We start from the raw sequence: 56,307 nt of genomic DNA on the forward strand, positions 1-56,307 counted from the left end.
GCGTTGCGTACGGCGTCCTCAATGCGGTGCTTGCGTTCCTTCAACTCCACCTCGGTGGCCGCGCCGACCTTGATGACGGCCACCCCGCCGGCGAGTTTGGCCAGTCTTTCCTGGAGTTTCTCCCGGTCGTAGTCGGAGTCGCTGCGGTCGATCTCGGCCCGGATCTGTTGCACCCGACCGGAAATCTGGGCGGTGTCGCCGGCGCCGTCAACGATGGTGGTCTCGTCCTTGGTGATCACGGCTTTGCGAGCACGGCCCAGCAAAGCCAGGTCAGCGGTCTCCAGCTTCAGCCCGACTTCCTCGCTGATCACCTGGCCACCGGTGAGGATCGCGAGATCGGCCAGCATGGCCTTGCGCCGGTCGCCGAAACCGGGGGCTTTCACCGCGACAGAACGGAAAGTGCCCTTCAGCTTGTTCACGATCAGGGTCGGCAGCGCCTCGCCGTCAACGTCCTCGGCCACGATCAACAGCGGCTTGCCGGCCTGCATCACCTTCTCCAGCAGTGGCAGCAGATCCTTGACCGTGGAGATCTTCGCGTCGGTGACCAGCACGTACGGGTCATCGAGCGCGGCCTCCATCCGCTCGGAGTCGGTGACGAAATGCGGGGCCAGATATCCCTTGTCGAAGCGCATTCCCTCGGTGAGTTCCAGCTCCAGCCCGAAAGTGTTGCTCTCCTCGACGGTGACGACGCCCTCCTTGCCGACTTTGTCCAGCGCCTCGGCAATCAGCTCGCCAATGGCCGGGTCGGCGGCCGAAATCGAGGCGGTGGCGGCGATCTGGTCGCGGGTTTCGACCTCCCGAGCCATCGCGAGCAGCTCAGCGGTCACCGCGTCGACGGCTTTTTCGATGCCTCGCTTGAGACCCAGCGGGTTCGCGCCGGCGGCCACGTTGCGCAGGCCTTCACGTACGAGCGCCTGCGCCAAAACTGTCGCCGTGGTGGTGCCGTCGCCAGCCACGTCGTCAGTCTTCTTGGCCACCTCCTTCACCAACTCGGCACCGATTTTCTCGTACGGATCGGAAAGCTCGATCTCGCGCGCGATGCTTACGCCGTCGTTGGTGATGGTCGGCGCGCCCCATTTCTTCTCCAGTACGACGTTGCGCCCACGCGGTCCAAGCGTCACCTTCACCGCGTCCGCGAGGATATTCATGCCGCGTTCGAGGCCGCGCCGGGCCTCCTCGTCGAACGCGATCTTCTTGGCGGTCATCAACTGTCCCCTTCGTTGGTCGGCTTCGCATTGGCACTCGCCGCGGTCGAGTGCCAACACCCACCATACACAAAAATTGCGTGCACGCATCAATGCGTACACGCATTTTCTTGCTAGAGTGGTCGCCATGACCGCTGACAACGAAGCCGGCCTGGTGTTCCAGAAACACGGCAACCTCGTCCTCGTCACCGCCGAGGACAACCCTGACCTGGGATTACGTGACCGCAAGAAGGCGGCGACCCGAGAGGCGCTCGGTGCCGCCGCATTGCGGCTCGCGCTTACCAACGGGCCGGAGAACGTACGGGTGAACGACATCGCCGATGCCGTCGGCGTCTCCCCACGCACGTACAACAACTATTTCCACAGCACGCTGCACGCGATCTGCGTCGCGCTCGCAGCCGACCGCGCGCTGCGGGTCGGCCAGGCGGTGCGGACCCGGCCGGCCGACGAACCCCTGCTCACCGTGGTGACCGAGGCCATCGTCAAGCAATATGCCGGCGACGCCGAGCCGACCAAGGAAACCGTCGCACTGATCACGTCGGCGCCGGCTTTGACCAGTGAGTACGCGAAAACCGTTGGGGCACTGGAATATCCGCTGGCAGCCGCGATTCAAGCCCGGACCGGACCCGGGCCGATGCCGGCGGTGGTGGCCGCCGCGGTGTCCGCGGCGGCCCGGGTGGCCACCGAGAACTGGCTCCAGGATGAGGAAACTCGGCCGTTCGAGGCTGTACTGCGGGAGTCGCTGGCGATCGTCGCACCCATCCTTTTGGCGGCGGACGTTAGGCCGGGGTAAGAGCGGGGTGGCTGGCGATCCGGTCCCCCATCCGTTCCACGAATCGCCCCAGCTCATCGGCGTTGTCGTGGGCTTTTCTTGGCGGGACAACGATAAGCCGGTCGACTCCGAGTTCCGCGTACGCGTCGATGAGCTTGTCATCGAGGGGCACCTGAGTGGGGGGAGTCACCGAGATCTCGATCTCGCCCATCCCCGCCGGCCTTTCGTTGTCCGCCGCGGCTTTGCGGAGTCCGTCCAGGGCTGTCTGGGTGCGCTCCGGACTGAGCTCCCAGCCGTACCAGCCGTCGGCCTGCCGGACCGTACGGTCGAAAACACGCTGAACATGCCCACCGAAATGCAGCGGCGGGCCGCCAGCGCGCAGCGGTCCGGGCTCGGCTCGTACGCCCTCATAACTCACATGTTTGCTGGAGAAACTCCGGTCTCCGGCCCAGATCGCCCGCATCGCGTCGAGATAGTCCGCCGTACGATCCCCGCGGTCCGCCATCGAGGCGCCCAGCGCGTCGAATTCCGGCTGCAAATAGCCGACTCCAGCGCCGAACATGAAGCGGCCACCGCTGATCCGGTCCAGCGACACAATCTGTTTCGCCAGCATCAGCGGATGATGCAGCGGGACGACGGTGAGACCGCTGCCCAGCCGCAGTTTCCGGGTGTGCGCAGCGACATTCGCCAGTGCGATAAACGGATCCAACATCGGGGTGTCCGCTTCGGGCCCACGCCCGACTCCCGGCTCCGGAAGGACGTAATGCTCGCCGGTCCACACACTCTCCCACCCGGCCGCCTCGGCGGCAGTGGCCGCCGCGACCGCCACCGACGGGTCAGTGGCGCAGACGTACCCGTTGATCATGAAAAGCCCTAAATACACCCGTGCTCCTTCAGCTCTGTTTCTTATTCGACGTTAGGCAGGGTCTTCCCATAACACCAGCGACGGATTTGAATGTGAGACATGACGTCTGCGCATGACTTCGCCTGGGCTGACCTTCGGGTCTTCTGCGAGGTGGCCCGGCTCGGCTCCTTCACCGCGGCGGCCGAGCCGCTCGGTTACACCCAGCCGGGGGTCTCCCGGCGGATCGCGGCCCTGGAGCGTACGGTCGGCGGCCCACTTTTCGCCCGACAGGCCCGTGGCGTACGACTGACCCCGGTCGGCGAGGCGCTGCATCGGCACGCCGTGGACATCCTCGGCCGGTTGGAGGCCGCGGCCGCGGAGATGTCCGCGGTCAGCCGCGGCACCGCCGGCCGGCTCCGGATCGGCTCGTTCCACAGTGCCAACGCCGCCCTCGTGCCCGCCACCCTCCGCCGATTCATCAACGACTTTCCTTTGGTGGAAACCAACATCCACGAGGCGGTGAGCCCCGAACTGCTCGATGCGCTGCGCGGCGGGACTCTGGATGTCGCGGTCGTCAGCGACTACCCCAGCGGTGCCCTCGACGCCGACTCCGTCCGGCTCATCCACCTGCTCGACGACCCATTGTTGGTCGCCTTGCCTCGTACGCATCCCTTCGCCAACGCGGCGGCGGTGCACCTTCGCGATCTGGCCGAGGAAACCTGGATCCAAGCCAGCCCACAACCACTGCTGCTCGCGGCCTGCGCCCGCGCCGGTTTCCAGCCATCCAAGTTCATCGACGTACACAGTTGGATCGCCAAGCCTGGTTTTGTCGCCGCCGGCCTCGGCATCAGCCTGCTCCCAGGCCTCGCAGTCGCCGCCATGCGTGCCGACATCGCCATCGTCCCCGTCCTCGACGAAATCGCACCCCGCCAGGTTTTCGCCACCGTACTAGCCCAAGACGCCCCGTCCCCCGCCGCTGCGGCCTTCATCACCTACCTCCAGGAATGGCACTCTCCCGAATGTGTCCGAAATTCTCTCAGCGGACGATAGGACTCTCCCGACCACGTATCTACAAAACCGTCACGCACGACCTATCCATGTCGCATCCGCGAGGAATTGATCTAACCTGGGCGATCACCTTGGGCGGGTTCTTCGGGGACCACCTATCGCGCGACAAGGGCTTCATCATCTTCGAAGGCGCCCAAGCTTCTGAAGCTCAGAGATGAGATGCTGGTAGATGCCTCCGACACTTCGATCAAAATCTTCATCGAGTTCGGGGATCGGAGCACCAGCCGCTACATGTTCCCCCAGCAAATGGATCGCATCCATAAGGTTTCGCGCATCATCAACAGATAGAGCCAGCAAAATCTGCTCTTCCTCAACCACACCGGACCTCACTCGTCTTGAGGTTCCATCACCAAGGGACCTGACATGCCCGGCTCTATAGAGCTGGACTGCCCAATCTTCATGATCCATGAATGCCTCCCAAAAACCTTGCCGGGTCCATTCCTCGGGCCCAAACGTCAAGGATCCACTCTGATTTCGGGTGACGCGCCAAGCCGGTGGAATTCGATCCGAAGAAATCTCGAACAACCTTGAGTCGAAGAGCGATGGAAGCTCAACATCCGAGAACACAATGCGAACTTGTTGGCACCGTCCGCCTGAGCGAAGATCTCAAGGACGAGGTAATCCATCCCGACCTGCAGAGACCCTGACCCCTGAAAGATGCGCTGGTCAGCAACCTCACTTCCCTTGAACGTGACCCTCATCAGTCGCTTACCTCCAGGTCATGACCACTTTGTAGTTGAAATCATACATCACATCCCCCGAGGTCGAATTGTATTGCTAAGGCGGGGTGTTGTAGTGGACTTTCCCCGGACGTGGCCGATGGGCTGGCGATACGGCTGGTCAAGTGTTAGTCGGATGGTTGCTGCGCAAACATGGGCCCGTCGCCGGGGCGACCGTTTGTGGCGGGCGGAGCTGGAAGAGCGACGAATATTCCTCCTCTGTCGCGGCCGCGAAGAGACCGGTGCGGTGGTGTACTTCGCCCGACGAGGCCCTGGATCAGGTCCGATTTTCACAGTGGCACCACGTCGGGACGAATGGGCGTCACTACCGCTTCGTAGGAAACAAGCAGTTGAGTATCGGGCCAGAGCGCTTTGAAATACGAGTTCTCCACAGGGGGTTAAGTGGTCCCTTTCTTATCCACAGAAACGAAAACTGGCAGCCCGACTGTCGGTGGCAGCCGGTAAAATTGGGTCATGAGCAGAAAACGAAGTCGACCAGAATTCACCGACCCCAACAAGCAGCCGTGGCGCACCATGCCACCCAGCTGGGTCCCCCTGCAAATGCTGGAAGAACTCGACCGGTACGGCCGAGCCGACGCTGACACCGCACTGGCCGCGATCGAAACCTTGGATAAGGTGATCTCCTACACCCAGGCGATGCAGATGCGGTTCATGGACCGCTTCACCAACGCCCGCCCCGCCGTAGGCGCACCATTCTCCAAATACGCGGCCGGTGAAATCGCCGCATCACTAACCTGGAGCCTGTCCGCGGCCCAGAAACGACTGAACTTGGCGTACCAACTAGTCCACGAACTCCCCGGCACCATGGCCGGGATGTCCCACGGTCACCTCGACTTGCGCAAGGCATTCACGTTCGCGGACCAGGTCAGCCACCTCTGCCCCGAAGACGCACAGAAAGTCGAAGAAAAGGTCCTACCCGGCGCCGACTCGAAAACGCCTCGATCGATCCGGGACCGGGCCCGCCGGGAGGTCATCAAAATCGACCCGGCAGCCGCCGAAGCCCGCCGCAAGAAACTGGTCTCTGAGAGGCGAGTAGAAAAACAACCCTGCGAAGACGGCATGGCTCTGCTGGGCGCGTTCCTGCCCGCCGAATCAGCCGAAGCGATCTACCGTCGCATCGACACCATCGCCCGCAGCCTCAAAACCAAAGACGAGACTCGGACGATGGACGCTTTGCGAGCGGATGCGTTGACCGATCTGTGCCTGGGTGTGCCGAGCAACGTACGCACCAAAATCGAACTCCGCGTCGACGCCACCACCCTGATGGGCCTGGACGACAACCCTGCCATCCTGAGTGGTTACGGGCCGATGACCGCGCAACGCGCCCGCGAACTGGCTGGAGATGAAACCAGTGAGTGGTACCGAATCCTCACCGACCCCGTCAGCGGAGTGGTGATCGACCACGGCCGCACGCGCTACCGCCCCACCAAGGCGCTACGGGACCTGGTCAACGCACGCGACCAACGATGCTGCGGCCCCGCCTGCAACCGACCCGCGGCGACCTGCGAATTCGACCACACCATCCCCTTCCGCGACCCGGAAGGCAAAACGGCGTACGACAGCACCGGACCAGCCTGCAAATTCCACAACGACATCAAAGAACACGGCTGGACCGTCACCCAACCAACACCAGGACGATTCCTCTGGACCAGCCCCACCGGACGCACCTACGACGTCACACCCAACGACCAATACCCACCACCACCGTTCTAACGGTAGGAAGGGCACCGGTGATCCCGGGTTCACCACGGCCAGCGAGAGTCGCTGGGTCAAGCACGTCTACTACCAAGACGGGGATGTCGTGGTGAGCTTTCCGATGGTGTGACGGAATGGACTTGGTTGGAGCATCCGGCGATCGTCAAGGCCGCGAAGAAGCGGGTTCTGTGATGCACTTCGACAACGATGCGCCAATTCGATCGGACTGTCACAGCGGCACCACCTGCGCCCGACAGGCCAGACCAGACCCCGGTGCTGGACAAGCCAGGTCAAGCAACCTCCCACACCATCAAAATGCTCTTCCGCCATCCACCCTGCGCCACGTCTCAAATGTCCCTTAACTCACTACCGGCTTGGTAGTAGTGCACCTGGAATGGGCCATACGAACTCTGGTAGGTGGACGTAGAATATTTTCCCCACTGCCCCGCACCTCCGCTTTCGGAAAATTTCGCCTGTAGCGCACTATTTCCAAGACTTTCCCCCGGGATGATCTCACGGGAGCCCACCCTCCTCCTGGAACAGGCGTCGCGCTCGTCGTCAAGAAGAGGCGCCGAGCCATGCGCACATCGGCGTGACCGCGACGGTGTGCGCCCACGTCCGACTCCAACGCGACGCCATCGACCTCCGAGGCAACGCCCCCCGCAACCGTCGCCCGACCCGACGACGGCGACGAACCACCCCTTTTCTGCAGCACCCGTCCGCTGACGTTGCCGTCGACTACTGCCGTTAGACCCTCCAGAGCCCCACCGGAAGCGAATCCGATGGGGTCTCTATGGTCGTAATTGGGCGGTTCACCGAGCCTCGGAAGATCCTTTAGTTCAGATCTCCCAAGATACCTTGTAACCCTCCGTTTTCAATAACGGCCTCCAGCGCTCGGACCATCCCGGGAATACCTCCCGTGCGAACGATCACCAAATCCGAGCACTGAAAGTAAGCTCCGCTTCGATTTTCCCCGCTCTCAGCCCAATGCATCATGATTCGCTCAATCTCCAAGAGCGTCATGAGCGTCGCACTCCACCTTCATCCGTCAGGGAGCGTGACTTCGGCGTCAACATTCTCCACGGTGTCCACGCGCTCGTCCGTCCCGAGCATAAATAGGGCCTTGAACTGCGGAGTCTCCACTACATGAAATGGACTACTGGTCATAGAGCTTCATCAATCTCCCGATCACCTTGGGCTCGTTTCCCTTGTCCGCCTTACCCACGATTCGTATTCCACCGACCACGTTCCGGAAGAACAGTCGTCCACCATTGGTACCTCGGTCGTAAGTGACGTCCGTTCCCGCAAGTGCCTTCAATCCGATGCCTGGATTTCATATTTCCATGGAGAGTTGACCGAAGAGGTTGTCCAAGTCGCGCTGCACAGCCTGACTCTTTCCAGCCTGCTGAGCCGCCTTGGTCAGCAGCGGTCGTCACCGATTGCCGAGGACATCGTAATTCCGCAGGTGGAACTGTTATTAACAAAGCACTGGCGTAGTGCCAGCCAGGATATAGTACGTGTGGCTTGCGGTCGTTCGCTACCTGCGTTTTCCCTGGCCAGCGGCTATGTGGCGATCCGTCGGAGTGCGCCGTTGTGCGCTGGTGTGCGTGGTTGTTGCCGTCACTACTGCCGCCTCCAGCGCGACGCTATCGACCTCCTCGACCTCGCCCTCCGCGAGCCCGACCAGCCCGCCACCCGACCCGACGACGGCAACGACCCACCGTTTTGTGCAGCGCCCGTCCGCTGACGTTGCCGTCAACTACTGCCGTCAACCGGCCCCAGAGATCATGATTGACCAAAGATCTCCGGCCCTTAGCGACCCCAGATCAGACAATCCCTCATCAACGACATAGAGCAGTACATGGGATTCAGTTATGCGATAGCAACGATATCCACCCTGCCCTTGGACTTCGTCCAGGCGGCATGAGAAATAACCCTCAACCTTGCCTCGCAGATCATCAAATACAATCCGCTCCGCAATTCCGTCAAGTGATCCCAGCAATGGAGCTGGGATCAGTCCATCAACTCCATCCGCAAGGCGATGGCCTGGATGGCGATGTTCTCGCAAGACCCCACAAATAGGTTGAACTCAAGAAGCCCATAGTCAAGACGCAAGAACTTCTTCCTCCGATCCGCGACGCACTCGCTTCCGAGTGCGTCGCGGATCTGCTCCGGAGACGCTCCAAGGCCAACGCCTGCGACAGTTCCCGTGCCCACAACTGCCGCGAGGTAGTCAATTGCGGTCATTCGATCTTCCCGAGCGCCTTGACGAGGAAGTTCATCTCTGGGCTCGGTTAAGCGAGTTACCCCAGTTGTGATCATTCATATCCGACATGGCAGACCTGGCCTTGTCGATGAGGTCCACTCGAAGCTCCGGATTATTCATGATGGCACTCCTGACCGTCTCAACATCACGCGCACTTGCCATTCCATTGCTCAGGCGAATTCCCTCGAACCCAACACCGCCATCACCGTCGGGAAAGACTCGGATCTCAGAACCCCCGACGTGCATATTCGCCCCCTTCGTAGCCCAGTCAGACGCGGCCGGAGAAATCCGAATGTTGGGCGATGCACAGTCGTGGACGAGGATCAGCGTCGTACCAGCCAGTACATAGTACGTGTGGGTGTCGGCAACCGTGAAGTTGTACGTGACCAGGTGCCGTACGTACCCCGCGACGCCGAGCGGCGGGCCATGCCGTCGGCGTCGAGCCCGGCGCATTTCATACGCAACGTCAGCCGGCGGTCAGCCAGATACCCGACCAGCATGGCGCGCTCGTTGTTCTCGAAACCACCGTCGGCGCGCGGATCGTCCGCCGGCTCGACAAACATGTCCCACCAGCCAAAAGTCCGGGTGAGTTCGGGTCGCTGCTCGCCGTTTTCCGACATACCACCGACTATCGCCCTTTAGCGGACCGTACGCCACCCAGTTTTGCTGCCTAGCCTGCGCGGGCCGGCCGGAGGCGGCCGCGGTGCCAGCCGTAGTTCAGGTCTGACATGTAATACGCGCTGGCCAGAATTGGCTTTGTACCAGCAAAAGGTCCGTGCTGGAAAAACGAGGCGCGGCGTACGTCGACGGCAACCTGGCGAGGTTCCCAGTCGCTGCGGTACGTACGCACCACCACGATCCCGCCGTCACCGCCGGGCGAGAACGTATAGCCGCGAGGACCGGCATAGCGGCGGGCGTCGTCGGGGGTCTCGAAGACCGCGTCCTGGTGCGGTTCGGGTTCAGCGAGGTCCGCGACGATGTCGACGTCAGCGGTGCCGTCGGCCGAATGGGCGACAAACCGGACCTGGCCGTCAGTCTGCTCGGTCCACGCGTGGATCCGCTGGTGGTCGAAGTCGGTGAGCAGATTGCCGGTACGCGTCAGCAATGCGTTGTCCGCATCATTTCGCAGGTGCCGCAAGCCACGCAGGATCCGGCCGCCCGGTGTTTGGTATCGGGCGAAAATTCGGTAACCGGTCATGATTGTGCGCAGGCCCAGAAGGCGCGGCAGGTAGGGAAGCCGCAGTTGACGCAGGCTGACGGCGGCGACCGCGACCAGGGCGAACCGATCCCCCTCCGGCGACCGGTATATTTCCAGGTCCAGCCCGGCCGGCAGGAGCGGGCGCACCTGTTCTGGCGGTAGCCCGAAGGTGACCACCAGTGAATGGTCGAAATGCGCGAGTACGGGCAGCGGATGGCGGCTGAGCGCCCCAAAAAGCGACAACGGTTTACTTTCTCGCTGGCGGGTCTGTCCAATGTGGACGATAGCGCAGCCGGTCTGCCGCTTGTCGCCGGCCGACCACCTTCCCACCCTTTGCGCCCTGGTAAAGGCAAGCCGGACATGGTAGGCCGGTATGTATGACTGAAGAGCAGGTTGGCGCCGCGTGCGCGGTCGCCCACGGCGCACCGACCACCCTCGCCGCCGACCGCATGCTGGTCACGGTTTTCGCGTCACCGGTGGCCGCGCACCTCGTTCGCTACGCGACCGACGCCGGCTACCAGACCGTCCTGGTCGAGCCAGATCCTGATCGCCGCGCCAAAGCCGCCGCCGACGGCCTGGTCGCGGTCGCCGCCGTACCGACCCTGACCTGCGACGCGGACCTGGTCGTCACCGACCACCACCGCGAGGAACTCGGCCAGATGCTCGCTGACGCACTGAAACACCCGGCTCGCTGGATCGGCGTGATGGGCAACCCCCGCCATCCCGGCCCGCACGTCGCGGCTCTTCAGTCCCGCGCCGTACCAGCCACCGACATCGCCCGCGTGCACCGCCCGGTCGGCCTCAACATCGGCTCCCGTACGCCAGCCGAAATCGCGATCTCCACCCTCGCCGGCCTGATCGCCGACCGCAACTCCCGCCCCGGCGGCTTCGATTTCTAGAAACAGCCGGCGAACGGGTCGGGGAACGCGGTCCAGCCGTCCTCACCCAGCGCCAACTCCGCGTCGGTCAACAAGCACTCGGTCAACAGCCCCCGCAAATCCGTACGATCTCCATCCAGGTCAACGAAAACCAGCTCGATCCCGCGATCCCCGAAATAGTCATCCCAGCCCAATGACGCCGCCGTACGCCGGTTCGGCGACACGTCGTCCCAGTCCGAGGGCTCGGCCGACACCAGCCAGAGCCCGGCGGCGCCCATGCTCACCCCACACCCGTGCGACTCGTACGCGACAACCGTGTCCGGCTGGCTGGCGAGCCACAGGTGACCCCGGCCGCGGACCGTACGCTCGATCAGCCGGGGCAGCACGGCGTCGAAGCGGCCGGGGTGGAAGGGTCGCCGGGCCGCGAAAACCATCGTGCCGTCGGCGGCAGCGGGGAGTCCTTCGAGGCCACGAAGGGCCGCGCTGGGCAGGTCCAAATCGCGGTCCGGGCGGTGCAGGATGGCGGCGGCTTCCTGTACGGGCCGCAGTTCGGCCCACGGCGCCAATGCGGTGACCAGGCTCGGCAGCCGTACGTCCGGAGTCTGCGCCGGCGCGACCAGCACGACATCGGAAAACTCCAGCTGACGCAGGATAACGCCGGCCACGGCGCGATCGTCGTCGTCGGCGGTTTTGCGGCCGCGATCGCCGAGGTCGTCGTCGCAAGTGAGGTCGGCCAGGAACGTCTCGCCGTCGATGGCCGCCGCGAAGGTGCCCAACCGGACCCAATCCAGCACCGGCCGGCCGTCCACCACGCAGCCGACGCACGCGGAGGCGATGTGTTCCGGCTCGACCACTTCGGGAAGCACCAGCAATTGGTCCGAGGCCGGCCTGGTACGCGCCAGCCGTACGAGCGTGGGCAGCACGTCCTCACGCAGCGAACAGGAAACGCAGCCGTGTACGAGCTCGATCGACTCGGACTCCAGCACCTCGTCGGCGGTGCAGACGAACCGGTGCAACCGGCCCTCCAGCAGCGCGGACAGGTCGTGCCGGACGACCACCAGATCCCGGTCCGCAGCCAGCAACACCTCGGTCGCCGCGGTCGTCGCCCGTGGGCTGAACCCGGACAGCACCGTCACCCGGGGTCGCCTGCCGGCCGTCACCTCGGCGTCCCGCCGCTCATCAGGACCACTCACCCAAGCCGTCGACATGCAGCACTCCATCCCACCGGTCCCACGCCTTACTTGACATGAAAACCATTTTCATTATGGACTGGAGTGCAGACTACGCCAACAATGCCAGGAAGGAAACGCCGTTGTCCGCGAAATGCCAGGTGACCGGTCGACAACCAGGTTTCGGCAAGACCGTGTCCCATTCGCACCACCGCACCTCACGCCGCTGGAACCCTAACCTGCAGCGCCGCCGGTTCTGGTTGCCCAGCCAGAACCGCTACGTGACGTTGCGGGTCAGCGTCAAGGGCCTCAGGACCATCGACAAGTGCGGAATTGAAGCGGTCGTCGCCCGCATTCGCGGCCGCGGGGAAAGGTGTGACAGAGCCGAATGTAACGCTCGTGGATTGATCCACGCCCAGAAACCCGTTGAGCGTTACACCCGGGCAGCCGTTCTCTAAAGCAGACCCCTGCGGGCCGCCCACACGATGGCCTGCACTGGTGCGCGTACGCCCAGGTGGTCGCAGATGGCCCTGGTCCGGCGGCGGACCGTACGGGCCGACAACTGCAGCCGGCGGGCGACGGACTCCAGTGGCAGGCCGTCGGCAAGCAGCCGCAGCAGCACCACGTCGTCTTCGGTGAGCGGCTCGAAGCTCCGCAACACCGCTGCATCTTCGGTCATAACGCTCACATCGGCCTCCTAACGCCGTTGGAGATCACCTGTCGGGCCCTACCGCAGGAATGCGGCTGCGACTCCGGCGTCGACAGGTATGTGCAACCCGGTGGTGTGTGACAGTTCGTTGCCGGCCAGGACCGCCACCGCGGCGGCGACCGTCTCCGGCAGTACCTCTCTTTTCAGGAGCGTGCGCTGGGCGTAGAACTCCCCGAGTTTTTCCTCAGGAACCCCGTAAACCGCGGCCCGCTGCGCTCCCCACCCCCCGGCGAAGATCCCCGAACCCCGGACCACCCCGTCCGGGTTCACGCCGTTGACTCTGATGCCGTACGCGCCAAGCTCGGCTGCCAGCAGCCGCACCTGATGCGCCTGGTCGGCCTTCGCCGCACCGTACGCGACGTTGTTAGGCCCGGCAAAGACCCCGTTCTTGCTGGAGATGTAAATGATGTCGCCGCCAAAGCCCTGCGCCACCATCACCCCCGCCGCGGCCCGGGACACCAGGAACGACCCGCGGGCCATCACCGAGTGTTGGATGTCCCAGTCCTCGTCCGTCGTTTCCAACAACGGCTTGGAAATCGACAGTCCGGCGTTGTTGACGATCAGGTCAACCCCACCAAAAGCCAGGTTCGCCACCGCGAACATCTCGGCAACCGCCGCCGCAGACGAGATGTCCGCGGCCGCCGCGACCGCCACATCGGCCGGCCGCAACGCTTTTCGTTCCGTGTCGAGCTGGGTGGCCACCTCGTGGGCGCGGTCCGCGTCGCGGTCCGCGACCACCACACATGCGCCCTCGGCGGCCAGCCGGGACGCGGTCGCGCGGCCAATCCCGGAAGCCCCGCCCGTCACCAGCGCGACCCGCCCGGCCAGCGGCTTGGGCGCCGGCCGGCGAGCGAGTTTGGCCTCCTCCAACGCCCAGTACTCGATCCGGAACTTCTCCGACTCGTCGATCGGATGGTACGAGGACACCGCTTCGGCGCCACGCATGACATTGATGGCGTTGACGTAGAACTCGCCGGCCACTCGGGCGGTCTGTTTGTCGGCGCCGAAAGAGAACATCCCCACGCCGGGTACGAGCACGATCGCCGGGTCCGCGCCGCGCATCGCGGGCGACTCGGCGTCGGCGTACTTCTGGTAATAGGCGCGATAGTCGTCGCGGTATGCGGCGTGCAGCTCAGCCAGTCGGTCGGACACCTGCGCGAGCGGCGCGTTGGCCGGCACATCCAGCACCAACGGGCGGACTTTGGTGCGCAGGAAGTGATCCGGGCAGGACGTACCCAGCGCGGCCAGCTCCTGCATCCGTTCCCTGGCCACGAAATCCAGCACCACGTCGGCGTCGGTGAAGTGGCCGACCTGACGGTGATCGGTGGAGGCGATCCCGCGCAGCAAGGGCGCCAACGCGGCGGCCCGCTCGCGGCGGGCAGCGGCGCGCAGCGGCTCTCGCCCAGCCAGCATCGGGCCGAAAGGCTCGGCGCGGCCCTTGGTCGCAAGATAGTCGGTGGCCACCCGGATAATCTCCAGCGAGTGCTGTTCGCAGCTGGCCGAGTCATCGCCCCAGGCGGTGATCCCGTGGCCGCCCAGCACCACGCCGACGGCCTGCGGGTTGTCGCGCTTGATCGCGGCGATGTCCAGGCCCAGCTGGAACCCCGGCCGCCGCCACGGCACCCAGACCACTCGGTCGCCAAAACAGTCGGCCACCAACTGCTCGCCATCGGCCGCGGTGGCCAGCGCGATGCCGGCGTCGGGGTGCAAGTGGTCTACATGTGCGGCGTCGACCAGGCCGTGCATCGCGGTGTCGATCGAGGGCGCGGCACCGCCCTTTCCGTGCAGGCAGAAGTCGAAAGCGGCGACCATCTCGTCCTCGCGCGCGACGCCCGGATAACCGCCGACCAGCGCGTGCAGCCGATCCAGCCGCAGGACCGCGAGGCCCGGTTCGGTGAGAGTGCCCAGGTCACCGCCGGAACCCTTCACCCACATCAGGTCCACCGAGCCGCCGGTGACCGGGTCGACCGCGCTCGCCTTCGCCGACGTGTTGCCACCGGCGAAGTTGGTGTTGCGCGGGTCGGCGCCTAGCCGGTGGCTGCGAGCCAGCAACTCGGCGACCTGTGGATGCGTACGCATGTCTCGCTTTCTGTTCCGGGCAGACTTTCTCAAATTGATTTGGTGTCTAGCGGCCGCCGTTGGCCTACCTCCGAACAACCGCCTGAACCGCTATGCGCCCCAGCCCATAGCCGAGCCACCGGCTCGCTCCGCCTCGATCCGCTTCTGGTAGCCGGACCGGTGATACGCCGCGATCGGATCCGGGTCGACCCCCATTTCCTGCCGTACGTCGGCAAGCAACGGGCGAACGTCGGTCGAGAACGCATCCATCAGTACGGCGTGTGCACCAAGCACATCACCAGAACCTTGGGCGTGAGTCAACGCTTCTCGGTCGACCAATAGAGCTTTCGCCGTCGATTCCTGCACATTGAGCACGGACCGGATCATCGCCGGAATCTTGGGCTCCAGGTTGTGACACTGGTCCAACATGAAAGCGACGCCGGCCTCGGGACGCAGCGAATCCGTCCCGACGATCTCGTTCATGATCCTGAACAGCTGGAACGGGTCCGCCGCGCCGACCATCAGGTCGTCGTCGGCATAGTTCCGGCTGTTGAAATGGAAGCCGCCGAGCTTGCCCTGACCGAGCAGGATCGCCACCAGGAACTCGATATTGGTGCCCGGCGCGTGATGCCCGGTGTCCACCAGCACCTGGGCTTTCTCGCCCAGCCGTACGCAGTGCGCGAACGACGTTCCCCAGTCCGGAACGTCCATCGTGTAGAAGTGCGGCTCGAAGAACTTGTACTCCAGCAGCATTCGCATGCCGTCGGGCATTCGCGCGTACGCCTGCGCCAGCGCCTCGTGCAGCCGCTCCTGGCGGGCCGAGATGTCGTCCTGGCCGGCGTAGTTGGTGCCATCGGCAAACCACAGCGACAGCAGCGTGGAGCCGGTCGCGACGCCGATCTCGACGCATTCCAGCAGGTGGTCGGTGGCCTTGCGACGGATGCCGGGATTCGGGTTGCAGACACTGCCGAGCCGATAATCGTCTTCCTGGAAGACATTCGGATTGATCGCGCCAATGCGGATGCCTTTATCCACAGCATATTGCGCTAATTCGGAATAATTGTCCGCTTTATCCCAGGGGATATGGATGGCAACACTGGGCGCCACCCCGGTCAGCGCGTGCACCATGGCCGCGTCGTCGATCTTCTCGTACGGCGTGCGCGGCACGCCCTCCTGCGCGAAGACCTTGAACCGGGTGCCAGAATTACCGTACGCCCACGAGGGAGTCTCGATCCGCTGACTACGCAGCGCCGTCGCCACCGCAGAGCGGCGGGCCGGGTCGAGCTCGGTCATCGGCAGTCTCCTCCAGCGTTTGCGGGCACGCGTTCGTAAATCGTTTCAATCCCGCGCTGAGAGGTAGCCTTGGCCCTGGGAAGGCGCGATGTCAATAGTTGGCGCCCAACCGGCTCATGATGGGTAAGAAGCGACGAAGACCCGCGTGACCGGTCAAGCCGGTGTCCCGCGGACCGTCGCAAGTGGTAAAAGCCCCGGTAAAGCCATGGATCGGGGTGATGTCGGGCACACCCCTACGGCCCGACAAACCGTATAGGATCTACGTTTTTTATTTGCCGCCGGCCGTCGATCGCGACCCGATTTACGAACCTCCTCGAGAAAACGGACTAAATACGCTAATGCCCAAAATTTTGGGCAAGACGCTATACGTTACAGAAACACAGAACCGCCACCCGGTCGCCCGTACAAGAATCTGACCGGTTTCAGCCAGTGATCTGACCGCTACAGGTCAGTGCGGATCGGCCGGCGTCAGCCCCTCGGTGATCCGGGCCCGGAACTCGGTGCCCTCGTTGACCCGTGGGAAGTCACCATCGGGCACCGGTACGCCGAGGAAGTCGCACAGCGGGCCCCATCCCTGCCCCACCTGGTAGACCAGTAGCCGGTCCGCGGGCACCGCGTCGATCACCTGCTGGTTGTGCTTTTCGAAGACCGAGACGGCGAAGTCGCGGTCCTCGAAGCGCCCCTGGAAGGTGCCGTCCCAGATCAGCTCCTGGAGCAGCCGCATGCGCTCGCCGGGCGACTGGCTCGCGAACCGCTCCTGCATGGCCGGCGGCAACTGGCTCGGATCCCGCATCAGCTTGTAGACGTAGTAGATGGTGTTGTCGACGCTGTCGTACCACTTCTGCGGGTCGCGGACCGAGAGCAGCACCTTCGCGTCCGGATAGGCGGCCACCAGCTCGCGCCAGTACGCGGCCGCCGGCCAGTCCACGGTTGCCGGATATCCAGCGAAAATGTGCTCCCAGTCAGGCTTTTTGCCTTCGATGATCGGCGTCCAGTGCGCCATCCGCTCGGGATTGTCGATCAGCTCGGCCATGTGATAGCACGGCCCGAAACCGATCTGCTCCAGCGCGGTCTTCAGGGAGAGGGTGCCGGTCCGGCCGAACCCGGCGCCGATGAGTTTCAGCATGTGTCCCACCCTATCCCTCGGTCTCAGAGGTTTTTCGCCCGAAGAAATCCGGTTGCCCGGTCCGAACGGCACCAATCACACTTCGTCGGTGACCATTTCCGAGCTGTCGATGCAGATCCGCGTTCGTACGACCACTCGTACGACGCGACAGCAGCGCTGCTCCGGTGCCGGTCACGTCCCCCGCCACCGACCGTGATCGCGGCGATCGTCGCGGGGTTGGTGGCCGGCTATGCCGTCGCCATCCCGATCGGCGCCATCGGCACTCTGCTTGTCACCCTCAGCGCGCGCGTCTCGCTCCGGGTCGGCGCCGCCGCCGGTCTCGGGGTAGCCACCGCGGACGGCGGGTACGCCCTGATCGCGACCCTCGGCGGCGCCGCGCTGGCCGGCGTCATCGCCCCAATCGCGGCACCGCTGCGGTGGGTCTCGGTGGTCGTACTGATCGGCCTCGCCGTCCGTACGACATGGGCCGCGACCAGGCATTTCCGCGACCAGACCGAAGCGCCACCGGGTGCCATGGTGAGCACGCCTTTTCGGGCGTACGCGGTCGTCCTGGGCCTGACCCTGCTCAACCCGACCACGGTGCTCTACTTCGCGGCGCTGGTGATCGGCCGCAGGTCCGGCGCGCTGACACTGCCCGAAGAGCTCGCCTTCGCGGTCGCCGCGTTCGTCGCGTCGGCCAGCTGGCAGCTCACCCTGGCCGGCGGCGGGGCGTTGCTCGGCCGCCTGCTGACCACCGCGAAAGGCCGGCTGATCAGCGCGTACGTCTCCAGCGCAGTGATCGTCGCGCTGGCCGTGAACACCGTACTGTCCTGACCGGTTTGACCTGTACGGACCGACAAGTCCAGGCTGTCAACGACAAGAATCGTGCTGGAGTAGGGATACGACGAGTATGGCAAGGGTGTCCGCCCAGGAGCGCCGCCACGAACTGATCGAGGCGGCGATCCGGGTGATGGCCCGAGATGGCGTCGCCAAGGCGACCACTCGGGCCATCGTGACCGAGGCCGGCATGCAGCTGGGCTTCTTCCACTACTGCTTCCGTTCCAAGGAAGAGCTGTTGCTGCAAGTCATCGACACGATCAACGAGCGGAACGTGCACGCCGTGATCGGCGTCGTACGACCGCACTCCGACCTGCGCGAGACGCTGCGGGCCAGCGTCGGCGCGTACTGGGAGGAGGTGGAGGCCAACCCCGGCGTCCACCAGCTGACGTACGAGCTGACCCAGTACGCGCTGCGCCGGCCGGAGCTGATCGAGCTGACCCGCCGGCAGTACGCGAACTACTTCCGGGCCGCCACGGGGTTCCTGGAGGCGGTCGCGGCGGCGGCCGGCGTGGAATGGACCGTGGACCTGCCGCTGCTGGCCCGCTACACGTACACGATCATCGACGGCGCCACCCTCAGCTGGGTGGTCGACCGGGACGGCGACAGCGCCCGGCAGGTGCTGGACCAGTTCACCGACTATCTGGTGGCCTCGGCCCGGCAGCGCCAGCCCACCGGCGCACGGTAACGGTTTGTACGTACGTCCAAGACACTTGACAAAGATGTCACCCGGCCAGCACCCTGCCTAGATGGCGATCAGCCTGCTCGTCTTCAACGTTCTGCAGCTGCCGGTCACCGGCTCGCGCCGGCGTGCCGAGCTGGCCGCCGAAGTCGTCGAGCGGGCCGATCCGGATGTCGTCGTGCTCAACGAGGCCTTCAACCGGCCGGCCGGCGCGCTGGTGGCGAGGCTACGGGCGGCCGGCTACCACGTCACCCCGCAGGTTGGCCGGACCGGATCGGGCCGGCGCGGCACGGTCAGCCGGCTGGTCGGTGGCGGCGTACGCGTGCTGTCCCGGTTCCCGATCCTGGACCGCCACCATCACACGTTTCGCTCGTACCAACCGGCCACCACCGACGCCCTGTCGAACAAGGGCGTCGCACTGGTGTCACTGGACGCGCCGGCCGGGCCGCTCTGGCTGGCGGCCACCCACCTGCAGGCCGACGAGCGCGGCAACCGGCACGCCGTCCGGATGGCGCAGCTGGCCGAGCTGCGCGCCTTCGTGTCCCAGACCGCGCCCAAGACGGTCCCCATGCTGCTCGCCGGCGACCTGAACATCGAATACTTCGCAGCCGACCAGCACGGCCGGCCGGGGCCAGTGGGCACCGATCATGTGGACGCGAACGCCGTGGTCGGCGGCCGGATCCAGCCGGACGGACCCATCCACGCGGCCACCTTCGACGGCACCGCGAACCCGCTGACCGGGCGCCGCTACCGGCACTACAGCAACGTCCTGGACTACGTCGGGCACCTGAACGAGAACGGCTGCCGGCCGCGGCCGACGATCTCCACTCGTACGCTCCGCTACGAACCTGGCCGGGAAGCATCCGACCACTTCCCCGTACTTGCCACCGTGATTTTGAATAGGGCGTAAGAACCGCCGGGCTCGCCGCCATTGCCCAGTGACAACACAGTCAAGGGCAAAGGAGCCGGGGAAGAGCGTATGGATCCTTCCAGAATCGAACGCTTCACCGCGCTTTACGACACGTGGCATCCGAATGTGCACGCGTACGTAGTGAGTCGCGCCGGCCGTCAACTCGCGGACGAAGCGGTCAACGACACCTTCATGGTCGCCTGGCGGCGACTTGACGACATACCCGAACCGACACTGCCGTGGTTGCTGGGCGTCGCCCGCAACGTGGTCCGGCAGCAGTTCCGGGCCACCGCGCGGGACGAGTCGCTGCAGGCCGAGATGGTGACCTGGGCGGCGGTCGAGCATCCCGCGAACGATATCGCGGACGGCGTCACCGAGCGGGCTGCCGTACTGCGGGCCCTCGCGTCGCTGCCGGAGGCGGACCGTGAGCTGCTCACCCTGGTCGCGTGGCACGGCCTCAGCTCGCGGGACGCGGCCAAGGTCGTCGGCTGCAGTCAACCCACCTACTTCGTACGGCTGCACCGCGCGCGCCGCCGCCTGGAGACGGCACTCGCCGACTCCGCCGCGGAGCCCGCACCAGCCCTGATACCTGCTTTCGCCAAGGAGATAGCCCGATGAAGAACGACGTCATGAACCAGCTGTCCGCGTCCCGCCCCGACCAGCTCGACCCACTCCCCGACCCGAACCGCCGGGACCGCCAGCTCCACGCTGCTTTCGCCCAGCCGATCGAACGGCGCTCGACCACCCGGCGAACCGTCGTACGCGCCGGGATCGGCTTCGGCGTGGCCACGGGGCTCGCCGGCGCCGTCGCGGTCGCCGTGCTGGCCACCGGTTCGATCTCCGGCAGCCTGCCAACCACCACCCATCCGGCGGGCACCAACGCCCGGTCGTCCGCGCAGGACATTCTGCTCGCCGCGGCTGACAACTCCAGCAGTCAACCCGCTTCGGGCCGCTTCTGGCTGGCCCAAACCGTTGCCCTGGACGGCGAGATCGCCGGCCCGGCGGACAACCGCTACGCGATCGTCATCAAGGAGCGGTATGACGAGTGGGCAGCCAAGTCCGCCGCAGACGACAGCTGGCAGGTCCATCAGTACCTCGGTGCGGCACCTGCCACTGCCACCGACGCGGCTGCCTGGAAACGTGACGGCGCGCCATCGACATTCAACGTGCTTCCCCCGGCCGCGAAGAAGGGGGCGAAGCCCTATCCGCGGAGCGCGGCGCCGGGGAAGGCAGACCGCCTGAACACCAAGGGCATGGGCGACGACACCTACTGGCTGGGTGATGACAACAAACGCTTCACCGTCACCCAGCTTCAGGCACTGCCTACCAACTCGGCCGCGCTGAAGGCCTATCTCGTCGACATTTTCAAGAACCGCAAGCCCACCTCGGACGAGGCCTGGTCTCAGGACGAGTGGTTGTTCAGGGTTGCCAGCCAGATCCTCACCAGCCCGGTCACGGCCGGAACCCGCTCCGCCGCGTACAAGATGCTGGCGACGGTCACCGGTGTCAAGAGCCTCGGGACCACCAAGGACAACCAGGGCCGCAGCGGCGACACGGTGACTTTCACCTTCGCGAGTCCTAGCGGCAGCCGCGAAGACCGGCTGATCATCAGTCCGCAGACCGGCATGCTGCTGGCTGAGGAGTCGCTCCCTGTCGGCGCCGGCAACGGTGCGGCCAGCAGGCTCGTCGCTGGCACTGACTACCTGAGCATCGGCTGGACCGACGCGCCGCCGTCGCCACAGATTCCGCTGGCCACCGACCATCCGGGCGGCGGAGCCTGACCAGCGACCAACGTCCGGGCCGTTCCGTCCCACCGGAACGGCCCGGACTGTTTCAGTCAGTCGCCTTCGGGTGCCCCGTTCCGGCCCAGGTGATCCAGCCGATCCGGCGGGCCGGATCGGGGCAGTACCAGCTGCGACCTCCCGAGGTCACCTCGTACTGCCACTGCTCAAGGAGAGCGGAATTCACCTTGCGGACCGCGAAATCTCCTCGCAAGCGGTGCTGCCGTGCAGGCTTTTCCGCTTGTGTCTACTTGGTGGAGCCGACCAGGAGGCCGGAGACGAAGTGGCGTTGGAAGGCGAAGAAGACGATCGCGGTGGGGATCGCGGCGAGGATGGAGCCGGCGGCGACGACGTTCCAGTTGCTGACATAGCCGCCCTGCAAATTGAGTAGGGCAGCGGTGACCGGGAATTTGGCCTGGGTACGCAGAACCGTGATCGACCAGATCAGGTCGTTGAAGATCCAGGTGGTCGCGAGCGCAGCCAGTGCGGCCAGCGACGGGCGGCACAGTGGCATGATGATCCGCGCGTAGATCTGGACCGTACCGGCGCCGTCGATCTTCGCCGCGTCGGTGATCTCGGTCGGGATCGAGCGCATGAAACCGTGCAGCACGAAAGTGTAAAAACCAAGCCCAAAACCAACATGGATGGCAACAAGTCCGACCAGGCTGTCGTAGATGCCCAAGGACTCGCTGATCCGGGCCACCGGGATAAGCAGGATCTGCGGCGGCAGCAGGTTGCCGGCCAGCATGGTCAGCAAAATCGCGCGCCGGCCCGGAATGCGGTAGCGGCTGAGCGCAAAGGCGGCCATCGATGCCAGCCAGAGACTCAAAACCACCGCTGGCACGGTCACCTCGGCGCTGGTCACCAGCGCCAGGGCAATGCCGCCGTCGCCCACCGCGGTGACGAAACCGCCCAGGTCAAACGAATCCGGCAGGGCCGCGAGGCCACGCGCGGAAATATCGTCGAAAGACCGGACCGCTATGAGTACCACGAAAAGCATCGGCGCCACCCAGAGCAGCGTCAACGGTGTCATCACCGCGTGGAAAACCCAGCCGCGGCGCCGTTTCCGGGCAATCTTCACCGGTCGTACGGGCGGCTCTTTTGGTGGCGCTTCCAGCACGATCTGCGCGGCCATCAGTCCTCCTGCCGGGTGGCGCGGACGAGATAGGTAATGATGAAAAGGATCGCCAGCGCGAAGATCACCACCGCGATCGCCGACGCGTAGCCGAGATTCAGGAACGTGAATCCCTGCTCGAACATGTAAGTGCTGAGCAGCTCCGACGAGTGGTACGGGCCGCCCTGCGTCATCGCCCAGACAATGTCGAACGTACGCAACGAATCGATCACCGTGACCGCAAAGATGACCGTGTTCACGCCCCGCAGCTGCGGCCACACGACGTACCGGAATCGTTGCCACGGCGTGGTTCCGTCCACCGCCGCCGCATCATCCAGGGATGGGTCGCAGCCTTTCAGACCGGCCAGGTAGAGCACCATGACATACCCGACCTGCCTCCAGACGGCGGCGACCAGGACGGCATAAAGTGCGGTGTTCGGGTCAGCGAGCCACTGATGTTCCCAGCTTTTCAGCCCCACCAAGCCAAGAGCCGCGTTGATGGTGCCGTCCGGCTGATAAAGGACCCGCCAGAACAGTCCGGTGACGGCGAGCGAGAACACCATCGGCAGGTAGATCGCGCTGCGGTAGATGCCGACGCCACGGCGTGGCCGGTTCAGCGCCACCGCGAGCGCCAGCCCGCCGGCCACCGAGAGGCCACCGAAGCCGATCGCCCAGATCACGTTGTTTCCCAGCGCCTGCCGAAAAACATCGTCAGCGAACAGATCGGTGTAGTTCTTGGTCCCGACCGACAGCGGCGCGCCGAGGCCGTTCCATTTGGTCAGCGACAGGTAGAAACTGTTGATACCGGGCCAGAAAACCCAGCCCAGCTCGACCGCGGCCGGGATGAGCAGGAAAACCCAGACCGGCCACGGCACTCGACGGCGAACGCGCCGACGTACGACCGCCGAAAGCGCCACCGTCACGACGAGAGCACCTTCTGCGCCGACGACTGCCAGCCGGCCAGGATCGTCGAGACATCCTGGGGAGAGTCCAGGAATTTCGTCAGCGCGGTGTCGGCGGTGGTCTGCAGCTCGTCGCTGGAGTCACGGTTGAAGAACTGGGTGATCGCCTTCGCGCCAGTGAGCAACTGGACACCTTTTTGTACGAGCGGGGAGAATCCGGTCGTACTCACCAGCGGCGAGGTGGGCAGGTTCGACGAGTTGGACAGCTTGATAAAGGTCTCCTGGCTGGCCGGCGACGCGAGGAACGACAGCAAATCCTTGGCGCCGCTGACATTCTGCGACTTCGCACTGGCGAAGAACCCGTCGGTGGGCGCCTCCTCGGCGGTCGGCACGGCCGGATCGATGATCGGCACCTGGAAGAAGTCGATGTCGTCGACGAGGTTCTTGGGCACCGACTGGGTCACGAAAGCACCGATCAAATACATCCCGGCGCTCTGGTTCACCAAAGGGGTGACGGCATCCTGCCAGGAATATGACCGGCCCTTGGGATCGAAGAACGGCAGCAGCTGTTTGTAGTAGTCCATCACCTTGCGCACTTCGGGGCCGTCGAAGGAATGTTTGCCGGCCAGCAGGTCGCGATGGAAGGTGGCGCCGTTGACCCGCAAGTTCAGGTAGTCGAACCAGCCGGACGCCACCCACGGCGTCGAGCCGGTGCCCATCGTCAGCGGATTGACGCCTTTGCTCTTCAATGTGTGGCAGAGCGCGATGAATTCGGTCCAGCTGGTCGCCGGCCGTACGCCCCATTTGGCGAACGCCGACTTCCGATAGAAAATCCCCCACCAGTAGTAGCTGGTCGGTACGAAGATCTGCTTGCCGTCGGCCGCACTGGACAGCTCACGCAACGCCGGCGAATAGTTCGCCAACGGCCCGTTCCCCTTCCACAGATCCGAAACGTCCAGCAGGAAGCCCTTCTTCGCGTAGTCGCGGGCGACCGATCCGGCGTACCAGGTCAGCACGTCCGGCGGGTTGCCGGAGTTCAGGTAGGTCGGCAGTTGGGCGCGGAAGGACTCGATCGCGATGGTGTTGAGGGTGACTTTCGCTTTGCCGTAGCCCTGCACGATCTTCGTCAGCGCGGCCTTGGGCGCCGCGTCGGACAGCGACGACTGCAGCACCAGAGAGTCCGAGCCGCCACCACCCGCGGTCGGCGCGGTCGCGCACCCGCCCAACACGGCGGCCGCCCCCACCCCGCCGAGGCCCGCCAGAAAACCACGCCGGCTGACTTGACTGTGGATCATTGTGGACCCTCCCGGGCGCCAGCACTCGCCCGCAACCCATGCGGTGGGCGGGTGAACTCGTGTTTCGCAAAGGTTGCCGCGCCGGAGTTCCCACTGTCAAGATATCTTCGTAATTAATGAATAGTGGCGAGGGGATACGACCGGAATGGGGCAATACGCGGGGCGCGGAGTGCACGGGCAGACGGTCGAGACCATCGCCGGCCGGATCCTGTCCGGACAGCTCCCCGAGGGCGCCACCCTCGACCTCGGGGCGCTGCAGCACGAGTTCGACGTCAGCCTGACCGTGATGCGCGAAGCCCTGCGCGTGCTGGCCGCGAAAGGCATGATCGATGCCCGTCCCAAACGCGGCACGTTCGTACGCCCGAGGGCCGACTGGAGCCTGCTGGACGCGGACGTACTGCGCTGGCAGTTCGGTCAGCGGGCCGAGCCCGGCCTCTTCACGGACCTGCATGACCTGCGCACCATCGTGGAACCCGGCGCGGCCCGGCTAGCCGCCGTCCGGCGTACCGACCAGGACCTGGCGCGCCTGGACGCCGGCCTCACCCAGATGTCCGCCGCCGCCGACCCGGCGGCCGCCGTCGTCGCCGACCTCGCCTTTCACCGCCTGCTGCTGGCCACCACTCACAACGAACTGCTGGTCCGGATGGAGGTGGTGATCGAAACCGGCCTCGCCGAACGGGACCGCATCGTGCACGGCGTACTCGCCGCCGACGACCCCGTCCCCAGCCACCGCGCCGTCGTCGACGCCATCCGCGCCCAAGACCCCGACCGGGCCGCCCTCGCAATGGAGGAACTCCTGCTCAAGGCGGTCGCCGACGTGGCCAAGGCCTGGTAACTGTCCGCTGTTCGCGGAGGGCGAGGGCTAGACGGCGAGCCGGCGGGTGGAGACGCGGTGGCGGCCCTTCTTGGCGGAGGCCCGTCGGGACAGGATCAGGTTGCTGGTGAACAGGCCACCGGTGACCATCACCAGCGCCATGCCGGCAGCGACCAGGATCAGGCCCCAGCGGGTCCAGCCGCGGGTGTCGAAGGTGGCCGCGGCCGGCTTGGGGTTCACGCCGGGCGTTTGAGCGCCCTGGTCGCCGAAACCGCCGGTAGAGCCGATGCCGCCGTCACCGGCGCCGGGCACGGCCGGCTGGGTGGGCAACCCCGAGGTGGTCGAGCCCGGCCCGTACGTGGTGGGCGGGTACGACGGGTACGAACCCGTCCCGGGGGCGGTGTTGGTGTTGCTGTTGGCCGCCGGAGTGGGCGACGGGGTCGGTCTCGGGGTGGCCGAGTGGCTCGGGGTGGGCGTCGGGGACGCGGTCGCAACCGGGCAGGTCTTATTGATGTCCGGTGCGACCCCGGGCAGTGGTGCCGCGGCTGGCGGCGTGGAGGGCGGCGGGCCCGCGACGTACTTCCAGCCGACCACGGCACCATTGTCAACAGGGGAACTCTGCGATTGACCGGAGGACGCCCAGGCGCCATTGCCGGTCTTCGAGTACGCGAACACCCAGTAGCCGGACGCATTTGGGGTGCAGCCGTCCGCTGGAATGGTGTTGATCTTGCAGACATTCCGATTGGCGTCGAGACCGACCCGGTCCGAGTTCTTCCCCGTGGGGTCGAACTTGGCCATCAGTACGCCCACCGGCGTGATGCCGGAAGACCAGTCAGCACAGGAGACTGAGGGCTGTGGGTACCCGCCTTGGCCGCTGAAGTCGACTATGACGCCGACGTGCGAGCCGGCTGCCGCGTACGCACAACCGCCGCCGAGGCCGATCGTGGCCAACGGTGTCCACGGTCCGATCGCGAGCAGGCCGGCGGCGAGGACCGCGACCAGCGCGGCCGGCGACCACCACTGACGCGAACCCCCGCGGCGCGGCGACCACCTGGACGGTGAGCGGCCGGCATCGGCCATGACGTGGACCCCTCCTCGGACGGACAACAGTGGCCATTATTCAATACCGACGCACGGGTTCGGTAGGAAAGTTCCAGGCCGATTGCGGTTGATCCGGACCAAAAACTCAAACTCGCCCGATAGGGCACCTATTAAGTCACCTTTTGTCGGGCTAAATCAGCCGATCAGTGGGTTGCCGCAAATGCGTCCCGGGCACGCCGCATGTGAGCCAGCATCTCGGTACGGGCGACCTCGGGATCGCCGGAGCGGATCGCCGCGAGCAGCTGTCGGTGTTCGTCGATCAACGCGGTCGGCGCCGGGTAGGTCGACTGCAACTGCGCGAGGCACAGCTGCATCTCCTCATGTACGACCGCGTAGAGCCGACTCAACCGCGGGCTCCCCACCGCGTCGACCAACGCGATGTGGAAGTCGGTATGCGCTTGCACCCGCTGCGCCCAGCTGGCCTGCGGCCCCATCGCGGCTAGCCGGGCCAGCATCCGGTCCGCCGCCATGGCGTCGATCCCGCGCTCGGCCAGCGTGCTGACCGTCAGCAGCTCCAGCGGCGTGCGCATGAAATACAGGTCATCCACGTCCGCGACGGACAGCACCGGCACCCGCGCCGACCGGCCATGCTCGCGTACGAGCAGACCGCGGTTCACCAGCGTCTGCAGCGCCGCGCGGACCGTCGGCCGGGCCACCTCGTACCGCTGGGCCAGCGCGATCTCCGGGATCGGCTCCCCCGGCCGCAGCTGGCCGCCGAGAATCTGGCCGCGCAGCTCGGCGACCAACGCGTCGGTCGTACTGGTGACCTGGAGGGCGCTCACTCCGGAATGCTCTGCCCGTCCGCGAGGCGGGCCAAGGGCCACAGGTCCCGCCACATGTGGTCGGCCGCGACGCCGTCCGGCTGCCGCTCATGGTGCCGGTTGACCCAGGCGGTGGTCAGGCCGAGCTTCTTCGCCGGCGCATTGTCATATTTGAAGCCGAAAGCCACGTGCAGGACCCGATCCGCCGGCACCCCGATCCGCTCCAGCGCGTACGAAAAGAAGGCCACGTCCGGCTTGTACGTGCCCACGTCCTCGGCGGTGATCACGAAGTCGAACGCTACCCGGTGCTGGCGGATGCTGTGCGAAATGATGTCGCGGTCCGTGTTGGACAGGATGGCGAGCTTCATCCCAGCCGCCTTTGCCCTGGTCAGCGCCGGATAGGTGTCCATAAAGGACGGCCACGACCGCATCGCGTTGGCCAGGTCGCGCCCAAGGGTGTCGTCGTACGCCCAGCCGTGCTGCTCGCAGACCTCCGCGAGCGCCTGCGCCAACACCTGCTTGTACGTCCGATAGCCGCTGCCGAGGATGTCGAACTGGATGCGCTCGAACTCCCGCTGCAACTGCACCCCCGGCACCAGCTCGGCGTCGCCGTTGCGCAACGCCAACTGGTAGAGGAACTGCGCAGCCCCGCCCTCCCAGTCCGTCAACGTCCCGTAGTTGTCGAAGGTCACCACGTCGTACGGCGGCATGCTCACTCCTCTTGTCTGACTGTCATCCTGTCAGACAATATACGCTCCACCACGAGGAACGCCAGCCATATTTGCCAGGATCGAGCCTGAACGGCCAGCACCTCATCGGTCGCCGGCCGAACCACTGTTCTAACGATGCGGTGAAGCTGTCAGCACCACGCAGCAACGGTCCGCGGCCGGCTCGAGAACGACCTGGAGGCGGTCCGGCGCCAACGCACCGGCGAGCGCGGCGACCAGGGCGCGGTTCATCCGGCACACCAGCTCGGTATGCACCGCGGCGAGCGCGTGAAACGGGCAGTTCGCGAGCACCACGCGCTCGTTTTCGCGCCGTGGCTCGTATCCGTTCTCGGCAAGGGCCTCAACCGCCGACCCAAGAACGTCGCCTTCCTGCCGTTTCGCAGCCGTACGACCAATAATCGCGCCCTGCGTGGCGGCCGCCTGGTCGAGCGCGTCCAACACCGGCGCGCCCGTCCGGGCCGCGTCGGTGATCGCGTCGGCCATCAACAGGCCGGCCAGCTGGTACTGGCGGCGCGGCAGGGACACCGAGATTTCGTTGGTTGCTCTGCGATAAAGCTTGGAAGGATGTCCAGCACCGGGCCCGGTGCGACCGTCGAGGCGGGCGTAGTCAGCCTCCAACAGGCCCTCCGCCGCCAGCTTGTCGAGGTGGAACTTCGCCTGATGCCGGGGCACCCCGACGGCGTCCGCGGCCTGGTCACGGCTAACCGCGGTGTCCTGACCACACACGAAAAAGTAGAGCTCACGGCGTACCGGCTCAGCGAGGGCACCGATCCCGGTCACGCTCCGCTCGAACTCACCCATCTTCCGCCTTCTCGCCGGCAAGTTGCTTGACGCTCCAAACCTCGTTCTCTAACGTAGAGATTAGTGTCCGTTAGAGCCGGAGGCAAGGTATGAGTATCAGCTACCCCGACGTGCAGGTGGTCGACAGCCCCGTCGGCCTGCCAGCCGCGGCCCGCGCCGCCGAGGATTTCCTGGCCGCGCTCGGGGTCTCCTGCGACAACCCGGAAATGCGCAGAAGCCCGCAGCGGATGGCCGAGGCCTACGCCGCGATGCTCACCCCGCGCCCGTTCGAGGTGACGACTTTTCCCAACGACGAAGGCTATGACGAGCTGATCGTGGTGAAGTCAATCCCGATGCAGTCGGTGTGCGAGCACCATCTGCTGCCCTTCACCGGCATCGCGCACGTCGGCTACATTCCGGCCGACCGGATCGTCGGACTCTCCAAAATCGCCCGGATAGTCGAGAAATTCGCCCGCCGCCCACAGGTCCAGGAGCGCCTCACCAAACAGGTGGCGAACTGGTTCGAGGACCAACTGTCGCCCAAAGGCGTGGGTGTGGTGATCGAGGCGGAGCACATGTGCATGACGCTCCGGGGCGTACGAGCGGCCGGCGCGATCACCAAGACGTCGGCACTTTCCGGTGTCATCAAGGACGTGCCGCAGTCCCGGGCGGAATTCCTCAGCATCGTGGTGTAGACAGCTGCAGTCCAACTCGGAACTCAACGCCAGTGACGGTGCCGGTCGGGGCGGACAGGCTGGACCGCATGACGAACTCAGTGACGGATCCCGGCCGGTTCGCGGTCGGATGGCGGAAATACCTGTGGTTGGCGGCCGGCGCCGCACTGGGCGGTTTCGCCCTGCACAACGACTGGTCGATCTCGATCGCCGGCTGGCTGTTCCTGATCTGCCTGATGCGTTTCACCCGCAGCAGCGGCATCCTGCTTGGTTTTGGATGCAGCTGGCTCGCGTCCGCGGTCGCGACCGTGGTTTTCCTTTTCGCGGGCAACAGATTCTCCTTCGGACCCATTCTCTTTGGCTGCCTGGCGATCTCCACGATCCTGACGTTGCCACTGTTGGTTGACAGGTTGTTGTTCGCTCGTCTCACCCCGCTGCTGGCCACTCTCATCTTTCCCACCACTCGCGTCGCCACCGAGTTCCTGGTGGCCGCGGTGAGCCCTTTCGGTACGATTTTCGGCCCACTGGCGGGCACCCAGTCGGCGAACCTGCCGCTGCTGCAGTTGGTCTCGGTGACCGGCATTTACGGCATCAGCTTCCTGATGGCCTGGGCCGCGCCGGTGGCCAACCTGGCGTTGGAAAAGCGGCTGTCCTGGTGGAAAATCCGTACCGTTACTCTCGCTTTCACCGCGCTCCTTGGGCTGGTGCTGCTCGGCGGCGGGATTCGCCTCGCGGTCGCGCCAGCGGCCAAGCAGACCGTACGGGTAGCCGGCGTCAGCTCCTCGGTGCAGGCAAGGCAAAGTAAGCAGGCGCTGGACAATTTCCACACTCCCGATGTCACGCCGGACCAGAAACCCCAGCTGCGCAGGGCATTCGCGTTCGTGACCGACGACCTGTTCCTGCGAAGCACAGTGGAAGCCCACGCTGGCGCGAAAATCATCGTCTGGCCGGAAGCCGGCGCGCTGACCTTGCACGACGATCTGCCAGCGCTGCTCAGCAGGGCCGCCGACTTCGCCCGAACCCAGCACGTCTATCTGGAGATGGGCGTCGGCGTGATCCTGGACAACGCGCCATACACCCGCGACATGGCGGTTCTGGTGGACCCGAACGGAAAAGCGCTGTGGGAGTTCGACAAGGCGCATCCGGTGCCTGGCCTGGAGGACTTTCCAGCCGGTGACGGCAAAGTGCCGGTGGCGAGCACCCCGTTCGGGCGCCTCGCCAACGTCATCTGTTTCGACGCCGACTTCCCTGGCACGCTGCGCCCCTCCGGCGGCCAGGCCGACATCATGCTCGTGCCGGCGAACGACTGGCAGGGCATCGAGAAGATGCACTCGGAGAACGCGGTCTTCCGAGCGGTCGAAAACGGCTACTCCGTCGTACGGCAGGCCAGCAACGGCATCGCTGTGACCACGGACAATCGCGGAGTCGCCCTCGCGACCACGAACTTCTTCAGCACGCCGCAGCAGAACATGATCGCGTACGTACCCATCCGCGGCACCTGGACCATCTACAGCGCTGTCGGCGACCTGTTCGCCTGGCTGTGCGCGGCCGCCATGATCGCGCTCTGCGCGCTGGCGATCGTACGACCCACCCCCACCCCGATCCAGGGGTGAAGCTAGGTACAGGGCGGGACGGGGGGCCGGTGCCATGGCGCTGGGCCGGCCCGGCTCCTTACCGTTATGGGGTGCCTACCACTTCCCACGGCCCCGCCGGCGGCCGGATCGCGACCAGCTTGCTGCTGGCGCCGGTCCGGCCGGCCGGCTGGCGGGCGACCGCGCACCTGACCGCGGGGCTGCCGCTGGCCGCCGCCGGCTTCGCGGTGACGGCATTTCTGGGCGCGCTCACCGTCGCGTTGGCGCCGACGGTGGTGCCAGCGTTGGGAACGCTCGCCGCGCTGGCGTACTGCGCGAATGGCTTCAGCCGGGCGCAACGGTCCCGGTTCGGCGCCCTGCTTGGCGTCGAGATCGCGCTCGCCGAGCCGGCCCCGTCGGTGCCGGCGGCCGGTCGGTTCCAGCGGGTCTTCGACCGGGCCCTGAGCTGGCGGACCGGCCGGCAACTCGGCTATCACCTGCTGGCGTTGCCAGTCAGTGTCATCGGCACCGTCGCGGTCGTGACAATGTGGACGGTCGGCGGCGCACTGGCACTTCTGCCGGCGTACGCGTGGATGATGCTCGACCGGTCGGACGCGGTCGTCGAGATCGCGCTCACCGCGGGCGGTCTGACGCTGCTTTTCTCCGCACCCTGGGTGGCCCGTGGACTGTCCACTGTGGACGTTCTGCTGGCGAGATGGCTGCTTGGACCGCGCCGGGCCGAGACTTTGGCGCACCGGGTGCAAACCCTGACCGCCAGCCGAGCCGGCGCGATCGATGCGGCTGATGCCGAACGGCGGCGGATCGAGCGGGATCTCCATGACGGTACGCAGCAACGGCTCACCGCGCTGGCGATGAATCTGGGCATCGCCAGGGAAAGTCTCGGCGACTCCACCGACCCAGCGGCGAAGGTGATCGCCGCTGCCCACGAGGATGCCAAGCAAACACTCGCGGAACTGCGCTCCTTCGTACGCGGTCTGCACCCCGCGGTGTTGAACGATCGAGGCCTGGACGCGGCGCTTTCCGGACTGGCCAGCCGATCCCCGGTGCCCGTACGACTGCATGTCTCGGTCGAGCAGCGACCTTCGGCGACCGTCGAGGCGGTGGCATATTTCGTGGTGTCCGAGGCGTTGACGAATGTCAGCAAGCACGCCCAGGCGACCGCGGTGGAAGTCACCGCCGTACGGACCGAAAATCAGCTGGTAGTGACCATTGTGGACAATGGACGAGGTGGGGCCGCGGACGACGACACCGGAAGCGGGCTGCGTGGGCTTCGCCAGCGGGTCGCCGCCGTCGACGGCCGGCTGATCGTGAAAAGCCCGCCGGCCGGCGGCACCACCATCACCGCGGAGCTGCCATGCGCATTGTGATCGCAGAGGACTCGATCCTGCTTCGCGAGGGTTTGGTCCGGCTGCTGGAGAGCCGCGGCGACGAGGTGGTGGACGCGGTAGGCGACGCCGATGCATTGCTTGCTAGCGTACAAAACGATCAGCCGGACCTGGTGATCGCGGACGTACGAATGCCGCCGTCGCACACCGACGAGGGCCTGCGGGCCGCGCTCGTGCTGCGCCGGCAGTTCCCGGAGCTGCCGGTGCTCGTCCTTTCCCAGTATGTCGAAGAACGCTATGCCACCGAGCTGCTGTCCGGCCCGACCAGCGGGGTCGGATACCTGCTGAAGGACCGGGTCGCCGACGTCTCGACTTTTATAGACATGCTGCGGCAAGTGGCCGCTGGCGGGACCGTCCTGGATCCGGAAGTGGTGTCGCAGATCCTGGTCCGGCACCGAAGCGACCCGCTCGACCGGCTGACGCCACGTGAATCCGAAGTTCTCGCGCTGATGGCGCAGGGCCGCTCGAACTCGGCCGTCGCCAGTGCGCTGGTAATCAGCGAAAGCGCGGTCGCCAAACATGTCAACAGCATCTTCACCAAGCTTGACCTGCCGCTCGCGGACACCGACCATCGCCGGGTCCTGGCCGTGCTGCGATTCCTGCGAATCAGATAAGAGAAATAGCAAAAATGACAAACACAACGCACGACACCCGAAGTTTTCGCTTTGTCTGGTGGATCACCGGCGGCATCGTCGCCCTTATTGCCGCGGTCGGCATTGGCATTTATGGATGGGGACTGCTGACCACCACCACGGAGACGCAGAACCAGGTCTACCGACAGCCCATCACGGCGTTGAGCATCGACGCCGACGCGGCCACTATAGTGGTCGCCGCCGGCCCGGCCGGTCAGGTGTCAGTGCACAGAGTCCTGGAGACGACCAAGGGCTGGAAGCCGACCATCAGCGAACAATGGAGTGGATCCTCACTACACGTGACGGTCAAATGCCCGGACAGCGTCCTTGGCCGCAAGTGCTCGATCGCGTACGCGATCACCGTGCCGGCCGCCACCACCCTTGCTGTGCAGTCCGACACCGGTGACCTCACGATCGGCGACCTGACCGCCCGGACCACCGTCAACACCTCGTCCGGGAACGTCACCGCGACCGGTCTGAGCGGGCCACTGAGCGTACGAGCAGACTCCGGAGAGGTGGTAGGCATGGCCTTGACCAGCACAAATGCCACCGTGGTCGCCGAATCCGGAAACGTGACCCTGGGCTTTGCGGCGGCACCACAGTCGGTGAGCGCCAGCGCGAACTCCGGCAACGTGACGGTGAAGGTGCCGCGCACGGGCACCGCCGCCGACGCGTACGACGTGGTGACGACCGTCGACTCGGGCACCCGCGACCTGTCCGTACGGCAACCCAGCACCACCGGCCGGCGAATCACCGTGCAGGCCGAGTCCGGCAACGTGACCGTGGGCTACCAGAGCTGACGACGATGCCCATTACTTCACCGCTATACCTTTGAAAAACGTGTAATGGAACGTCCCATCGACGATCCTGCGAAGGTCCGCGATGCCTCGATCCCACTCGCCGCTGGTGAGCAGACCGGCAGCCAACGCATCATCGCGTACGCCCTCGACCATCGCGATAAACGTGTTGCGAGTGAAGCCCTCGACCAGCGCCGGCCGGGTCCGGTCGACGTACATCGTCCGCGGCCGGACCACCACGTCCCGGAACCCGGCGGCGGTGAGCAGCGGCTCGACCTGCCGGCCGAGCAGCCCGTCACCGCCGGCGCGCGCCTGCAGCTCGACGAGGCAGTCGATGGTGGCCTGCGCGTACGCGCTGGCGGGGTGGAAGAAGGCGGAACCGTGGTCGCCCTCGATCACGGTGATCGTGCCACCCGGACGCAACACCCGACGAACCGCGGCCAGCGCAGCCACCGGATCCGCCAGGTGCTCGAGCACGAAACAGACGAAAAGGTGGTCGAACTCAGCGTCCGCGAACGGCAGATCGTGCAGGTCAGCGACCTGGAACCGGACATTGGGCGCGGGCACCCTGGCCCGCGCGACCGCTACTGACTCGACCGAAAGGTCGATCGAGACCAGGTCCGCCGCCGGGCTGCCGGCGACCAGATGGACGGTCTGGGCGCCGACCCCACAGCCAACCTCCAGCACCCGCGTGCCGGCCGGAAAATGGGTGCCAGCATGCAACAACTCCGCCAACGTGTCGGCCTGATCGCCCAACCGCCGCGTCTCGACCCCCGAATACCCATGCACGTACCCGACCGCCGTCGCCACATCCATGCCACCACTCTGCGAGGATCCATGGTCCTGTGCACAGGTCCATAATCGGCGATTTCTGCCGGTCCATAGGCTCGACGAACGACAATTCTCGCCGAGTAGACCCGCTACCTTCTCCTAACAGCGAACCGCTGCACCAGGCCACACTTCGACCTGAGCGCGCAAGGCTCGATCGCCGACGAGGTGGCCCGGCTGGTTGCGCTCGGCGGCACCGTCGTACGCGAAGGTGACGAGCTGACCGTCATGTGCGACCCGGAGGGCAACGAATTCTGCGTGGAATAACGTCGACCAGTTGTTCACCGCGGCCGCCAACGCCTCACTCGGCTTGGTTGGCAGAGCGCGCGCTTCGCAATAGGTAGCCCTTTTCCACAGGCGGCTTTCTTATCCACAGAAACGAAATCAGCGTCCCGACTGTCGGTGGCGGCCAGTAAAATTGGGTCATGAGCAGAAAACGAAGGCGACCAGAATTCACCGACCCAAACAAGCAACCATGGCGCACCATGCCACCCAGCTGGGTTCCCCTGCAAATGCTGGAAGAACTCGACCGGTACGGCCGAGTCGACGCTGACACCGCGCTGGCCGCGATCGAAACCTTGGATAAGGTGATTTCGTATACGCAGGCGATGCAGATGCGGTTCATGGACCGCTTCACCAACGCCCGACCCGCCGTAGGTGCACCTTTCTCCAAATACGCGGCCGGTGAAATCGCCGCATCACTGACCTGGAGCCTGTCGGCCGCTCAGAAGCGGTTGAATTTGGCGTACCAACTGGTCCATGAGCTGCGGGGCACCATGGCTGGGATGTCTCACGGTGACCTTGACCTGCGTAAGGCGTTCACGTTCGCGGACCAGGTCGGCCACCTCTGCCCTGAGGACGCTCGGAAAGTCGAAGAGAAGGTGCTGCCCGGCGCCGACTCGAAAACGCCTCGATCGATCCGGGACAGGGCCCGGCGGGAGGTCATCAAAATCGACCCGGCCGCTGCCGAAGCCCGCCGCAAGAAACTGGTCTCTGAGAGGCGAGTAGAAAAGCAGCCTTGCGAAGACGGGATGGCTCTGCTGGGTGCGTTCCTGCCCGCCGAGTCCGCAGAGGCGATCTACCGCATCATCGACACCATCGCCCGCAGCCTCAAAACCAAAGACGAAACCCGCACCATGGACGCACTCCGAGCCGACGCCCTCACCGACCTCTGTCTGGGTGTCCCGAGCAACGTACGCACCAAAATCGAACTCCGCGTCGACGCCACCACACTGATGGGCCTGGACGACAACCCCGCAATCCTCAGTGGATACGGCCCCATGACCGCACAACGCGCCCGCGAACTCGCCGGCGACCAGAACAGCGAATGGTACCGAATCCTCACCGACCCCATCAGCGGAGTGGTGATCGACCATGGCCGTACGCGCTACCGCCCCACCCAAGCACTACGAGACCTGGTCAACGCACGCGACCAGCGATGCTGCGGCCCCGCCTGCAACCGACCAGCCGCCACCTGCGAGTTCGACCACACCATTCCCTTCCGCAAACCGGAAGGAAAGACCGCGTACGACAGCACCGGACCAGCATGCAAATTCCACAACGACATCAAAGAACACGGCTGGACCGTCACCCAACCGACGCCGGGCCGATTCCTTTGGACCAGCCCCACCGGTCGTACGTACGACGTCACACCCAACGACGAATACCCACCACCACCGTTCTAACCCAAGTCCTGCAAGTAAAGAAGGCGACGCGATGATCAGCATTACCAGCCGGGGCGACCGCGCGTTCGGCACCTAGACCTCGAGCGACACAAAGCCGTCATATAGTCCGGTCCTCAAGTAACGGCACATAAGGGCGAGAATTCCGTTCCCTCGCTGCGGCATATATGCGACCACGGCGTCATTGCGGGAACTCACCATAAAATTGAGGATGATCATGTCGCGTAGCACGAGGAACTCGTTCAGGGCGCTGCTTGATGCTGGAAGGTTTCTGACCTCCCGGTAGCCGGCGAGATACTCCGCCGCTAGACGAGCATATTCATCGCGGTCGTCCAAGCAGGTACGCAGGATCGAGGAGAGCATGGTTGCGATGTCGAGCATATAGTGGCCCCAGCCGCAGTCGTCAAAGTCGATCACGGCCACTTCTCCGGTCGGCATAACTACCACGTTGCCTCGGTGAAGGTCCGCATGGATAAGTGCCCAATCGTCGCCGACGGTCGGCATACGGTCCCGCACCTTCTTGGACACTTCCCGCAGCATCGAACGGTCTGCGCTGGTTAGCCTGCTCCACGCCAGTTCCGACGTCATCGTGGCACCTAGGTCGAAGACTTCCTGATGGCCCCAGGCCGGTCGCTCGAATGGGGCAGATGGCCGGTAACCTGAGGCATGTTCGTGGAGTCGAGCCATGACCCGCCCTAGCTCGGCGGCCAGCTCTGGCCCGAAATGTCGCGGGGCGGCGCCGGGTATCCACTCAAACAACGCCGACGTTACAGGCTCATCCGAACCGTTAAGAGCACTGGTTACGACCAGCTCCGACGACCTAGTCGCCACCGGCGTGGGCACGACAGTCGTCTTCTCAGCTGCAAGAGAGAGCAGCCACTCAAGCTCGGAAGCCTGCGCGGCTGGGCTCCGACCATCTACAACCGAAATGCGCAACACATAACTCTTGCCATTCCGCACGACCAAGTAGACCGCATTATCCTCATATTGCAGTAGCTGCACGCTGTCTGGCATCGCACCATACTGTTTAAGGATAGAGAGGGCCAATGATCGAAGATGCTGCTCCTGCATATGACGACTAAGTTCACTAAATCTGTGATCCATCCTGCTCCTTATCCGGCAGTAGCTGGTCAATCAAAACCACGCGCCCGGGCGCCACGCCGTGGAACAGGTTCAGCTGAGCAAGTCCGCGATGGTGGCGATGCCGGTGCGGATGGCTCGTTCTCCCAGGTTTCCGAAGCCCAACACCAATTGGGCCGGGTCGGTACGACCGCCGGCGCGGCATTCGCTCATGCCGTACAAGCCGACCAACCGCTCCCGGGCCGCCTCGATCACCGCTTTTTCCCCGACGCCCGCGGGTAAATGGGCCACCGCATGGAAACCCGCGGCCAGCCCAGTCAACGTGACCGCGGGAGCGTGGTGTGCGAGCGCGTCGACCAATGCCGTACGGCGAGCCGCGTAAATCCCTCGCATACGACGTAAGTGCCGGTCGAAGCGGCCGGACTCGACGAGTTTGGCCACCGCCAGCTGCTCAAGTCCGGGCGAGCCGCGGTCACTGAGGTGTTTTTCCGCAGAAATGGCTGCGTTGAGCGAAGGTGGGCAGAGGATCCAGCCGAGCCGGAGCGTTGGCGCGAGGGATTTGCTGACCGTACCCAACGCAACCACCCGGTCCGGGGCGAGACCTTGCAGTGCACCTACCGGCTCGCGGTCGTAGCGGAACTCGGCGTCGTAGTCGTCCTCGATAATGGTTCCCTTCCGAGAAACCGCCCATGCGACAAGGGCTTGCCGGCGCTCTGGCGTGAGGACGACACCGGTCGGCCATTGGTGGGCCGGCGTCACGACCACCGCGTCCGCACCGGAAGCCGCGAGCGCTTCCACGTCCACGCCGAAAGCGTCGACTGGCACGCGTACGGGCTCAATGCCCAGCGCCTTTTGCCGGTAGGCCACCCCGTCCTCATCATATCCGGGATCTTCGAAGGCGATCCGCTGGATGCCTTTTTGTACGAGTGCTCGCAAAACCAAATTGAGGCCTTGCGCGAACCCGGTACACACCACCATCCGGGACGGCTCCGCGGCCGCTCCTCTTACCCGTCCCAGGTAGGACGCCAAAACTTCGCGTAGTTCCAGGATGCCGCGCGGATCCCCGTAATCCAGGGCCGCGTTCGGCATTTCCCGACAGATCTCTTTTTGGGCCCAAAGCCAGTCGCCGCGCGGAAAACTGGCCAGGTCGGGGACGCCGTGCCGAAAGTCCGCGATCAGCCGCGGCGGCGCGGCCGCGGCCGCGGCCGTCACTGGAGTGGTCCAAGCGCCCTCGGCTACCCGGGTCGCCGAACCGACCCGGGTCGTCAGGTAACCCTCGGCTTGCAGCTGGCCGAAGCACTCCTGGACCAGGCCGCGGGAGACGCCGAGCATCCGGGCCAACTCCCGCGACGACGGCAGCCGCTCCTGGGCCCGCAACCGGCCGGCGCGGATCGCCTCCCGGAGGCCGCCCTCCAGCTGGCAGCGCAGCGACAACTCCGCCGTACGGTCCAGGGGCAGCAGCAGCTCCGGACTCAAACCGGCCCACTCGATCGGCATAGAATTGGAGCTTAGCGGCGATCCAGTTGGCTCGTAGCGTCCTTCTTATGACAACCACGACGCCGGCCACCCGGCCACGCCTGTTCAGCCGGGCCCTGCTGCTCATCATGGGCGCCAACTTCGGTGCGCTGACCAGCCTCTACCTGCTGCTTTCGGTGGTGCCGCTCTACACCGCGAAACTCGGCGACAACGGGGTCGGCGCCGGTCTGTCGACCGGTCTGCTGATGACCGCGACCGTGGTCGCCGAGCTGGCCACGCCCCGGCTGGTGGCCCGGTTCGGCTACCGCTGGGTCCTGGCCGCCGGCCTGATGCTGCTCGGCGCGCCGACGCTGGCCCTCGCCTTCGCGCCAACGATGGCGACAATCATGCTGGTCAGCCTGGTACGGGGCACCGGCTTCGCGATCGTGATGGTGGTCTCCGGCGCGCTGGTCCCGCTGCTGTTGCCCAAGGAACGCCAGGGCGAGGGCCTGGGCATCAGCGGGCTGGTCGCCTGCCTACCGCCGATCGCGGCGCTGCCGCTCGGGCTGTGGCTGGCCAGCGCGGCCGGCTTCACCGCGGCCTTCCTGGTCGGCGGGTTCTGCGCGCTCGCCGGCCTCGCCGTCATCGGCTGGGTGCCCAAGGTGGCGCCGAGCGGCGAATCGGCGGTCGGCATCGTGGCTGGCCTGCGTACGGCCGCATTGAACCGGCCAGCGATCGTGTTCGCCACCACCGCGATGGCCGGCGGGATCGTGGCCGGCTTCCTGCCGCTGGCGGTGTCCGGCGGCTCCGGTTCGCTGGCCGCCACCGCCCTGCTGGTCCAGGCCGCCACCGCGGCCGGCAGCCGGTGGTTGGCCGGCCGGTTCGGCGACCGTTATGGCGCCGGCAAACTGCTCGTACCAGCCGCCCTCGTCGCCGCCGTCGGTCTGATCCCACTTGTCGTCACCGACAATCCAGTGGCGATTCTCGCCGGCATGGCGGTTTTCGGCATCGGCTTCGGAGCCGCTCAGAACGCGAGCATCGCCCTGATGCTCAGCCGCGTCGCTCCGTCCAGTTACGGCACTGTGAGCGCATTGTGGAATATGTCGTACGACGGCGGCTGGGGCTTGGGCGCCACCGGTTTCGGCATCCTCGCCGCCCGGGTAGGTTTCTCCCCGGCCTTCGCCGCGACAGCCGTCCTGATGGTCGCTACTGTCACGTACTTCCACCGATCCATCAAAAAATAGGAGAAACACCATGAGCAGGATCGTGGTATCGGAATTCATCACCGTCGACGGCGGCATCGACTCCCCCGGCGGCGAACCCGGTTTCGACCGCGCCGGCTGGGCCTTCCAGTTCAGCCGCGGCCCAGAAGGCGACAAGTTCAAACTTGACGAAGTCCAGAAAGCGGACGCCCTGCTGCTGGGCCGCAAAACGTACGACGGCTTCGCCGCGGTCTGGCCGACGGTCAAGGACGAAGCCGGTTTCGCGGAGAAAATGAACAGCATGCCCAAATATGTGCTCTCCTCGACACTGACCGGCCCGACCTGGGCGAACACCACTGTGCTGGGAAGCGTCGACGAGATAGCGAAACTGCGCGAATCCGGCGACGACGAGCTGTTGGTCAACGGCAGCGGCCAGCTCGTACGCGCGTTGGGTGAGCGTGGGCTGGTAGACGAATATCGGCTGATGGTCTTTCCGACCGTGCTGGGTGGCGGCGAGAAACTGTTCGGCGAGACGAGTACGGCCGCGAAGCTGAAGTTGGTCGATTCCCAGGTGGTGGGCACAGATGGCGTGATTGTTTTGACTTACCAAGCGCTCTAGCGCCACGAACAATGCCGCTCCGATCAGACTGTCGAGATCCAGGGCACGCGTTCGTCCTTGACACTGACGGAGAGGAACACCAACCATGCGTTACATGCTGCTGATCTACGGCTGCAACCGCCCTGAACCTGGAGATCCGGGTTTCGCGGAGGCGCTGACCAGGATCAACGCGTTTGTGGACGAGTGTTGCCGGCGAGGTGTGTACGAGGCCGGCGACCCGTTGAAGACGATCGAGACAGCGACGACCGTGCGCGTACGCGACGGGCAAGCGCTGATGACGGACGGGCCGTTCGCGGAGACGAACGAGCAGTTGGGTGGCTACTACATTCTCGACTGCAAGGACCTCGACGAGGCGTTGGAGCTGGCGGCGCAGTGTCCGATGGCGATGGACGGGTCGATCGAAGTCCGTCCGATCGCGGCCGCCCCGCGGCTGACTTGACGGTCGCGGCGGCGGTCGAGCGCGTCTATCGCGAAGAGCGCGCCCGGATGCTGGCCGCGCTCGTACGAGTGCTCGGCGACTTCGAGCTTGCCGAGGAAGCCCTGCACGAAGCCTGCGCGCAAGCCCTGCGCAGCTGGCCGCGGACCGGGATCCCGGACAACCCGGTGGGTTGGCTGCTAACGGTCGGCCGAAACCGCGGTTTCGACTGGCAGCGCAGAGCCATCAAAGGCCGCGAAAAACAGGAAGTGGCCGCCGTTCACACGGGAGAGGCGATGCCCGGGATCAGCGAGGACGCGCTGGTCGGCCTGGGGGACGACCGGCTGAGCCTGATTTTCACCTGCTGCCATCCAGCGCTCGCGATGCCGGCCCGGGTGGCCCTCACGCTGCAGGTCGTGGTCGGCCTGACAGCTGGCGAGATCGCCCGCGCTTTCCTGGTGGGCGAGTCGACGCTGGCGCAACGGTTGGTACGCGCGAAACGCAAGATCAGAGAAGCCGGCGTCTCGTTCGAGGTGCCGCCCGACCATCGCCTCCCCGAACGACTTTCCGGCGTACTCGCCGTCGTTTACCTCATCTTCACGCAGGTCTACAACGCCTCCCCCGCCGCACCCGAGCATCGCGAACTCCGCGCCGAGGCGATCCGGCTCGGCTCACTGATCGCCACTTTGATGCCGGCCGAGCCTGAGGTGTACGGCCTGATAGCGCTGATGTTGCTCCACGATTCGCGTACGGCCGCCCGTTACGACCCGGCCGGCGATGTGGTGCTGCTGGACGATCAGGACCGCACGCAATGGGACCAGTCGCAGATCGCGGCCGGCGTCCACCTTCTCGACCGTGCACTGAAACATCACTCAACCGGCCCGTACGCGCTGCAAGCGGCGATCGCCGCCGTACACGCCCAGGCAGCGACCGCGGACGCCACCGACTGGCCGCGAATCGCCGGCTTGTACGCGGCATTGGCCGGCCTCACGCCCTCCCCTGTCGTGGACCTCAACCACGCGATCGCGATCGCGATGACGGACGGACCCGAGGTCGGCCTGCACCTCATCGACGGAATCGACGGTCTGCGCGGCTACCACCTGTGGCACGCTGCCCGTGCCGACATGTTGCGCCGGCTCGATCGACGCGACGAAGCCACGGCCGCGTACGAAAAGGCTCACGACATCGCGACCAACCCTGCCGACCGCCGCTTCCTGGAGCGGCGCCTGAAGGAGCTCGACAACTAATGCGACTCACCCGGTGACCTGGGCTCGGGCGGTTCAGGCCGCCCGGCCCAGAAACGCCAGCAGCCTGGTCTGCTCGTCGGCACCTGGCGGCGGGGTCAGCTCGGGGCCGAAGAAGCCCGGCTCACGACTCATCGACTGCTGCGCCCACGCGTACGAGAGCGGCACCAGCGCCGGGTCCAGCCGCACGTCCATGCCGAGCGGGTGACCGATGTCCCATGTGTGCCCGAGAAAGTCGGTGACCAGCAGGGTCGCCATCGCGGAAAGCGGGATCTCGCCAAGGCCCGGGAGGGTGATGCGGCGCGCGAGGGTCTCTTCGTCGAGCACGCCATTGGCCTCGTCACGGGCCTGTCGCCAGGTCGCGACCGGGTCGACGGCGGCGAGTTCGCCTGGACTCGTGGATCCGGGAAATCCGGTCTTGCTCTGGTAGTCCTGCCCCGTCGCCCAGGCCCGCAGCTGGTGCTGGGCCCAGATGACATGACCGGCGACATCGCGCACGGTCCACTCCGGGCAGGCCGACCGCGCGTCCCACTGGGCCGCCGGCACGGCGGCCAGCACCTCGTCGAAACCGCCTTGCGCCCGTTTGTACGACTCCATCGTGTCCATGGTGGTTCCTCTCGTCGATGAGACACGTCCAAACCCAAGGACGATCGGCAGACGCGAGACTCGACACTCCCCTATGAAACCGCCCGTTCCAGTTCCTCCAACGCGGCATCGAGATGCCCCAGCAGATGCTGCAGGTGCGGCAGACTCCGGCGGCACCCGACGATCCCGAAATCCAAACTCCCCGCGTGGGACGTCAGCGTGATGTTCATCGCCTGCCCGTCCAACAGGAATGACACCGGATACGTCCCGCTCAACTTCGCGCCGTTGAAATACATGTCCTCGGTGGGACCTGGAACATTGGAGATAATCAGGTTGAAAGGCGGCGGAGTGAGCCGGGTAATGCCCGGCAGCGGCGCCAACCCGACGCCGCCGACCATCAACGCGGACAGCGCGGTGATCTGCAGCGGGGTGAGTTCGGCGTACATTTCCTTGCTGGTGCTCATGGCCGCCATGATCTGCTCCAGCCGGACCGCCGGATCGGGAATGTCGGTGGCCAGTGAGCACAGGATCGTCCCGACCGCGTTGCCGGTGGCGTCGGACTTCAGTCGCGCGCCGCGCAACGAGACCGGCACCATGGCGACCAGCGGGGCGGCCGGCAATGCGTTGAGTTCCAACAAATAGCGCCGAAGCGCGCCGGCGGACATGGCGAGGGCGATGTCGTTGACGGTGGAGCCGGAGCGTTTTCCGAGTTCCCGGATCCGGTCCAGCGACCAGGACTGGGCGGCGAATCGGCGGGCGCCGCCGATGCTGACGTTGAGGACGGTTTTCGGGGCTTGGAAAGGCAAGGTCGCGGCCTGCTCTTGAATCGTACGCAGCGCGGTCCGCACCACCGCAGGACCAATGCCCAGCGCGTCGGAAACACCGCCGGCGACCGCTGACAAGCGGTCGGACAGATCCACCCCGTTAACGGCATGGCTGCGGGATTTCGGTCGTGCGGCCCAGAACGGCAGGCAGTCCAGGTCGTCCGGGTCGGTGGTCATCATCCGGACCAGCTGGCGGACCGCGGACGCGCCGTCGACCAGCGCGTGATGAACCTTCGTATACGTGGCGTAGCGGTTGCCTTCGAGGCCATCAATGAGGTGGAACTCCCAGAGCGGCCGGTGCCGGTCCAACAGCGAGCCGTGCAGCCGGGACACCAGCTCCAGCAGCTGCCGGACCTTGCCCGGGCGAGGCAGCGCGGACAGCCTCACGTGGTATTCCAGATCCAGCTCGTCGTCGTCCTGCCAGCCCCACTGGCCGAAACTGGCCAGCGACCGGCGCGGCCGCTGGCGATAGAGCGGCTGAGCCTCAGCAGCGCCGAGCATCTGCCTATAGAGCTCATAAACGTAGTCCGGGCCGGCGCCATCGGGCACGTCGTACAACTGCAGACCACCCACGTGCAATGGATGCTCACGCGATTCGAGCAGGAGGAACATCGCGTCAGTGATCGGCATCGGCATCATCTGCTGGCGACCTCCCTGCTGCTGGAATTGCTGCTGATTGCGAATGCCTACTCGGGCAGGCCGATCGGGTTGGGGAACGGGACGCCCTCGACGGTCCGGGCGACCACCGGTCGCAGCGCCGCCAGCAGCCGGTCGACCCCGAAACCGGCCTCGACGGCCCGGTCGACGCTGGCCGCCAGCCGGTCGGTCAGCTCCTCCACGTCCGTACGCACCTGCCGCCCGCGATCGGTCAGCGCGTCGTCCGCGTCCAACCAGCCGCGCTCCCGCAGACGGTTGATCGCGGCCTCCCACTCCGGCTCCGTCCAGCCCCGGAACTCGCGCTGCTGCTCAGGCACCTGACCAGCGACAACGGCCAACACATTGGCCTCGCAGCCGTCCAGTCCGGCGGTCAGCAACGCGGCCACGTGCCCGTCCCCACGGAACTCCCGCAACGCCGTGGTGGCCCACCACAGGGCCAGGTGCGGGGCGTCCGGGATGGCCAGCGCGGCATGCGCCGCGAACAGCGGTCGCCCGGCCGGATCCAGGCCGACCACCACCTCCGCCAGCGCCTTCGCGACCTCGCCCAACGCTGGGTCGTCAACGCCGTCGCCGAGCAGTTCACGCAGTCGCAGGTCGGCGATCCGCTGGTGTGCGGCGACCGCGTCCGCGGGCGTACCCAAGCTCCAGGCATCGGGCAGCGCGCGGTCGATCCTGGCCGCCGCGAAGTTGTAGAACATCGCCGTCACGACCTCCGGCGGCACCGCACCCAGCGGCCCAGAGCGCCCGGCGACATAGCCCATCCAGAATCCACGCAAGCCCGCCGCGGCATATTCCTCCCGCGCCTGCGGGGCGAAATAGACCGGCGCGTGATAGCCCTCGACAAGGCGCCACATCTCGTTCACGTCCGACAGCGTACGTCCCGGCTCGAACCATAAGCGGCCTGCGTCACATTTTCTTCGGCGCTTGGTGTTGACTGCGGTCGTGGTCCTGGGTTTATGTACATCCCGGCTGATTTCGCAACGACCCGGCGCAGGCCGGCCTTTGACGTGGAGGCTTCCGTTGGCGGGAAAGCGGCGTTCGATGTTCCTGGTCGGGTTGGTGACCGCGGCTTTCGTGGTGCCGACAGCCCTGTTCAGTACGGCGGTGCCGGGGTCGCCGGCGGAGCCGTCGTCGACGGGAAACTTTCAGTCGTCGTTCGAAACCGCCGATCCGGCGCTAACATGGACAAATACCGCTGAAACCGATAGAAACGGGCGCCCGAAGGCGTCCGGGGTGACCAGCGCTTTCTCCACCGGCATCCCCGGGAACATCGCCGACAAGATCACCAAGATCACCGCGAGCGGCGAGAACACCAGCGGCGGCGAGGTGAAGGAGAACCTGGCCGACGGCGATGTGCACAGCAAATGGCTGGTCTTCGCGCCGACCGGCTGGGTGCAGTACGAGCTGTCCGAGCCGGTCGCGATCGTCAAATACGCGGTGGCCTCCGCCAACGACGAACCGGGCCGCGACCCGAAAGACTGGACACTCACCGGCTCCGCCGACGGCACCACCTGGACCACAGTGGACAGTCGCGGCGGCGAGAGTTTTTCCAGTCGCATGCAGCTGAAACAGTACGACACGACTAACAAAGCGGCGTACAGATTCTATCGCTGGACGGTCACCGCGAATGCCGGCGCCGACATCCTGCAGGCGTCCGAATGGCAACTCGCGGTCGATCCAACCATCGACCCGCCGCAGCCCAACATGCAGACCAAAATCGCCACCGGCCCGGCCAGCGCGCCGGACGCCAAGGCGAACGTCGGCTACACTGGGCTGCATTCGCTGCTGTACGCGGGCAGCCAGACCAGCGCCGGACGCGGTTACTCGTACAACAAAATCTACGACGTCTCGGTTCCGGTCGGTCGCGACACCGAGCTTTCCTACCTGCTATTCCCTGAGCTGACCGGCGACGACCTGCGCTATTCCAGCACGTACGCGTCCGTCGACCTGGCCTTCAGCGACGGGACCTATTTGAGCCAGCTCGGCGCGCAGGACCAGCACGGCATCGGGCTCGACCCGATGTCACAGGGGAAATCCAAGACGATCTACGCGAACCAGTGGAACCACGTGGCCGCGAACATCGGGAAAGTGGCCGCTGGCAAGAAGATCTCCCGGATCCTGGTGGCCTACGACAGCCCGAACGGCGCCGCCTTGTTCCGCGGCTGGCTCGACGACATCGCCATCACAGCTCATCCCGCGTCCCGGTCGTACCGAGCGCCGTCCGACTACGTGCTGACCACTCGCGGCACCCAGTCGAGCAGCAATTTCTCCCGTGGCAACAACTTCCCGGCCACCGCGGTGCCGCACGGCTTCAACTTCTGGACGCCGGAAACGAACGCCGGCTCGACGGACTGGCTCTACAACTACAACCGCAGCAATGACGCGGCGAACCTGCCAGAGTTGCAGGCTTTCGCGCTCAGCCACGAACCGAGCCCATGGATGGGCGACCGGCAGACCTTCCAGGTGATGCCGTCGATCGCGGACGGTACGCCGGATGCCAGCCGGACCGGGCGGGCGCTGGCTTTCCAGCACTCGAACGAAATCGCGTCTCCCGATTACTACAGCGTGAAATTCCAGAACGGGCTGCGCACCGAGCTGGCGCCGACCGACCACGCGGCGATGTTCCGATTCACCTTCCCCGGCCAGTCGGCGAACCTGATTTTCGACAACGTGAACAACGGCGGCGGCCTGACCCTGGATCCCGGCGGTCGTACGATCAGCGGCTATTCGGACGTGAAAAGCGGACTTTCGGTCGGTGCTGGGCGGATTTTCGTCTACGCGACCTTCGACCGAGCGGTTGCCGGCAGCGGCATGCTGCCCGGCGGCGGCGGCTCGAACGTCACCGGATATCTGAAATTCACCCTGCCGTCGGCGGGCAGCGCGGTCACCATGCGGATCGCCACCTCGCTGATCAGCGTGGACCAGGCAAAGAAAAACCTGGACCTGGAGGTCGGCCCCGGCTCGACCTTCGAGCGGGTACGGGCCGCGGCGAAATCCCAGTGGGACTCCAAACTCGGTGTGATCACGGTGACCGGCGCGAGCACCGACCAGCTCACCACCCTCTACTCGAACCTCTACCGACTGTTCCTCTATCCCAACTCCGGCTTCGAGAACACCGGCACGGCCCGCAAGCCGGTCTACTCGTACGCGAGCCCGACCGCGCCCCGCACCGGCGCCGACACTCCGACGCAGACGGGATCGTCCGTACGGACCGGAAAGATCTACGTCAACAACGGATTCTGGGACACGTACAGAACAACCTGGCCGGCGTATTCACTGCTGACACCGGATGACGCGGGCACGATGATCAGCGGTTTCCTGCAGCTTTACCAGGACGGCGGCTGGGTGCCGCGGTGGTCGTCGCCGGGCTACGCCAACCTGATGACCGGCACCAGCTCCGATGTCGCCTTCGCGGACGCGTATCTCAAGGGTGTCAGCAATTTCGACGTGCAAGCCGCGTACGACGCCGCTCTGCGCAACGCGACCGTGACCCCGCCGAACGACAGCATCGGCCGGAAGGGCCTGGCCAGCTCGATTTTCCTTGGCTACACCCCGACCAGCACCGGCGAGGGCATGTCGTGGGCAATGGAGGGCTATGTCAACGACTTCGGCATCGCCAACCTGTCGAAGGCTTTGTACGACCGCAGCAAGCCGAATGACCCGCGTCGCAACGAATACCTGTCCAACTACCATTACTTCACCAACCGGGCACAGAACTACGTCCACATGTTCGACCCGAGTATCGGCTTCTTCCAGGGCCGCAAGCCCGACGGCTCGTGGAACCAGGCCGCGTCCACGTACGACCCGCGGGTGTGGGGCGGCGACTACACCGAGACCGACGGCTGGGGAATGGCCTTCACGGTCCCGCAGGACGGCAACGGCCTCGCCAACCTGTACGGCGGAAAAGCCGGCCTGGCAAAGAAACTTGACCAGTATTTCGCGACTCCGGAGACCGCCACCTTCCCCGGCTCGTACGGCGGGGTCATCCACGAGATGACCGAGGCGCGGGACGTACGGATGGGCGAGTACGGCCACAGCAACCAGCCGGCGCACCACATCCTTTACATGTACGACTACGCCGGCCAGCCGTATCAGACGCAGGCCAAGGTCCGGGAAGCACTTTCTCGACTGTACCTGGGAAGTGAGATCGGTCAGGGCTATCCGGGCGACGAGGACAACGGCGAAATGTCGGCGTGGCAGATCTTCAGTTCGCTCGGCATCTACCCGCTGCAGATGGGCAGCCCGTCGTACGCGATCGGGTCGCCGCAGTTCAAGCAGGCCGTGGTTCACCTGCAGAACGGCCGAAAACTGGTCATCAACGCGCCAAACAACAGCGCTCGCAACGTTTATGTGCAGAGCCTGCGAGTGAATGGCCGGCCGTACGACAAGACGTACCTGCCACAGGATCTGCTGGCGCACGGCGGTGTTCTCGACTTCAGCATGGGCCCGAACCCGTCCCGCTGGGGCACCGGACCGAACGACGCGCCGCCGTCGATCACCCAGGGCACCGCGGTCGCGCAGCCGTGGGCGGACACGCTCGCCACCGACGGCTCCACGATCACCGCGGCCGACGGCACGAACGTCCACGCACTGGTCGACAACACCTCGGCCACGCAGGCGACTTTTGGCTCCGCTACCCCGACGATCGAGATGAGCCCGCCGGCCGGCAAGGCGATTTCCGCGTACACACTGACATCCGGGACCGCGGCCGGTGACCCGAAGTCCTGGGTGCTGGAAGGCAGCACCGACGGGACGCACTGGACCGGGCTGGACACCCAACAGAACCAGACCTTCGCCTGGCGATCACAAACCCGCGCCTTCGCCATCGCCCACCCCGGCGCCTACACCACCTACCGGATCAGGGTCACCTCCGCCACCGGCACCGTCTCGCTGGCCGAGGTGGAGCTGCTTGCTTAACAACTCCTGGGAACCTGATCGACCCAGTTGTGAGTCATGCCCCCTGTGACACTGAGGTCGATCAACCAGGAGCGGCGATGTGACTGACGGACAGCTGGCCGTACGACAACAGCTGGATGACCTCTTCCGGGCCACCCATCCCCGGTTGGTGCTGAGCATGTACGCACTGACCGGGGATCGGCGCGAGGCGGAGGACGTCGTCCAGGAGGCGTTCGTACGAGCCGTGGTGCACAGCGCGATCGATCCGGCGACCGGAGTTCTGCACCTGCTGGCCCATCAGCCCGCGAAGACGATCGGTGCCGCGCGGCTCGGCGGTGACGGGACCATTTGGGTGTCGTACAAGGATGGTCCAAGCGCCCTCGACAGCTCGAGCGGCATCGCGGTCACCCACGACGGCGGCCACAGCTGGATCACTCGGCAGATCACCCAGCCGGACGGCAGAGTAGTGGGGCCAGTCATCAGTTCGGACGGTATTCGCGCCTATGCCGATTTAAGTCATCTCAGCCAGTCCAGCGGCAACCGGATCTTGATGACCGACAATGGCGGTCAGACCTGGACCCAGCGAGACGGCGACATCTCGCTGCCGGCTAGCCCGTACTCGCTCCCGGACGGTTCCATTATCGGCGTCGACGTGCAACACACCCCATTCAGTGTGGTAGTCACGGCGGACCAGGGCAGGACCTCCACGCCGGTCACTGCTGCGAACAACCCCTCCACGTTCGGCAGAACAGCGGATGGCTTGTACGTCTTGGCCGACCGCGGGGCCAACCCATCGGACTACCTCGTCTCGACCGACGGGCGGCACTGGACGAAGTCGCCAAGACCCTGACTGCGAAGCTCAGGAAACCCCGAGGGTGCTTTCCCGGGGGACGAGGTCGCAGTTGGCGCGCCACACCTGGGCGGGTTCGGGGGCGGCGAAGCGGCGGTCGAGCACGTCGACGGCGAGCTCGGCGATCTGCGCCTTGTCGGGGCGCATGCTGGACAGGGTGGGCGTCAAATACGCGGCGTCGTCAACGTCGTCGAAGCCCAGCACGGCGATGTCGTCCGGGATCCGGCGGCCGCTGCGGTGGATCGTACGCATGGCGCCGATCGCCAGCAGGTCGCTCAGGCAGAAGACGGCGTCGGGCGGCTTGGGCAGCGCGAGCAGCCGCTCCATCGCGAGCGCGCCGGCCTCCCGGTCGTGCAGCGCGCCATGCTCGATGTAGTCCTTCTCGATCGTGAGGCCAGCGGCCTTCAGGGCTCGCCGGTAGCCGGCAACCCGGGGCGCCTGGCGGCGGCTGCGCGGCTCGTACGCGGGACCGATCAGCGCGATCCGCCGCCGGCCGGCCGCCACCAGGTGACCGGTCGCCACCTGGCCGGCGCCGAGGTTGTCGATCATCACGTGGTCGACCACCGGGTCACCGCCGGCGCCCCCCGACGCGCTGCCGAACAGCACCACCGGCGGGCCGGACGGGCCGGACGGCACGTCGTCGGCGGAGACCTCGGACGGGAACATCAGCACGCCGTCGATGAGGTGGCCGCGGCCGCCGCTCAACAACGCCAGCTCGCGGCCGCGGTCGTGCGCGGTCTGCTCGACGACCAGCGTCCAGTCCCGTTTCTCCGCCTCGATCATCATGAAATGCGCCAGCTCGGCGAAATACGGCAGACCGATTTCGGGCACCGCCAGGGCCACCACCCCGGACCGGCCGCGGGCCAGGTTCCGGGCGGACAGGCTGGGCCGGTAGCCGAGTTCGGCGACCGCCTGCTGCACCCGGGCCCGGGTGCCAGGAGCCACCGATGCCTTGTTGTTCAGGACATTGGAAACCGTCATGGTGGAGACCCCGGCCCGGGCCGCCACGTCTTTCAAACTGGCACGCATCCCTTGATTCTGCACTGTCCACATCAGTCGCGTCCGGCCGCAGCCCATATTTCCTCGCGGAGGTGACATTCAGAACGCCCGTGCATTGTCCAACAAACCCGCATTTCAGCTGTATGCAACGATGGAAGGCAACCGTACGGCCGGGAAAATCTGCCCTATCGGCCTTAAGGAAACCTTATTTGGTCAGGAGTATTAGCGCTCAAGGAACTCGACCACCACCCAGTACGCGACCAGGCTCGAAAGTCCGGGGGTACGCATGAAACCGCGAACGTCGTCGCGCATCGCGTCGAACGAGTAGTCGTTGGCCCGCTCGCGGTGGCCATGGCCCCGCCGGTCGAGCGGTCCCCAGGTAGTTTTGCGGCGAGCGTAGAATTAGTTTCGGTCATCGCATCGCAGCTGAGGAGGGCATCATGACGCGACAGTCGTCCCGACTGCCCGCCCTGCTGCCTTTCGTGGTGCTGCTGCAGTTCGCATTCCTGCTGCTGCCACATGTTTTCAGCACCCCAAACCACACCGCACTGGTCGCCGTCGCCGCCTTGCTGGCGACCGGGCTGGCCTGCGGTCTCGCGCTCCCGTACGCATTGCGTGCGGGCACTTCCGCGCCGTCGGTGCGCGGTGCCTCACCCGAGCAGTCCCGGCGGGCGAGTTTCCTGCGCCTGCGCAACCCGGACGCGCCTGGCAGGACTCGGCCAAGAGGACCCACCCGCAGCCCGTCGGCTGCGTGATTTCCCGCTTCGCAAAGAGAATTCCGTAGCCATTCCGCCTGTCCTTTTTCGTGTTCCAAGACATGCCGGAGTTGCTTTCATGCCCGATCTGTTCGGGTGGCCGATGGCGGCCGCCCATTTTCTGGTGACCACCCTCGCCACCCTGCTCTCCCCCATGCTGGCCGGCGCCAGCACGGTGGTGGCGATCGTGCTTTTCACGGTGGCCGTACGACTGTTGCTCCTGCCGTTCAGCCGCGCGGCCGTACGCGGTGAGAAGGCCCGCGCCGCCGTCGCACCGCAAACGCAGGAGATCTATCGCCAACACCGCAACGATCCGGAGAAACTGCAGCGTGAGATCGCCGCCCTGCACCGGGAATCCGGTACGTCGATGTTCGCCGGCTTTCTGCCGCTGCTCGCCCAAATGCCGTTCTTCATGGTGATGTATCGGCTGTTCACCTCGTCGACCGTGCAGGGAAAGACCAACGACCTGCTCGGTCACACCCTGCTCGGGACTCCGCTGGGCACGCATTGGGCGACCACCCTGTCGGCCGGTTTTCCCCTGCAGTCAGCGGTTTTCCTGGGCCTGTTCGGTGCGCTCGGGGTGGTCGGCTGGCTGTCGATGCGCTGGCAGGCTCGGATCGCCGCGCCGGCGCCCCAGCAGAACCCGTTGCTGGCCAAAATCCTGCGACTACTCCCGTTCACCACCATCGTGGTGGCCGCGTTCCTGCCGCTGGCGGCCGGAATCTACCTGCTCACCACGACGGCTTGGACGTACGGCGAAAGACATGTCTTGCGGCGCCAGGAAAAGCCGGTGCAAGCCGAGATCGAGCTGGCCGACAAACCCCGGAAGAGGACGGCTTAGACCGACTCACGCGGCTTCCCGGTGGCGGTCCACACGTCGCTGCCGTCGGGCAGCCGCCCGAAACCGGCGAAAATCCCGAGCAGCAGCCGGCGGGCCGCGTCGGTCCGCTCTTCGTCGCTGACGCCGTACAACCGGACCGACACGTCCAGGCCCGGCAGGTGCGGCGCCAGCGCGAAGTGCGGCAGCAGGATCACCAGCAACGCCACGAAAGCGTCCAGGTCCGCCTCCGGGTGCAGCTCGCCGCGTTCGCGGGCCCGATCCGCGAAGGGGTGCAACGCGGCCACATAAATGCGGTTCACCGGCTCCCGTACGGCGACCCGCACCTGCGGGTCGAGCTCCAAGTTGGTCGCCGCGGTGACCCCGCGCTCCAACGGATGCTCGTCGTAGTAACGCATCCAGGCCAGCATGAGCTCCAGCATGAACTCGAAGAACGGCCGTTCCGGGTCGAGCGCGGCAAGCCATCGGGTCATCTGGTTGCGCACCCGAATCGACGTGTACTCCGCGACATACGAGAAGAAATCCAGCTTGTCCGGGAAATACTGGAAGAGCGAGCCCTTGGCCACGCCGGCCTCGCGGGCCACCACGGTCAGGCTGCCACCGGAATATCCGCACCGACCGAACTCGCGCATGGCGGCCACCACGACCCGCTCCCGGCGCTCGGCGGGCAGGTTGTCCCACGTCGTTGTCGGCACTGTTCCTCCGTCGTGCCCTCAGAGACTTGTCTCTCCGTCGGGCCTCCCCGCGAACACCCGCTCCGGCGCGCGTCGGGGCGTCACTATTCGATCATGGTGCGTGACAGCCGCGATCGCTGTCAACACGCTGAATTAGCGTACCCTCATGGACAGTCACAACTGGCGCGCGGCAACCCGGTCGCCGCGCACGTGGGGAGCGCGATGGCTGTGCGCACGGATCGGGCCTGCGTCATCGGCGCGGGGTCGTCCGGGATCGCGTCCTGCCAGGTCCTGAACGCCCGCGGAGTCGGCTTCGACTGCTTCGAAGCCGGGTCGCGAGTGGGCGGAAACTGGCGCTATCTCAACGACAACGGCATGTCCTCGGCCTATCGTTCGCTGCATATCAACACTTCGCGCCAGCTTATGCAGTACGCGGCCTACCCGATGCCGGCGGACTATCCCACCTATCCTGGCCACGCACAGATCGCCGGCTACTTCGACAACTACGTGGATCACTTCGGGTTAAGGGAAAAGATCGCTTTCCAGACCACGGTGGAGTCGGTGGAGCCGCGGTCCGGTGGCGGTTTCGAGGTGAACGTACGAGCCGTCGACGGCGACCGCCGGACCGACACGTACGGCGCGGTGCTGGTCGCGAACGGCCATCACTGGGACCCGCGGTGGCCGGTTTTCCCGGGAGCGGACGGTTTCACCGGCCGGCAACGGCATTCGCACGACTACAAGACGCCCGACGACCTGGCCGACCGGCGAGTTCTGGTGCTGGGCATCGGAAACTCGGCCTGCGATCTCGCGGTCGAGTCGTCCCGGACCGCCGCCCGTACGTTCCTGGCCATCCGCCGCGGCGCCCACGTCGTCCCGAAATATCTCTTCGGGATGCCGACAGACCACCTCACGACCTCGCCGCTCGCGCACGGTCCACTGTGGACACAGCGGCTCGGGTTGGCGCTGATGCTGCGACTGGTACGCGGCTCGGTCAGCTCGTATGGGCTGCCCACCCCGGACCACAAAGTGCTGGCCGCACATCCGACCATCTCCGACGACCTGCTGACCCGGCTCGGCCACGGGGACATCACGGTCAAACCCACCATCGACCGCTTCGACGGCGACACCGTCCGTTTCACCGACGGCAGCGCCGAGCGGATCGACGACGTTATCTACTGTACGGGCTACAAAATCAGCTTTCCGTTTCTGGACGAGCGAATCATCTCGCCGGCCGACAACGAGATCTCACTCTTTCACCGGGTGGTCTCGCCGGACTGTCCCGGGCTTTTCTTTGTGTCGCTGGTGCAACCGCTGGGCGCCACCATGCCGATCGCCGAGGCGCAGTCGGCCTGGATCGCGGACCTGCTGCTGGGCACCGCCACGCTGCCGCCGATGGCCCAGATGCGAGCTGAAATCGAGGCGTACAAGCGCAAACTGCGCAAGCGTTATGTGACCTCTCGGCGGCACACCATTCAAGTCGACTTCCAGGACCACCTGGCCGACATTCGGGCCGAGCGCCGGGCCGGCGCCCGGCGCCGTGGCAGCTCGGTCGCTCTTGACCTGCAGTGAGGTTGAGGTTGCATCCTCTCGATGACGCTGTTTTTGTCTGAGAGAGGATGCGACCCGTGATCGACCAGCACACGCACATCCGGATTGCCCGTCCCAGCAACGATTTGGCGGCCGTCGAGCGGTTCTACGTCGACGGGCTCGGGCTTAGTGTGATCCTGCGGATGAGCCAGGAGCACGACCTGATCATGCTCGGCTGGCCAGCGGCCGGGTGGCATCTGGAGCTGGTACGAGACCCCGCCGCGCCGGTCGCGCCGGTGCCGACCGAAGAGGATCTGCTGGTCATCTACCTCGATGGCTCAGTCCCGCCAGAGCTGGTGGAGCGACTGGTCGCAGCCGGTGGCAAGGTCGTCCCGTCGCTCAACCCGTATTGGGACACCTGGGGCGTCACCATCGCCGATCCCGACTCCTACCGCCTGGTGCTGTGCACCCGCTCCTGGACCAATGCCTGACTTATTTGTTCAGGTAAGCCAAAACCGCGAGAACCCGGCGGTTGTCGTCGTCGGAGGCAGGCAGGTCGAGTTTGCCGAAGATGCTGGCGATGTGCTTAGTGACCGCGCTGGCCGAGATGGACAGCTTCTCGCCGATCGCGTTGTTGGACCGGCCCTGGGCCATGTGTTCCAGCACCTCGATCTCGCGGGCGGTCAACGTGCTGGTCCGGCCGCGGGCCTCGCCCCGCGTCAGAAGTTTCGCCACTACCTGGGGATCCATCACGGTCCCTCCTTCGGCCACCGTGGTCACGGCCTCGACGAACTGCGCGGTGTTGGAGACCCGGTCCTTGAGCAGATAGCCGATCGCGCCGGTCCCGTCGGCGAGCAGCTCGCGCGCGTACAACTGCTCGACATACTGTGACAGCACCAAAATCGGGAAGCCGGGCCGACGTTTGCGGGCCTCGATCGCGGCCTGCAGGCCCTCGTCGGTGAACGAAGGCGGCAGCCTTACGTCCACCACCGCCACGTCGGCGTCCTGCTCAGCCAGCGCCTTGCGCAGCGAAGGGCCGTTGTCGACCGCCGCCACCACGGTGAAGCCGTGTTCGGTGAGCGTACGAACGAGACCGTCCCTCAGGAGGAAGAGGTCTTCGGCAAGGACAACACGCACGGGATCTCCAAGCTGACTTGAGTCGGGCCGCCGGTCGGCGAGTGGACCGTGACGGTGCCGTCGAAAGCGGCCAGTCGGCGCTGCAGGCCGCGCAGGCCGGTGCCAGCCGACGGGTCCGCGCCGCCCCGGCCATTGTCGGTGACCGTGCAGGTCAGGACGCTGTCCTGATGGTCGAGGGACACGTCGATCCGGGTCGCCCCACTGTGCTTGGCGGCGTTGGTGAGCAGCTCGGAGACCGCGAAGTAGGCGGCCGAC

The 56,307-nt window shown here is 65.6% G+C and carries 57 protein-coding genes and 1 pseudogene (2 of these 58 only partly in view); 29 read left to right on the forward strand and 29 right to left on the reverse strand.

Annotated features, from left to right (window positions below; translation table 11 throughout):
- Positions 1-1,205, reverse strand: partial view of a chaperonin GroEL gene (gene groL, locus ABD301_RS03775; protein WP_344307153.1) — the 5' portion only. 403 nt of this gene lie to the left of the window's left edge; only the first 1,205 of its 1,608 coding nucleotides appear in the window; it begins with the start codon at positions 1,203-1,205; the stop codon falls past the left edge of the window.
- A gap of 127 nt (positions 1,206-1,332) precedes the next feature.
- Between groL and ABD301_RS03780 the strand changes: the two genes are divergently transcribed.
- On the forward strand, positions 1,333-1,998 hold the full coding sequence (locus ABD301_RS03780) for a TetR/AcrR family transcriptional regulator (protein ID WP_344307155.1): 666 nt from the start codon (positions 1,333-1,335) through the stop codon (positions 1,996-1,998).
- On the opposite strand, the gene ABD301_RS03785 is transcribed toward ABD301_RS03780, so the two are convergent.
- Positions 1,985-2,860 carry a TIGR03619 family F420-dependent LLM class oxidoreductase gene (locus tag ABD301_RS03785; protein ID WP_344307157.1) on the reverse strand — a complete coding sequence of 292 codons (876 nt, stop codon included), beginning with the start codon at positions 2,858-2,860 and terminating at the stop codon, positions 1,985-1,987. The two genes, ABD301_RS03780 and ABD301_RS03785, sit on opposite strands and share 14 nt — an antisense overlap.
- A gap of 81 nt (positions 2,861-2,941) precedes the next feature.
- Between ABD301_RS03785 and ABD301_RS03790 the strand changes: the two genes are divergently transcribed.
- Positions 2,942-3,871 (forward strand): LysR family transcriptional regulator, encoded by a 930-nt coding sequence (locus tag ABD301_RS03790; RefSeq protein ID WP_344307158.1) that lies wholly within the window; start codon positions 2,942-2,944, stop codon positions 3,869-3,871.
- A 135-nt stretch (positions 3,872-4,006) separates the two neighbouring features.
- On the opposite strand, the gene ABD301_RS03795 is transcribed toward ABD301_RS03790, so the two are convergent.
- Complete coding sequence (locus ABD301_RS03795; protein WP_344307159.1) at positions 4,007-4,297, reverse strand: hypothetical protein; 291 nt, start codon at positions 4,295-4,297, stop codon at positions 4,007-4,009.
- A 785-nt stretch (positions 4,298-5,082) separates the two neighbouring features.
- On the opposite strand from ABD301_RS03795, the gene ABD301_RS03800 reads away from it, so the two are divergent.
- Positions 5,083-6,342, forward strand: coding sequence for a DUF222 domain-containing protein (locus ABD301_RS03800; protein ID WP_344307160.1), 1,260 nt, complete (start codon positions 5,083-5,085; stop codon positions 6,340-6,342).
- 1,333 nt (positions 6,343-7,675) lie between these two features.
- On the forward strand, positions 7,676-8,071 hold the full coding sequence (locus ABD301_RS03805) for a hypothetical protein (RefSeq protein WP_163567266.1): 396 nt from the start codon (positions 7,676-7,678) through the stop codon (positions 8,069-8,071).
- A gap of 266 nt (positions 8,072-8,337) precedes the next feature.
- On the opposite strand, the gene ABD301_RS03810 is transcribed toward ABD301_RS03805, so the two are convergent.
- The 3 genes from ABD301_RS03810 to ABD301_RS03820 form a co-directional block, all read right to left on the reverse strand.
- The gene (locus tag ABD301_RS03810; RefSeq protein WP_163567352.1) at positions 8,338-8,571 is read right to left on the reverse strand and encodes a hypothetical protein; all 234 of its coding nucleotides are present in this window, start codon (positions 8,569-8,571) and stop codon (positions 8,338-8,340) included.
- A gap of 342 nt (positions 8,572-8,913) precedes the next feature.
- Positions 8,914-9,210, reverse strand: a complete 297-nt coding sequence (locus ABD301_RS03815; protein ID WP_279579527.1) for a hypothetical protein — start codon at positions 9,208-9,210, stop codon at positions 8,914-8,916.
- Positions 9,211-9,260: 50 nt separating this feature from the next.
- On the reverse strand, positions 9,261-10,118 hold the full coding sequence (locus tag ABD301_RS03820; protein ID WP_344307164.1) for a DUF2071 domain-containing protein: 858 nt from the start codon (positions 10,116-10,118) through the stop codon (positions 9,261-9,263).
- A 47-nt stretch (positions 10,119-10,165) separates the two neighbouring features.
- On the opposite strand from ABD301_RS03820, the gene ABD301_RS03825 reads away from it, so the two are divergent.
- Positions 10,166-10,687: an XdhC family protein gene (locus tag ABD301_RS03825; protein WP_344307166.1), complete on the forward strand. Its 522-nt coding sequence runs from the start codon at positions 10,166-10,168 to the stop codon at positions 10,685-10,687.
- Here the strand turns inward: ABD301_RS03825 and ABD301_RS03830 are convergent.
- Positions 10,684-11,874 (reverse strand): CobW family GTP-binding protein, encoded by a 1,191-nt coding sequence (locus ABD301_RS03830; protein ID WP_344307168.1) that lies wholly within the window; start codon positions 11,872-11,874, stop codon positions 10,684-10,686. The genes ABD301_RS03825 and ABD301_RS03830 overlap by 4 nt on opposite strands.
- Positions 11,875-11,978: 104 nt before the next feature.
- Here ABD301_RS03830 and rpmB point away from each other — a divergent pair, with 104 nt between their 5' ends.
- Complete coding sequence (gene rpmB, locus ABD301_RS03835; protein ID WP_344307397.1) at positions 11,979-12,293, forward strand: 50S ribosomal protein L28; 315 nt, start codon at positions 11,979-11,981, stop codon at positions 12,291-12,293.
- Here the strand turns inward: rpmB and ABD301_RS03840 are convergent.
- The 4 genes from ABD301_RS03840 to ABD301_RS03855 form a co-directional block, all read right to left on the reverse strand.
- Entirely contained in the window at positions 12,290-12,514 is a 225-nt protein-coding gene (locus tag ABD301_RS03840; RefSeq protein ID WP_163510826.1) for a LuxR C-terminal-related transcriptional regulator, read from the reverse strand. The two genes, rpmB and ABD301_RS03840, sit on opposite strands and share 4 nt — an antisense overlap.
- Positions 12,515-12,562: 48 nt before the next feature.
- Positions 12,563-14,623, reverse strand: coding sequence for a bifunctional aldolase/short-chain dehydrogenase (locus ABD301_RS03845; protein ID WP_344307171.1), 2,061 nt, complete (start codon positions 14,621-14,623; stop codon positions 12,563-12,565).
- A 90-nt stretch (positions 14,624-14,713) separates the two neighbouring features.
- Complete coding sequence (rhaI, locus tag ABD301_RS03850) at positions 14,714-15,895, reverse strand: L-rhamnose isomerase (protein ID WP_344307173.1); 1,182 nt, start codon at positions 15,893-15,895, stop codon at positions 14,714-14,716.
- A gap of 448 nt (positions 15,896-16,343) precedes the next feature.
- Positions 16,344-17,021: a sulfotransferase family protein gene (locus ABD301_RS03855; RefSeq protein WP_163567350.1), complete on the reverse strand. Its 678-nt coding sequence runs from the start codon at positions 17,019-17,021 to the stop codon at positions 16,344-16,346.
- A gap of 192 nt (positions 17,022-17,213) precedes the next feature.
- Here ABD301_RS03855 and ABD301_RS03860 point away from each other — a divergent pair, with 192 nt between their 5' ends.
- From ABD301_RS03860 to ABD301_RS03880, 5 genes are all read left to right on the forward strand, one after another.
- On the forward strand, positions 17,214-17,834 hold the full coding sequence (locus ABD301_RS03860; RefSeq protein ID WP_344307175.1) for a LysE family transporter: 621 nt from the start codon (positions 17,214-17,216) through the stop codon (positions 17,832-17,834).
- An 85-nt stretch (positions 17,835-17,919) separates the two neighbouring features.
- Complete coding sequence (locus tag ABD301_RS03865; RefSeq protein WP_163567348.1) at positions 17,920-18,525, forward strand: TetR/AcrR family transcriptional regulator; 606 nt, start codon at positions 17,920-17,922, stop codon at positions 18,523-18,525.
- A gap of 61 nt (positions 18,526-18,586) precedes the next feature.
- Positions 18,587-19,429: an endonuclease/exonuclease/phosphatase family protein gene (locus ABD301_RS03870; protein ID WP_344307178.1), complete on the forward strand. Its 843-nt coding sequence runs from the start codon at positions 18,587-18,589 to the stop codon at positions 19,427-19,429.
- A 69-nt stretch (positions 19,430-19,498) separates the two neighbouring features.
- Positions 19,499-20,047: an RNA polymerase sigma factor gene (locus tag ABD301_RS03875; protein ID WP_163567345.1), complete on the forward strand. Its 549-nt coding sequence runs from the start codon at positions 19,499-19,501 to the stop codon at positions 20,045-20,047.
- Complete coding sequence (locus ABD301_RS03880) at positions 20,044-21,210, forward strand: CU044_5270 family protein (RefSeq protein WP_344307181.1); 1,167 nt, start codon at positions 20,044-20,046, stop codon at positions 21,208-21,210. The genes ABD301_RS03875 and ABD301_RS03880 overlap by 4 nt, the downstream gene beginning before the upstream one ends.
- A 52-nt stretch (positions 21,211-21,262) precedes the next feature.
- Here ABD301_RS03880 and ABD301_RS03885 read toward each other — a convergent pair whose 3' ends face one another.
- From ABD301_RS03885 to ABD301_RS03900, 4 genes are read right to left on the reverse strand one after another with little or no spacing between them, the layout of a single operon-like run.
- Positions 21,263-21,424: a hypothetical protein gene (locus tag ABD301_RS03885; RefSeq protein WP_344307183.1), complete on the reverse strand. Its 162-nt coding sequence runs from the start codon at positions 21,422-21,424 to the stop codon at positions 21,263-21,265.
- Positions 21,425-21,457: 33 nt separating this feature from the next.
- Positions 21,458-22,345 (reverse strand): carbohydrate ABC transporter permease, encoded by an 888-nt coding sequence (locus ABD301_RS03890; protein ID WP_344307185.1) that lies wholly within the window; start codon positions 22,343-22,345, stop codon positions 21,458-21,460.
- Complete coding sequence (locus ABD301_RS03895; RefSeq protein ID WP_279579518.1) at positions 22,345-23,247, reverse strand: carbohydrate ABC transporter permease; 903 nt, start codon at positions 23,245-23,247, stop codon at positions 22,345-22,347. Before ABD301_RS03895 ends, ABD301_RS03890 begins: the two co-directional genes overlap by 1 nt.
- Positions 23,244-24,521, reverse strand: coding sequence for an ABC transporter substrate-binding protein (locus ABD301_RS03900; RefSeq protein WP_344307188.1), 1,278 nt, complete (start codon positions 24,519-24,521; stop codon positions 23,244-23,246). The genes ABD301_RS03895 and ABD301_RS03900 overlap by 4 nt, the downstream gene beginning before the upstream one ends.
- Before the next feature lie 145 nt (positions 24,522-24,666).
- Between ABD301_RS03900 and ABD301_RS03905 the strand changes: the two genes are divergently transcribed.
- The gene (locus ABD301_RS03905; RefSeq protein WP_344307190.1) at positions 24,667-25,356 is read left to right on the forward strand and encodes a FadR/GntR family transcriptional regulator; all 690 of its coding nucleotides are present in this window, start codon (positions 24,667-24,669) and stop codon (positions 25,354-25,356) included.
- Positions 25,357-25,383: 27 nt separating this feature from the next.
- Here the strand turns inward: ABD301_RS03905 and ABD301_RS03910 are convergent, their stop codons facing one another.
- From ABD301_RS03910 to ABD301_RS03925, 4 genes are all read right to left on the reverse strand, one after another.
- Positions 25,384-26,415, reverse strand: coding sequence for a hypothetical protein (locus ABD301_RS03910; protein ID WP_344307192.1), 1,032 nt, complete (start codon positions 26,413-26,415; stop codon positions 25,384-25,386).
- A 164-nt stretch (positions 26,416-26,579) separates the two neighbouring features.
- Complete coding sequence (locus ABD301_RS03915) at positions 26,580-27,218, reverse strand: GntR family transcriptional regulator (protein ID WP_163567341.1); 639 nt, start codon at positions 27,216-27,218, stop codon at positions 26,580-26,582.
- Complete coding sequence (locus tag ABD301_RS03920; protein ID WP_344307195.1) at positions 27,215-27,907, reverse strand: haloacid dehalogenase type II; 693 nt, start codon at positions 27,905-27,907, stop codon at positions 27,215-27,217. The genes ABD301_RS03915 and ABD301_RS03920 overlap by 4 nt, the downstream gene beginning before the upstream one ends.
- Before the next feature lie 129 nt (positions 27,908-28,036).
- On the reverse strand, positions 28,037-28,726 hold the full coding sequence (locus tag ABD301_RS03925; RefSeq protein ID WP_344307197.1) for a helix-turn-helix transcriptional regulator: 690 nt from the start codon (positions 28,724-28,726) through the stop codon (positions 28,037-28,039).
- 89 nt (positions 28,727-28,815) lie between these two features.
- On the opposite strand from ABD301_RS03925, the gene folE reads away from it, so the two are divergent.
- The 5 genes from folE (at position 28,816) to ABD301_RS03950 (ending at position 33,788) form a co-directional block, all read left to right on the forward strand.
- Complete coding sequence (gene folE / locus ABD301_RS03930) at positions 28,816-29,400, forward strand: GTP cyclohydrolase I FolE (RefSeq protein WP_163567340.1); 585 nt, start codon at positions 28,816-28,818, stop codon at positions 29,398-29,400.
- Between the two features lie 68 nt (positions 29,401-29,468).
- Positions 29,469-30,992, forward strand: a complete 1,524-nt coding sequence (locus ABD301_RS03935) for a nitrilase-related carbon-nitrogen hydrolase (protein WP_344307200.1) — start codon at positions 29,469-29,471, stop codon at positions 30,990-30,992.
- A 71-nt stretch (positions 30,993-31,063) separates the two neighbouring features.
- On the forward strand, positions 31,064-32,338 hold the full coding sequence (locus ABD301_RS03940; protein WP_344307202.1) for a sensor histidine kinase: 1,275 nt from the start codon (positions 31,064-31,066) through the stop codon (positions 32,336-32,338).
- The gene (locus tag ABD301_RS03945) at positions 32,326-32,970 is read left to right on the forward strand and encodes a response regulator (protein ID WP_163567337.1); all 645 of its coding nucleotides are present in this window, start codon (positions 32,326-32,328) and stop codon (positions 32,968-32,970) included. The genes ABD301_RS03940 and ABD301_RS03945 overlap by 13 nt, the downstream gene beginning before the upstream one ends.
- A gap of 14 nt (positions 32,971-32,984) precedes the next feature.
- Complete coding sequence (locus tag ABD301_RS03950) at positions 32,985-33,788, forward strand: DUF4097 family beta strand repeat-containing protein (protein WP_344307204.1); 804 nt, start codon at positions 32,985-32,987, stop codon at positions 33,786-33,788.
- Between the two features lie 12 nt (positions 33,789-33,800).
- Here ABD301_RS03950 and ABD301_RS03955 read toward each other — a convergent pair whose 3' ends face one another.
- Positions 33,801-34,601 (reverse strand): methyltransferase domain-containing protein, encoded by an 801-nt coding sequence (locus tag ABD301_RS03955; protein WP_344307206.1) that lies wholly within the window; start codon positions 34,599-34,601, stop codon positions 33,801-33,803.
- 144 nt (positions 34,602-34,745) lie between these two features.
- Between ABD301_RS03955 and ABD301_RS03960 the strand changes: the two are divergent.
- Positions 34,746-34,880: pseudogene (locus tag ABD301_RS03960) on the forward strand (VOC family protein); the annotation flags it as partial.
- Between the two features lie 158 nt (positions 34,881-35,038).
- Complete coding sequence (locus tag ABD301_RS03965) at positions 35,039-36,298, forward strand: DUF222 domain-containing protein (RefSeq protein WP_279579509.1); 1,260 nt, start codon at positions 35,039-35,041, stop codon at positions 36,296-36,298.
- A gap of 72 nt (positions 36,299-36,370) precedes the next feature.
- Here ABD301_RS03965 and ABD301_RS03970 read toward each other — a convergent pair whose 3' ends face one another.
- Together ABD301_RS03970 and pdxR are read right to left on the reverse strand one after the other, a co-directional pair.
- Positions 36,371-37,309, reverse strand: a complete 939-nt coding sequence (locus ABD301_RS03970) for a phosphotransferase enzyme family protein (RefSeq protein ID WP_163567333.1) — start codon at positions 37,307-37,309, stop codon at positions 36,371-36,373.
- A 159-nt stretch (positions 37,310-37,468) separates the two neighbouring features.
- On the reverse strand, positions 37,469-38,872 hold the full coding sequence (gene pdxR / locus ABD301_RS03975) for a MocR-like pyridoxine biosynthesis transcription factor PdxR (RefSeq protein WP_344307210.1): 1,404 nt from the start codon (positions 38,870-38,872) through the stop codon (positions 37,469-37,471).
- Positions 38,873-38,919: 47 nt separating this feature from the next.
- Here pdxR and ABD301_RS03980 point away from each other — a divergent pair, with 47 nt between their 5' ends.
- From ABD301_RS03980 to ABD301_RS03995, 4 genes are all read left to right on the forward strand, one after another.
- Positions 38,920-40,074, forward strand: a complete 1,155-nt coding sequence (locus tag ABD301_RS03980) for an MFS transporter (protein ID WP_344307212.1) — start codon at positions 38,920-38,922, stop codon at positions 40,072-40,074.
- Between the two features lie 10 nt (positions 40,075-40,084).
- Complete coding sequence (locus ABD301_RS03985; protein ID WP_344307214.1) at positions 40,085-40,651, forward strand: dihydrofolate reductase family protein; 567 nt, start codon at positions 40,085-40,087, stop codon at positions 40,649-40,651.
- 85 nt (positions 40,652-40,736) lie between these two features.
- Complete coding sequence (locus ABD301_RS03990; RefSeq protein WP_163567331.1) at positions 40,737-41,090, forward strand: YciI family protein; 354 nt, start codon at positions 40,737-40,739, stop codon at positions 41,088-41,090.
- The gene (locus ABD301_RS03995; protein ID WP_344307216.1) at positions 41,087-42,313 is read left to right on the forward strand and encodes an RNA polymerase sigma factor; all 1,227 of its coding nucleotides are present in this window, start codon (positions 41,087-41,089) and stop codon (positions 42,311-42,313) included. The genes ABD301_RS03990 and ABD301_RS03995 overlap by 4 nt, the downstream gene beginning before the upstream one ends.
- Before the next feature lie 33 nt (positions 42,314-42,346).
- Here ABD301_RS03995 and ABD301_RS04000 read toward each other — a convergent pair whose 3' ends face one another.
- The 3 genes from ABD301_RS04000 to ABD301_RS04010 form a co-directional block, all read right to left on the reverse strand.
- Entirely contained in the window at positions 42,347-42,916 is a 570-nt protein-coding gene (locus ABD301_RS04000; RefSeq protein ID WP_344307218.1) for a TIGR03086 family metal-binding protein, read from the reverse strand.
- 71 nt (positions 42,917-42,987) lie between these two features.
- Entirely contained in the window at positions 42,988-44,358 is a 1,371-nt protein-coding gene (locus ABD301_RS04005) for a WS/DGAT/MGAT family O-acyltransferase (RefSeq protein ID WP_425551883.1), read from the reverse strand.
- Positions 44,359-44,405: 47 nt separating this feature from the next.
- Entirely contained in the window at positions 44,406-45,230 is an 825-nt protein-coding gene (locus ABD301_RS04010) for an SCO6745 family protein (protein ID WP_163567329.1), read from the reverse strand.
- 166 nt (positions 45,231-45,396) lie between these two features.
- Here ABD301_RS04010 and ABD301_RS04015 point away from each other — a divergent pair, with 166 nt between their 5' ends.
- Positions 45,397-49,293 (forward strand): GH92 family glycosyl hydrolase, encoded by a 3,897-nt coding sequence (locus tag ABD301_RS04015; RefSeq protein WP_344307224.1) that lies wholly within the window; start codon positions 45,397-45,399, stop codon positions 49,291-49,293.
- 79 nt (positions 49,294-49,372) lie between these two features.
- Entirely contained in the window at positions 49,373-50,122 is a 750-nt protein-coding gene (locus tag ABD301_RS04020; RefSeq protein ID WP_344307226.1) for a sigma factor, read from the forward strand.
- 9 nt (positions 50,123-50,131) lie between these two features.
- Here ABD301_RS04020 and ABD301_RS04025 read toward each other — a convergent pair whose 3' ends face one another.
- Positions 50,132-51,151 (reverse strand): LacI family DNA-binding transcriptional regulator, encoded by a 1,020-nt coding sequence (locus ABD301_RS04025; protein WP_344307228.1) that lies wholly within the window; start codon positions 51,149-51,151, stop codon positions 50,132-50,134.
- Between the two features lie 410 nt (positions 51,152-51,561).
- Between ABD301_RS04025 and ABD301_RS04030 the strand changes: the two genes are divergently transcribed.
- Both ABD301_RS04030 and ABD301_RS04035 read left to right on the forward strand, forming a co-directional pair.
- Positions 51,562-51,876, forward strand: coding sequence for a DUF6412 domain-containing protein (locus ABD301_RS04030; protein ID WP_163567326.1), 315 nt, complete (start codon positions 51,562-51,564; stop codon positions 51,874-51,876).
- 79 nt (positions 51,877-51,955) lie between these two features.
- Entirely contained in the window at positions 51,956-52,717 is a 762-nt protein-coding gene (locus tag ABD301_RS04035; RefSeq protein WP_344307231.1) for a YidC/Oxa1 family membrane protein insertase, read from the forward strand.
- Here ABD301_RS04035 and ABD301_RS04040 read toward each other — a convergent pair.
- Positions 52,714-53,409 (reverse strand): TetR/AcrR family transcriptional regulator, encoded by a 696-nt coding sequence (locus tag ABD301_RS04040; protein ID WP_344307233.1) that lies wholly within the window; start codon positions 53,407-53,409, stop codon positions 52,714-52,716. The genes ABD301_RS04035 and ABD301_RS04040 overlap by 4 nt on opposite strands.
- Positions 53,410-53,610: 201 nt before the next feature.
- On the opposite strand from ABD301_RS04040, the gene ABD301_RS04045 reads away from it, so the two are divergent.
- Positions 53,611-54,957, forward strand: coding sequence for a flavin-containing monooxygenase (locus ABD301_RS04045; protein ID WP_344307235.1), 1,347 nt, complete (start codon positions 53,611-53,613; stop codon positions 54,955-54,957).
- A gap of 56 nt (positions 54,958-55,013) precedes the next feature.
- On the forward strand, positions 55,014-55,406 hold the full coding sequence (locus tag ABD301_RS04050; RefSeq protein WP_279579494.1) for a VOC family protein: 393 nt from the start codon (positions 55,014-55,016) through the stop codon (positions 55,404-55,406).
- Between the two features lies 1 nt (position 55,407).
- Here the strand turns inward: ABD301_RS04050 and ABD301_RS04055 are convergent, their stop codons facing one another.
- Together ABD301_RS04055 and ABD301_RS04060 are read right to left on the reverse strand one after the other, a co-directional pair.
- Positions 55,408-56,052: a LuxR C-terminal-related transcriptional regulator gene (locus ABD301_RS04055; RefSeq protein ID WP_163567324.1), complete on the reverse strand. Its 645-nt coding sequence runs from the start codon at positions 56,050-56,052 to the stop codon at positions 55,408-55,410.
- On the reverse strand, positions 56,016-56,307 hold the end of the coding sequence (locus ABD301_RS04060) for a sensor histidine kinase (protein ID WP_344307238.1). The gene runs 962 nt beyond the window's last position; the window shows 292 of its 1,254 coding nt (coding positions 963-1,254); its start codon lies beyond the right edge, outside the window — the gene reads right to left on this strand; its stop codon occupies positions 56,016-56,018. The genes ABD301_RS04055 and ABD301_RS04060 overlap by 37 nt, the downstream gene beginning before the upstream one ends.

The organism is Fodinicola feengrottensis, assembly GCF_039530045.1.
Taxonomy (GTDB): Bacteria; Actinomycetota; Actinomycetes; order Mycobacteriales; family HKI-0501; genus Fodinicola; species Fodinicola feengrottensis.

What these genes read in the sequence shown, in the direction of transcription:
- ABD301_RS03780 (WP_344307155.1), top strand. Translation starts at nt 1,333, where the DNA reads ATGACCGCTGACAACGAAGCCGGCCTGGTGTTCCAGAAACACGGCAAC.
- ABD301_RS03790 (WP_344307158.1), top strand. Translation starts at nt 2,942, where the DNA reads ATGACGTCTGCGCATGACTTCGCCTGGGCTGACCTTCGGGTCTTCTGC.
- ABD301_RS03795 (WP_344307159.1), bottom strand. Translation starts at nt 4,297, where the DNA reads ATGGATCATGAAGATTGGGCAGTCCAGCTCTATAGAGCCGGGCATGTC.
- ABD301_RS03800 (WP_344307160.1), top strand. Translation starts at nt 5,083, where the DNA reads ATGAGCAGAAAACGAAGTCGACCAGAATTCACCGACCCCAACAAGCAG.
- ABD301_RS03810 (WP_163567352.1), bottom strand. Translation starts at nt 8,571, where the DNA reads ATGACCGCAATTGACTACCTCGCGGCAGTTGTGGGCACGGGAACTGTC.
- ABD301_RS03815 (WP_279579527.1), bottom strand. Translation starts at nt 9,210, where the DNA reads ATGTCGGAAAACGGCGAGCAGCGACCCGAACTCACCCGGACTTTTGGC.
- ABD301_RS03825 (WP_344307166.1), top strand. Translation starts at nt 10,166, where the DNA reads ATGACTGAAGAGCAGGTTGGCGCCGCGTGCGCGGTCGCCCACGGCGCA.
- ABD301_RS03830 (WP_344307168.1), bottom strand. Translation starts at nt 11,874, where the DNA reads ATGTCGACGGCTTGGGTGAGTGGTCCTGATGAGCGGCGGGACGCCGAG.
- ABD301_RS03840 (WP_163510826.1), bottom strand. Translation starts at nt 12,514, where the DNA reads ATGACCGAAGATGCAGCGGTGTTGCGGAGCTTCGAGCCGCTCACCGAA.
- ABD301_RS03845 (WP_344307171.1), bottom strand. Translation starts at nt 14,623, where the DNA reads ATGCGTACGCATCCACAGGTCGCCGAGTTGCTGGCTCGCAGCCACCGG.
- rhaI (WP_344307173.1), bottom strand. Translation starts at nt 15,895, where the DNA reads ATGACCGAGCTCGACCCGGCCCGCCGCTCTGCGGTGGCGACGGCGCTG.
- ABD301_RS03855 (WP_163567350.1), bottom strand. Translation starts at nt 17,021, where the DNA reads ATGCTGAAACTCATCGGCGCCGGGTTCGGCCGGACCGGCACCCTCTCC.
- ABD301_RS03870 (WP_344307178.1), top strand. Translation starts at nt 18,587, where the DNA reads ATGGCGATCAGCCTGCTCGTCTTCAACGTTCTGCAGCTGCCGGTCACC.
- ABD301_RS03875 (WP_163567345.1), top strand. Translation starts at nt 19,499, where the DNA reads ATGGATCCTTCCAGAATCGAACGCTTCACCGCGCTTTACGACACGTGG.
- ABD301_RS03880 (WP_344307181.1), top strand. Translation starts at nt 20,044, where the DNA reads ATGAAGAACGACGTCATGAACCAGCTGTCCGCGTCCCGCCCCGACCAG.
- ABD301_RS03890 (WP_344307185.1), bottom strand. Translation starts at nt 22,345, where the DNA reads ATGGCCGCGCAGATCGTGCTGGAAGCGCCACCAAAAGAGCCGCCCGTA.
- ABD301_RS03900 (WP_344307188.1), bottom strand. Translation starts at nt 24,521, where the DNA reads ATGATCCACAGTCAAGTCAGCCGGCGTGGTTTTCTGGCGGGCCTCGGC.
- ABD301_RS03905 (WP_344307190.1), top strand. Translation starts at nt 24,667, where the DNA reads ATGGGGCAATACGCGGGGCGCGGAGTGCACGGGCAGACGGTCGAGACC.
- ABD301_RS03910 (WP_344307192.1), bottom strand. Translation starts at nt 26,415, where the DNA reads ATGGCCGATGCCGGCCGCTCACCGTCCAGGTGGTCGCCGCGCCGCGGG.
- ABD301_RS03920 (WP_344307195.1), bottom strand. Translation starts at nt 27,907, where the DNA reads ATGCCGCCGTACGACGTGGTGACCTTCGACAACTACGGGACGTTGACG.
- ABD301_RS03925 (WP_344307197.1), bottom strand. Translation starts at nt 28,726, where the DNA reads ATGGGTGAGTTCGAGCGGAGCGTGACCGGGATCGGTGCCCTCGCTGAG.
- folE (WP_163567340.1), top strand. Translation starts at nt 28,816, where the DNA reads ATGAGTATCAGCTACCCCGACGTGCAGGTGGTCGACAGCCCCGTCGGC.
- ABD301_RS03935 (WP_344307200.1), top strand. Translation starts at nt 29,469, where the DNA reads ATGACGAACTCAGTGACGGATCCCGGCCGGTTCGCGGTCGGATGGCGG.
- ABD301_RS03945 (WP_163567337.1), top strand. Translation starts at nt 32,326, where the DNA reads ATGCGCATTGTGATCGCAGAGGACTCGATCCTGCTTCGCGAGGGTTTG.
- ABD301_RS03950 (WP_344307204.1), top strand. Translation starts at nt 32,985, where the DNA reads ATGACAAACACAACGCACGACACCCGAAGTTTTCGCTTTGTCTGGTGG.
- ABD301_RS03955 (WP_344307206.1), bottom strand. Translation starts at nt 34,601, where the DNA reads ATGGATGTGGCGACGGCGGTCGGGTACGTGCATGGGTATTCGGGGGTC.
- ABD301_RS03965 (WP_279579509.1), top strand. Translation starts at nt 35,039, where the DNA reads ATGAGCAGAAAACGAAGGCGACCAGAATTCACCGACCCAAACAAGCAA.
- ABD301_RS03970 (WP_163567333.1), bottom strand. Translation starts at nt 37,309, where the DNA reads ATGCCAGACAGCGTGCAGCTACTGCAATATGAGGATAATGCGGTCTAC.
- pdxR (WP_344307210.1), bottom strand. Translation starts at nt 38,872, where the DNA reads ATGCCGATCGAGTGGGCCGGTTTGAGTCCGGAGCTGCTGCTGCCCCTG.
- ABD301_RS03980 (WP_344307212.1), top strand. Translation starts at nt 38,920, where the DNA reads ATGACAACCACGACGCCGGCCACCCGGCCACGCCTGTTCAGCCGGGCC.
- ABD301_RS03985 (WP_344307214.1), top strand. Translation starts at nt 40,085, where the DNA reads ATGAGCAGGATCGTGGTATCGGAATTCATCACCGTCGACGGCGGCATC.
- ABD301_RS03990 (WP_163567331.1), top strand. Translation starts at nt 40,737, where the DNA reads ATGCGTTACATGCTGCTGATCTACGGCTGCAACCGCCCTGAACCTGGA.
- ABD301_RS04000 (WP_344307218.1), bottom strand. Translation starts at nt 42,916, where the DNA reads ATGGACACGATGGAGTCGTACAAACGGGCGCAAGGCGGTTTCGACGAG.
- ABD301_RS04005 (WP_425551883.1), bottom strand. Translation starts at nt 44,358, where the DNA reads ATGATGCCGATGCCGATCACTGACGCGATGTTCCTCCTGCTCGAATCG.
- ABD301_RS04010 (WP_163567329.1), bottom strand. Translation starts at nt 45,230, where the DNA reads ATGTGGCGCCTTGTCGAGGGCTATCACGCGCCGGTCTATTTCGCCCCG.
- ABD301_RS04025 (WP_344307228.1), bottom strand. Translation starts at nt 51,151, where the DNA reads ATGCGTGCCAGTTTGAAAGACGTGGCGGCCCGGGCCGGGGTCTCCACC.
- ABD301_RS04030 (WP_163567326.1), top strand. Translation starts at nt 51,562, where the DNA reads ATGACGCGACAGTCGTCCCGACTGCCCGCCCTGCTGCCTTTCGTGGTG.
- ABD301_RS04035 (WP_344307231.1), top strand. Translation starts at nt 51,956, where the DNA reads ATGCCCGATCTGTTCGGGTGGCCGATGGCGGCCGCCCATTTTCTGGTG.
- ABD301_RS04045 (WP_344307235.1), top strand. Translation starts at nt 53,611, where the DNA reads ATGGCTGTGCGCACGGATCGGGCCTGCGTCATCGGCGCGGGGTCGTCC.